The sequence below is a fragment of the Pseudomonas hormoni genome (genome assembly GCF_018502625.1).
Lineage (GTDB): Bacteria > Pseudomonadota > Gammaproteobacteria > Pseudomonadales > Pseudomonadaceae > Aquipseudomonas > Aquipseudomonas hormoni.
In genome coordinates this window covers 1,146,739-1,203,687 of record NZ_CP075566.1, presented here as the reverse complement: position 1 = coordinate 1,203,687, position 56,949 = coordinate 1,146,739, and the positions used below count along the sequence as shown (strand labels likewise).

The following is a 56,949-nucleotide window of genomic DNA, read 5'->3' as shown; positions in this document are numbered from 1 at the left end:
AACCGACCGCCCATGCCGCTGGTGACCGATGCCGTGTCACTGCCTTCCGACCAGTTCACCACCCGATACGGCGCACAGGTATTCGGGTCGTGGGAAAAGGCGACACCGGACCGAACCACATTCGCCAGCATTGGCTGAATCAGTACCTCGTCTGCCAGGTGTGTATCGCCATAACTGGCGATCACCTGTTCAATGGCCGACTCCAATTCTGCTTCAGTGACATCAGCGATCGAGAGAAAAGCCCCCGCGCCGGACGCTTGCGCGCCATCTTCGCGCAGACAACTGGAGCGCACGATCCACGGACCGTCCCCCAATCGTCCCCGGACATCACGAAAACAGGCGTGCCGCCCCATCTGCCAGTCCCTTACGGTGAACGACAGCAAGGGAGCAATGCGAGCCGACCGGAGCCGCTCCTGAAGGCCGGACAATGTGCCGGCCTTGGTAGAGAAATGCAGCGCCATCGGCATTATCTCAACTGAGCAACCCAGATATTGGTCGAGTACGGAATCTGGATCGAGGCCGTATCAAGGCTTCTCAGATAGTCGTCGATTGCGCTGATCACCTCATGGAATTTCGCACCGGCTTGACGCTCCAGTGTCGCGTGGGAACGCCAGGCTTCCAGGCATTCCTCAATGCTTTGCTCGTGAATGACGCGCGCATCAAGATGAACAACAGGTCCGAACAGCGCACTGGCATCGATCACTGCCGTTTGGTCTTCACGACGGGTGCCGTAACCGTAACCCTGTACCCGCTCTTTAATGATGGCTTCGATTCGGGCCTGGATCGGATCTTCAAGATTGCGGTGATTCCACATGCAGGCAAACCAGCCGCGAGGCTTGAGAATGCGCGCGGTTTCCTTGAGTGCCTGCTGGCGATCGCAGACATTGAAGGAGCTACCGAAGGTGACCATGTCGAACGCTTGGGATGCTTGACCCGTGACTTCGCCGGTGCCTTCATGCCAACGAACATTCGAGAGGTCGGCGGTACGCTTGATGCCATTGGCCCGCATTGCATCATTCGGCTCCACGGCCACAACATCCAGACCACGAGCAGCCAGCATGAGGGTCAGGTGTGCGACGCCTGCGCCGACATCGCAAAACTTGTCGCCCTTCTCGGCACCGGCAATGGAAAGCATTGCGTCGATCGCGGCATCGGCGTAGTCAGGACGCTTCAAGTAAGCGTCGGCCAGAGTGGAGTAGTCCCATTCGGTTTTCATACCAACTTCCTTCTAAAAAAATGGTGCAGCACGTTTTCAGTCAATGTTTGTATGGAGCGGTCAGGGTCAAACTCCACTACCCAGTCAGCCGCGTCCGGTTCATCAATCGCTAGATCGAGCCCCGCGACGTTGTTCAACTCGCCCGCATCGAACCGGCGATATATTCCCTTGGGGTCCCGGCGGCGCAACTCCTCCACCGGCACCTTCAAATAAACCTCGAAATAACCAGGCAAGTGGGCACGGTTCCAGGCATGAACCTCGCGGAACAGCGAAATCGTGGCGATCACGACTGTGTGTCCTTGCGCCGCAATGACTCTGCACAGATGGGCATATTGCATGGCCAGCGCCAAACGCCCCTTACGCCCATGGTTTTGCGAATTGGCAGCGGTTGCGCCAAAGACGTCGCGCAGTTCGTCCCCGTCCAACATGACAACCGAGTGGCCACGGCTTCGAAGCCCGGCAACGAACTCGACAGCCAACGTTGACTTACCCGCGCCCGACAGGCCGGTAATCCAGACGACTTGCCCGGTTGGATCAGCGCTCATATGACCTGACTCAATTTGGGGTTTAAACGTATTCATTGCCCGAGATCCACGATCACTGTGCCAGGCTTTCTGAGGGCCTGGTCTGTCGTTGGTTAATGGCTCCGTAGGAGTCAATCACGAATTGACAAAATACAGACTCGTGCTCTTTCTCAACCAGATCTCGAAACACTTCATCTGGATGATGCAGTCCGCTGTATTCTGACTCGTAGAACTTCTTGTATATAAAATACTTCTGCTCGGATGTGAGCAAAGTAAATCCAAGCGCCATGTCTTTAAGTTCATCGCTGTTTTTGGCGATGGGTAACAAGCCGTCCATTTGTTCCAGCCAGGACTGAATAATGGGATTGCTCTCGCTGGTAGCCGGAACGTAATAAATCGGGAGCTTGCACGTACTCAGCATAAAAGAAACGCCACCGGTCGAGGCGTCAGTGATGACGGTGTCACATTGACTATAAAACTCTTTACTGCTTTTTTCGGTCTCATCAATGGAAATCCATGCACACTGAGAAAGCTGCCTGCAAATATCCATTACAAGCGGGTGTTCCCTGTCCGTCATGTAAGGCCGCAAAATAAAACTGGCGTTGGGAATCTGCAGCTTTACTGCATTAATAACGACTTCCAGGTTCTCATACAGATTGGCGCCATTGGGGCATATGCCAAGCTGGGTCGGCAGCAGACCTATTACATACTCCCCCAAAGTTCGCACTTGCTCTTGGGGATGCTCAAACATTGCGGGAACTTTGACTGGCAGCACAGACACAGCACTGGTTGCTCGAAGATCCGATCGCCACAACTCGCCTATCGGCGCGATGAGCGATGCACGCCTCTCACGTCTATAAAGCCCAAGGCCAGTTTTAACAAGATCAAAACTCGATCGGGACGAAGAAACAATCGCATCCCAAAAAGACATCCACGCAGAGTAATAATATCTGTCCTGGGTGGGCATACCGACATTGCCATGCGCTACATAAACACCAAAGTTTGACACATCAAGCAGGCGACCGATCGAAGCATCGTTCGAAAAGATTACTTTTGACTTTAGCGTCAAGATGAATTCCAGCTCCACTTCTTCAACTGGATAATTCAGAATCTGCTCTGCTTCGTACTTGCTGATACCGACCTTATCCGTCTGAAGCACTGTGCAATCATATTGATCACGAAGAGAGTTCAATATCGGCTGTAGGTATTCAACATACGTTTTCCCGCCATTTAATACATTGCTGACCAAGTAAACGCTTTTCATAAAAAAAAATGCACCTTCAAAGCTTTCCCAAGCAAACCGGTTCCAGGAAAATATACGCAAAGAGGTGGAGAAGTAGTTGATCTTGCTCTGGCGCTTCTCCCTTCAGCGCGTGTACGTCCTTGTTGTGAGGCATATCAGACTAAAGTCGTATTAAACTTCCTTTAAAAATCCACTAAGGAGCTTCAACTCCGGACCACGAATGGATCGAATATACCACGCGTGGGCAGATTGCCACCTGCCGAACGGCAATTCTTTTTCAGGTGCCGAAACCACAAAACCCCTGACTTCTTTCGAAATCAGGGGTTCTGGTTACATCGAATTTGGCGGTGAAGGAGAGATTCGAACTCTCGATACAATTTCTTGTATACACACTTTCCAGGCGTGCTCCTTAAGCCACTCGGACACTTCACCGTATCTCTTCAAACATGTTCTGTCTGTCGAGGCGCGCTAATGTAGTCGAAAGCTTTTCTGATGGCAAACTTTTTTTGCAGAATTTTCATGCGGTTAGCGTTTTAGACGTTCTGCGGGTTTCGGGGCACGGCAAACCTGCCAATCTCCGGCGTCGCGCTCGCTTCTCTATATAGAAGGCAATGCATGGCGGGCGCGGCGAGCCGGGCTTGTCCGAAGGGGGAAAGCGTGACTGGCGGGTCAGTCACGGCGCTTTACCTGGCCTGCGGTGGTGGGTAACGTCTGCCTCAACTTTCATACAAGGAATAGCGTCATGAGTGAGTTGATTTCCTACCACCTCGAAGACGGTATCGCGACCCTGACTTTGAGCAACGGCAAGGTCAATGCCATCTCTCCGGATGTGATTGCTGCGTTTAATGCTGCGCTGGATCAGGCGGTGACTGATCGTGCAGTGGTGATCATTACCGGTACTCCCGGGATTCTGTCGGGCGGGTATGACCTGAAGGTGATGACAGCCGGCCCTAAAGAAGCCGTCGCGCTGGTGACGGCCGGTTCGACCCTGGCCCGTCGTCTGCTGTCGCACCCGTTCCCGGTGATCGTTGCATGCCCGGGTCACGCGGTGGCCAAGGGTGCGTTCCTGTTGTTGTCGGCGGATTACCGCATAGGTGTCGACGGTCCGTTCAGCATTGGCCTGAACGAAGTGCAAATTGGCATGACGATGCACCATGCCGGTATCGAGATCGCGCGTGATCGTCTGCGCAAATCGGCGTTCCACCGGTCGGTCATCAATGGCGAGATGTTCAATCCGCAGAGCGCCGTGGATGCGGGCTTCCTTGACGTGGTGGTGTCGGCCGAAGAGTTGCAAGGCACAGCACTGGCGGCGGCTCGTCAACTGAAGAAGATCAACATGACCGCACACAAAAACACCAAGCTGAAAGTGCGCAAGGCACTCCTGGAAACGCTGGATAAGGCGATCATCCTGGATCAGGAGCATATGGGTTAAGCCCAAGCACGCTCCACCGAACAGCCCGACCGTCGTGTCGGGCTTTTTCGTACATGCGCTGTTGAAAAGCCCACAACCGCTCTAGAACATGTCTGACCAATAAGTCGGAAACATGCGCTCAAACATCGGCTATCTCCTACCTCTATAGAGGCAATTGCCGAAAACAGTGCACATCCGTACACTGCGCCACCTTTTGTCCCGGCGGGGCCTGTAAATGCTGTTCGTGTTTCGTATGTTATTGATGGGCCTGCACTTTATCCTGGCAGGTGTGCTGGGGGTGATCCTGGGTCTGTTTCGGCCTTTCAATCCGGACAACAGCCGTTTATGCGCACGTCTGTATGCGTGGCCGGCGATGTGTATTTTGCGTTTGCGAGTGAAGGCAGAAGTCGGTCCGTTGATGGACAAGCCTGACAGCTGTGTGATCATCGCCAACCACCAGTCCAACTACGACCTGTTTGTGTTCGGCAACGTGGTACCCCGCCGCACCGTGTGCATCGGCAAGAAGAGCCTGAAGTGGGTGCCATTGTTCGGCCAGTTGTTCTGGCTGGCCGGCAATGTGTTGATCGACCGTGGCAATGCGCACAAGGCGCGTCAGTCCATGCTGACCACGACGCACACCTTGCAGCATGAAGACACTTCGATCTGGGTATTCCCGGAAGGCACGCGCAACCTCGGTGAAGAACTGTTGCCCTTCAAGAAAGGCGCGTTCCAGATGGCGATCGCGGCTGGCGTGCCGATCGTCCCGGTGTGTGTCAGCAGTTACGTCAAACACATGCGATTGAACCGCTGGCGCAGTGGGAAAATTCTCATCCGTTCACTGCCGGCGATTCCTACCGCCGGACTGAGCCTGGACGACATGCCCCTGCTGATCGCCCAGTGCCGCGAGCAGATGCGCGAGTGCATCGCCTCGATGGATCGGCAACTGCAAGCCGCGTGAAACGAAACCCGCCCTGTGCGGGTTTTCATTGCCTGTGAGCTTTTGCCTTCGAACTCTGCAGATTTCACTGACTCTCAAGCAGCAGACAAGGCTAAGCTGAACACTGCCTGCTACTGCCACCTGCTAAATAAGAAGTGAACCTGAATCATGGGTAGAGTTGTTGCTGCTGCGGTTTACAGCGCTGGTAAGAAAGTCACCAATATCCCCCTCGACGAAGGCGCTGCCTGGGCTGCCAAGCCTGGCCACTTTGTCTGGATCGGACTCGAAGAACCGAATGCCCAGGAGTTGTTTAATCTGCAACGCCAGTTCAACTTGCACGAACTGGCCATTGAAGACGCCCTGGAAAAACACAGTCGACCGAAGTTGGAAACCTTTGGTGACGCGCTATTTATCGTCACGTATTCGCCTATTCGCAATGAAGGCAAACTGGAGTTCATCGAGACTCATATCTTTGCCGGCAATGGTTACATCATCACCGCCCGGAACGGTCACTCGGCGTCCTACGCCCTTGTCCGACAGCGTTGTGAGGCGCGTCCGCTGTTGCTGGAGCACGGGGAAGATTTCGTACTCTATGCCATCCTCGACTTTGTGATTGAAAACTACCAGCCGGTGGGCGAAGCGATCCATGCCGAGATCGATGAGCTGGAACGCAACGTGCTGTGCAGCGCGCTGAATGAACATGACATCCAGAAGCTTCATGGCTTGCGCCGAGACGTATTGCGCCTGCGTCGTTATGCGGCGCCGATGGTAGAAATCGGTGAGGAATTGCAGAAGCTGAATTTTCCGTTTATCGACAAGAACATGCGCCCTTACTTTCGCGATGTGCAGATTCATGTGACACGGCAGATGGAAGACCTGACAACCCTGGCGGATATCGCCAGCCAGACGATTGAAGTCGGGGTGTTGCTGGAGGCGTCACGACAGAGCGTGGTGCAGCGCAAGTTTGCGGCATGGGCGGCGATTCTGGCGTTCCCGACGGCGGTGGCGGGGATTTACGGGATGAACTTCCAGAACATGCCGGAGTTGACCTGGCATTACGGGTATTTCGCGGTATTGGGGTTTATCGCGGTGGGGTGTGTGGGTTTGTGGGCGAGTTTCAAGAAGTCTGGGTGGCTTTGACAACCGATTGTGGCGAGGGAGCTTGCTCCCGCTGAACTGCGTAGCAGGCCCATTTTTTGGGGCCGCTTCGCTGCCCAGCGGGAGCAAGCTCCCTCGCCACAAAGTGATGTGCCAGCTTCTTAGACCGACTGCGTTTCTGGTTTATGCGCCACAAACCGCATCATCCACTCAGCAACGGTAGTGCCGTGATGTTCATGCTCAAGGCTGGCCATGCCTTTCGAATAAATCTGCTCGCCCAGCACTTCCTGACGAATATCCAGCAACGCCCGCGAATAATCGTGAATGAACTCCGGATGCCCCTGGAAGCACAGCACCTGATCGTTGATGTGGTACGCGGCAAACGGGCAGAATTCGCTGGAAGCGATGACCGTGGCGTTTTCCGGTAGCGACGTCACCTGGTCCTGGTGACTGATCAACAACGTCAGCTCTTCGCGCAACGGGCTCATCCATGGCGCCTTGGCCGCCAGTTTGTAGCTGTGCGTGCCGACGCCCCAGCCCTGGGTCGCGCGCTCGCTCTTGCCGCCCAGCAGCAACGCCAGCAACTGATGGCCGAAGCACACGCCCAGCAGTTTGTCGCCGCGTTCGTAACGGGTCAGCAGGTACGCCCGGAGGGTTTCGATCCATGGATCGGTGCCGAAGGAATCGGCCTTGCTGCCGGTGACGAGATAGGCATCAAAAACCTCCTCATTGGTCGGGTATTCGCCCTGCATCACGTTGTAGACGGTGAACTCGGCCGCGATGGGCTGCTGCGAAAACAGACGCTGGAACATCTGCCCGTAACCCTGATATTGATCGACCAGTTCCGGACGCAGGATGTCGGTTTCCAGAATGCAGATGCGTAACGACATAAAAAATACCTGACACGTGATGGGAATAATGCACACCTCAGAGCCTGCCTCGAAACAGGGTGACAAGGCAAGCCCCGGAGTGCGTCATCGGTCCCTTAGAACGCCTCCCCTCTGGCGGCTTTTTGCAACAGCAGCGCCGGTGGTGCGAACCGTTCGCCGTACTGTTCGGCGAGGTATTGCGCACGGGCGACGAAGTCCTTCACACCATACTGGTTAATGAATTGCAGCGCGCCACCGGTCCAGGCCGCAAAACCGATACCGAAGATCGACCCGACGTTGGCGTCCGCCGTCGAGGTCAGCACGCCCTCCTCCACACAGCGCACCGTCTCGATGGCTTGCACGAACAGCAGGCGATCACGCACATCCTTTGGCGAAATCTGTCCGTCGGCTTTCTCGAAGCGGGTTTTCAGCTCCGGCCACAAATGCTTCTGGCCTCCGACCGGGTACTCGTAGAAACCACCTCCAGCGGCTTTGCCCGGACGCTTGTATTCGTTGAGCAGCAAGTCAATCACGGCAAACGCCGGGTGCTCAATCAGCGCTTTCCCTTCTGCTTGCAGGTCTTTGGCGGTTTGCTGGCGGATATGGCTCATGAGGCTGAGGGAAACTTCGTCGGAGATCGCCAGAGGCCCGATCGGCATGCCGGCCTTGCGCGCTTCGGTCTCGATCATCGCTGCGCTCACGCCTTCGCCGAGCATGGCAATGCCTTCGTTGGTGAAAGTGCCGAACACCCGCGAAGTGAAGAAGCCGCGGCTGTCGTTGACCACAATCGGCGTTTTCTTGATTTGCAGGACGAAATCGAACCCGCGGGCCAGAGTTTCGTCGCTGGTGTGGGCGCCCTTGATGATTTCCACCAAGGGCATTTTTTCCACGGGGCTGAAGAAATGCAGGCCGATGAACTTGCTCTGATCCGGTACGGCGGTGGCGAGACCGCTGATTGGCAAGGTCGAGGTGTTGGAGGCGATCACCGCGTCAGAGCCAACGATGAGTTGCGCGGCTGAAGAGACTTTGGCTTTCAACTCGCGGTCTTCGAACACGGCTTCAATGATCAGGTCGCAACCGGCCAGATCGGCATCATTTTCAGTGGTTTTAATCCGCGCCAGCACTGCATCGCGCTGCTCGGCGCTCAACTGGCCGCGGGCAACTTTCTTGTCCAGCAACGCCGCCGAATGCGCCTTGCCTTTCTCCGCAGCCGCGAGGTTGATGTCCTTGAGCACCACTTCGATGCCCGCCGATGCGCTGACAAAAGCAATCCCGGCGCCCATCATCCCGGCGCCCAAGACACCCACGCGACGCGTCACATAAGGTGCAAACCCTTGAGGCCGCGAGCCGCCCGCATTGATCTCGTTGAGCTGAAACCAGAAGGTGCCGATCAGGTTTTTCGAGATCTGGTCGGTGGTCAGCTCGGTGAAGTAACGGGTTTCGATCAGGTGCGCGGTATCGAAATCCACCTGCGCGCCTTCAACTGCGGCGCAAAGGATTTTCTCCGGCGCAGGCAGGCAGCCCTGGGTTTTAGTGCGCAGGATCGACGGCGCAATCGCCAGCATCTGCGCGACTTTTGGATTCGATGGCGTACCGCCCGGTATCTGATAGCCCTTCACGTCCCAGCGCTGTACAGCCGCTGGATTGGCGATGATCCAGGCCCGCGCCTTGGCCAGCAGCTCTTCGCAATTCGCTGCCAGCTCATCGATCAAACCCGCCTGCAACGCTTGTTGCGGGCGGACCTTCTTGCCTTCAAGCAGATACGGCAAGGCTTTTTCCAGACCGAGCATGCGCACCATGCGCACCACCCCGCCGCCGCCCGGCAACAGGCCGAGGGTGACTTCCGGCAAGCCGAGCTGCACCGATGAATTGTCCAGCGCCACGCGGTGATGGCATGCCAGGCAGATTTCCCAGCCGCCGCCCAGCGCCGCGCCGTTGATCGCGGCGACCACCGGTTTACCCAGTGTTTCAAGGGTGCGTAATTGGCCCTTCAGCGTCAGCACCATGTCATAGAACACTTTGGCTTCAGGCTTGCCGACCTTGATCAGTTCATTCAGGTCGCCGCCGGCGAAGAAGGTTTTCTTGGCCGAGGTGATGATGACGCCGGCAATGCTTTCTTTTTCAGCCACCAAACGGGCAACGCAGGCAGCCATGGCCTCACGGTAGACCGCGTTCATGGTGTTGGCGCTCTGGCCCGGCATGTCGATGGTCAGGACGACGATCTGGTCCTGCCCTTTTTCGTAACGAATGGCTTCGGTCATGGCAGTTTTCCTAAAAATCGGGGGCTCAGAGGCGTTCGATGATGGTGGCAATGCCCATGCCGCCGCCGACACACAGCGTCGCCAGGCCATAGCGCAGGCGCCGGGTTTCCAGTTCATCGAGCAGCGTGCCGAGGATCGCGCAACCGGTGGCGCCCAGCGGATGTCCCATGGCAATGGAGCCGCCGTTGACGTTGACCTTGTCCGGGTCGATGGCCATGTCCTTGATGAATTTCAGCACGACAGAGGCAAACGCCTCGTTGACCTCGAACAGGTCGATGTCTTCGACCCGTAGCCCGGCCTTGGCCAGCGCCTTGCGCGTAGCCGGCGCCGGGCCGGTGAGCATGATGGTCGGGTCGGTACTGGTAACCGCCGTGGCGACGATCCGCGCCCGTGGCTGCAAACCGAGTGCACGGCCCTTGGCCTCGGAGCCGATCAACATCAGCGCCGCGCCATCGACGATTCCGGAACTGTTGCCCGGCGTGTGCACATGGTTGATTCGCTCGACGTGGCTGTAGACCCGCAGCGCGGTGGCGTCGAAGCCCATTTGCCCCATCATCTCGAAGCTCGGCTTGAGCTTGCCCAGGCCTTCGAGGGTGGAGTCGGCGCGGATGAATTCATCGTGATCGAGTAGCAGGATGCCGTTCTGATCCCGCACCGGCACCAGCGATTTACTGAACGAACCATCGACGCGAGCCCGCGCGGCTTTTTGCTGGGAGTGCAGCGCGTAGGCATCGACGTCCTGACGGCTGAAACCTTCAACGGTGGCGATCAGATCGGCGCCCACGCCTTGCGGTGTGAAATGGCTGTGCAGGTTGGTTTCCGGGTCCAGCGCCCAGGCACCGCCGTCACTGCCCATTGGCACCCGGGACATCGACTCGACGCCACCGACCACCACCAGCTCCTCAAAGCCGGAACGCACTTTCATCGCCCCGAGATTCACCGCCTCCAGCCCCGACGCGCAGAAGCGGTTGATCTGCACACCTGCCACGCTGACGTCCCAATCGGCCACTTGGGTCGCGGTTTTGGCGATGTCGGCGCCTTGATCGCCGACCGGCGTCACGCAGCCCAGCACCACGTCATCGACCTGGCTGGTGTCCAGAGAAGTGCGCTGCTGCAGCGCCCTGAGCAATCCGGCCACCAGGTTCACCGGTTTGACGCTGTGCAGGGCGCCATCAGCCTTGCCTTTGCCACGGGGCGTGCGTAACGCGTCGAAAATCAAAGCTTGGGTCATGACGTCCTCGAACCTGACGGTGAAAATACAGAGCCCTCACCTTATGCCGAGCCACCGCCGATTCAATGACCGCAATGCTCACGGACGTTGACGGACACGCTCAGACGGACGGTAGTGTGCTACCGGATTAACCGTTTCGGGACACCGAGATGTCTAGCAAAAGGGCGGCAAAGAAGCTGGCAATAGGCCTCATACCTTTTTAAAAGCAATAGGTACGCACTCCATACGAAATGGATCTAAACCACGAGTGACGCGGGCCCTAAGGTGAACATATGCGAAGTTGTCGTCGGGTTTTGCCGAGGCGCTCGCACTACAGGAAGTGCAACGCGCTGCCGTCATGGAGATATGCAGGCAGGCATCAGGAAATAACAAAAAAGGCGGTCAAGCCATGTTCAAACATTCGAAAGTACGTCAAGCCGGGCTCATTCTTTTCGCCACTACGCTGTTGTTGATTTTGCCGAACCTGACGAAGGTGATCGGCTAGTCGGTTATAAAAATACGGCGCCAAGGTTTTTTATCGCCTCATCAAAAATGTGACTGGCCCGCTACCCGGGCCAGCGTGGGTGTGCCAACCTTTGCGGCACTTCCACGACATGGACGGCGATCATTTGAAAACGCTCATTCTGCTCGGGGCCTTGCTGTTCGGCTCGCCCCTTTATGCCGCACAGCTGAACCTGGAGCTGGGCGCGAACAGTCGCACCTGGCAGACCGAGGAATTGCTCAAGCATCCTCAGTTACAGACCATCACGATTACCAACGACGTTTCCTATAAACGGGACATGAGCTATCGCGCCGTGCCCCTGGCGGCGTTATTGACCGGCATCAAGCCTGACGATCACCTCCAAGCCGTGGCGCTGGATGGTTTTGCCGCTGAACTGGCGGCCGCGCCGTTGCTCAATGCCAAGGGCGCGCGGGCCTGGCTGGCGATTGAAGACCCGGCCAGACCATGGCCAGCGTTGTCCGAGGGCAAGCACAGTGCAGGTCCCTTTTATCTGGTCTGGACCGATCCGCAGGCGGGCAACATCAGCCCCGAGCAATGGCCGTTCGAAGTGGCGAGTATCAAGCGCATGGCGCCGGTGGCCGAGCGCTTCCCTGCCCTGCTGCCTGATCCGGCGTTAAAGGCGAACGATCCGGTGAATAAGGGGTTTGCGCTGTTTCAAAAGAACTGCCTGGCGTGTCATCGACTCAATGGCGCCGGGGATGCGCAGTTCGGGCCGGATCTGAATATTCCGTTTAACCCGACCGAGTATTTTGGCGCGGACTTTTTGAAGCGCTATATCCGTGATCCGCAGAGTTTGCGGCAGTGGCCGCAGGCGAAGATGCCGGGGTTTTCTTCGCAGGTGTTGCCCGACGGCGATCTGGAGATGTTGGTGGGGTATTTGAAGCATATGGCTGGGCGCAAGCAGATGTCAGCCAACAAGTAGCAGATAGACTGTGGCGAGGGAGCCTGCTCCCGCTGGGCCGCGAAGCGGCCCTCAAATCAGGCGACGCGATCCGTCATGCAAACCGCTTTTATCAAATTTGCGACTGCTGCGCAGTCGAGCGGGAGCAAGCTCCCTCGCCACAAAAGCACCTTCTCCCAATAATTAATGATTACTGCTGCTGGACTGAAATCACAGGCATCGGTGTCGGCGACACAAACACCTTCGCATGCATCTGCTCACACCCGCCGCCGCGACGCATCCCGCGCACCGGGCAGGCATCCAGGTAATCCAGGCCCACCGCCAGCTTCAAATGGCGCTCCGGTCGCGCCAGTTCATTGGTCACGTCAAAGCTGTACCACGCGTCATCCAGCCAGGCTTCCGCCCACGCATGACTGGCCAGGTGCTCGCAGTTCTCGCTGTACAAATAGCCCGACACATAACGCGACGGAATGCCCAGGCTGCGGGCGCAGGCGAGGAACGCGTGCGTGTGGTCCTGGCACACGCCAGAACGCCCGGCAAAGGCTTGAGCCGCGCTGGTGTCGACTTCGGTGGAGCCCGGTGTGTAGGTCATGTGCTGGTTAAGGCCGTGCATCAAGTCGATCAAAGCCGTGCGATCCCGGCGTTTCTTGCATTCCTTTTCCGCGAAAGCGCGCAGGGCTTCGTCGGCTTCTGTCAGGCGCGTGAAACGCAGAAACGGCAGCGCCGACTGGCTCTCGTGCTCCGCTTCGCGAAGTTCGTCGATGTCGACCTGACCACGGGCCCCGATGATGATCGCTTCGTGCGGCTCGTCCATGGTCAGCACGTGCAGGATGTTGCCGAACGGATCGAGTTGCGCGCGCACCGGGCGAGGCAGGTCGAGTTGCCAGCTGAGCACGTGCTGGCGCTCGCTGTCGTGAGGGGTCAGTCGCAGGTACTGGATGCTCGCTCGCACCTGATCTTCGTAGTGATAGGTGGTCTCGTGGCTAATGGAAAGTCTCATGCCGCCTCCAGGTAGGAACTGTGTATGGCGTTACCCAACTGGCGCACCAGCGGGATGAACTCGGTCAGCCAGGCGTGCAGGCCTTCGTCGAGAATTTCGGTGATGCCGGTGTAGCGCAGGCGCGCGTCCATCTCGGCCGCCAGGCGTTGCGCGGGACGACCGTTGGCGCCTGGCAGTTGAGCGAGGATCTGGTCGATTTCTTCGGTGCACGCTCGCAGCGAACGCGGGACATCGGCGCGCAACAGCAGCAGTTCGGCCACATGCCGGGCACCGGGTGCATCGCGGTAGATTTCGGTGTAGGCCTCGAACGAAGACAACGCCCTCAATAAAGCACTCCACTGGTAATAGGCGTGGGCTGTGCCATCGCTGACCGCTTCGGCCTGATCTCCGGCCATTTCGTAGCGGGCGTCGAGCAGGCGCAGCGTGTTGTCGGCCCTTTCGATAAACGTGCCCAGTCGAATGAAACGGAACGCATCGTTACGCATGATGGTGCCGTAGGAGGCGCCGCGAAACAGGTGCGAACGTTCCTTGATCCACTCGCAGAAACGGCTCATGCCGTAGCGGCTCAAGCCCTGATCGGCGATCCCGCGAATTTCCAGCCAGGTGGCGTTGATGTTTTCCCACATGTCGGCGGTGATGCGCCCGCGCACTGCATGGGCGCTGGCCCGTGCGGCACCGAGGCAGCTGTAGATGCTCGCCGGGTTGGCCGCGTCGAGGGCAAAAAAATGCAACAGCCGTTCGGCATGCAGTTCTCCGTGGCGCTCCAGGTAGTCGTCCAGCGTGCCGGTGATCAACAAGGGCATCGCGAGTTCATGCAGACCGTCACCGCGACCATCCTGCGGCATCAGCGACAGCGAATAACTGATGTCGAGCATCCGTGCGAGGTTTTCCGCCCGCTCCAGGTAACGCGACATCCAATACAAATCCGAGGCAGTTCTACTTAACATGGCAGGCTTCCTTCAATCCTCGACCACCCAGGTGTCCTTGGTTCCGCCGCCCTGGGAGGAATTCACCACCAGGGAGCCTTCACGCAGGGCGACTCGGGTCAAACCGCCGGGTACGACCCGGGTTTCGCGGCCAGACAATACAAACGGACGCAGGTCGATGTGGCGTGGAGCGATGCCGTTTTCGACAAAGGTCGGACAGGTCGACAGGGACAACGTCGGTTGCGCGATGTACGCGTGGGGCTTGGCCTTGATGCGGGCGCGGAACGACTCGATTTCCGCCGCTGTCGCCGCCGGCCCTACCAGCATTCCGTAACCGCCTGAGCCCTGGGTTTCCTTGACCACCAGATCCGGAAGATTGGCCAGCACGTGGGACAGTTCAGAAGGATTGCGGCACTGGAACGTCGGAACGTTCTTCAGGATCGGTTCTTCATCGAGGTAGAAACGGATCATGTCCGTGACAAACGGATACACCGACTTGTCGTCCGCGACCCCGGTGCCGATGGCATTCGCCAGCACCACGTTGCCCGAGCGGTAGGACGACAGCAGCCCCGGCACGCCGAGCATCGAATCCGGATTGAACGCCAGCGGATCGAGGAACGCATCGTCGAGGCGACGGTAGATCACATCGACCGCTTTCGGCCCGTCCGTGGTGCGCATGAACACCTTGTCGTCACGCACGAACAGGTCCGCGCCTTCTACCAGTTCGACGCCCATTTCCCGCGCCAGGAATGCATGCTCGAAAAACGCACTGTTGAAGCGCCCCGGCGTCAGCACCACCACGCTCGGGTTATCGATCGGGCTGGAGCTTTTCAGGGTGTCGAGCAACAGGTTCGGATAGTGGTCGATCGGCGCGATGCGTTGGGCCGAGAACAGTTCGGGGAACAGCCGCATCATCATCTTGCGGTCTTCGAGCATGTAGCTCACGCCACTCGGTGTACGAAGGTTGTCTTCCAGCACGTAGTACGTGCCGTCGCCATCACGCACCAGATCGACGCCGGAGATGTGCGAATAGATATCCCGGTGCAAATCCAGGCCTTGCATCGCCAACTGGTATTGCTCGTTGGCCAGCACTTGCTCGGCCGGGATGATGCCGGCCTTGATGATGCGCTGCTCGTGATACAGGTCGGCGAGGAACATGTTCAACGCCTTGACCCGCTGGATGCAGCCACGTTCGACAATCCGCCATTCGCTGGCGGGGATGCTGCGCGGAATGGTGTCGAAGGGAATCAGGCGCTCTGTCCCCTGCTCGTCCCCGTAAAGCGTGAAAGTAATCCCGGCGCGATGAAACAACAGATCGGCCTCGCGTCGCCGTTGGGCCAGAAGCTCGTCAGGCGTCTCGGCCAGCCAACGGGCAAACTCCCGATAATGCGGGCGGACCTGGCCGCCGGCATCGTACATCTCATCAAAATAGGTGCGGATCATGCCGTACTCCTTGTCACCCGGACCTACAGGCCTTCGCAAGGCCCGTGCCATCGGCATAAACGCTTTGATATCAATCGGTTGGATATTCGTCGCGCATCCACCGCACCATACTTGTGCGGCAAATGCCCCAACCTGATCGCCCCCGCTTCATTGCGAAGCAATGCTTTCGCCTATCACCAGCATAGCCAGAGTTGATTTCACTGCCCGGGGGGTGACGCGGATAATCCGCACATTCGCTGTAAATGCTCACCGAACTTCCCTTTTAGCCGCCTTGCTCAGGCGGCTTTTTTTTGTTTCGGGATTTGTGCCCGGTGGTGTGGCAGGTGGTTCGGCGGCGATTGGGCCTTGAATTCTGCGCAAACTAAAACGGCCAACCCGAAGGTCAGCCGTTAGTGAATGTTGTCGCTGTTCATAAGTGTTATGCGAGTAGCCCTCGTACCTCCTGCTTGACGCCCCATCCTTCGATGATGCCGCCCAAAGGCTCGACCACTGCCTCGAAGTCCTGCTCAAAGTCGCCAATGCCGTCGTAGGTGGCGGACATCACTTTGCTCAGTTCCAGGGCCCATGCGCCGTCGTCGCGTACGCTGATCTGTGCATTCATGGATTCGCCGGAATAATGCCCTGCCGCCCTGCGTGCCCGCTCCTCGTCCGGGAAAATGGCGTAGAACTCGATCGGATGGAATCGTGAAAAGTCGAAACCGCCTTCTTTCATGCGGCGCAGCACCGAGCTGCTGATGTCTTCTTGATAGGCTGTGCTCATGAAACGTCCTCCTCAAACCGATGGATAGACTTTCCGTACTCCCGACGCCCGCAACCGAATGGTGCGGGCAATGCGGCAACCACGTTGCCGCCGGGAAACAAGCATGTAGCTGACAAGACCAGACCTTAGCGATCCAATCGCTGATCTCGCTTGCAGAGTAGCCTCAAGTAAGTGCCGCTGCCAAGGCCTGGTGTTTCATGAGTGTGCCAGAGGGTATATCAGACGGGAGTAATGCCGAGGATTTGTATGCTGTTCTGGGTCTTGAGGTTTTTGACGGTAGCGTCAGCAGTTCGCCCTTCCAGATCGTTCAGATCCAGTTCGGCGGCGACGGGGAAAAGACGCTCCTTGAGCATTTTCGCGGCGTGCTCGTTATCCGGGCACTCATCACACTCAAAGATTTCGTCGACTGTTTCGCCGTGATCATCCACGAAAGTGATCTTCCACTTTTGCATCAGTGCCTCCTCGAACAAACCCGCAAATGGGCTTTCAACTATCTGGACTTTTGCCCCGACTGATCGTTCAAACGGATTACCGCACGCAAGCATGAAAAAACACAGAACCTGTAGGAGCGAAGCTTGCTCGCGAAGGCGGTGCATCAGTCGACATGTGTATTGACTGACACTGCGCATTCGCGAGCAAGCTTCGCTCCTACAGGGTTATGCGTACTTCTTTAGTTTAGTCGTTGCTTGGCTTATTGATCGCTTGCAGGACGTATTGCGGCAAGGCAAACGCGCCAATGTGGATTTCCGGGTTGTAGTAGCGGGTGATGATGCCGCTGCCGGCGAAGCGCTGCTGCAGGGTTTCGCGGGACAGTTTGCGATAGGCGGTATTGGTCGCGCCCCAGGCAAATGTCATCGAACCGCCGATGTAGGTCGGCACGGCCGCCTGATAGAAGTGCCAGTCCGGGAACAGGCTGCGCAGGCGCCCGGCAGTGGTTTTGACTTCTTCGATCTGCATGAACGGCGTGCCGTTCTGGGTCACCAGGATACCGCCCTCGTTCAGGCAGCGACGGCAGGCCTGGTAGAAGTTTTCCGAGAACAGCACTTCGCCCGGACCGATCGGGTCGGTGGAGTCGGAAATGATCACGTCGAACTTTTCGGTGGTGGTGGCGACGAAGCGCATGCCGTCATCGATCACCAGGTTCAAGCGTGGATCATCGAACGCACCCTTGGAGTGGTTCGGCAGGAATTCCTTGCACATGTCGACCACAGTGCCGTCGATCTCGACCATGGTGATGTGCTCGACGCCACCGTGTTTGGCCACTTCACGCAGCATGCCGCCGTCGCCGCCACCGATGATCAACACGCGCTTGGCGCTGCCGTGCGCCAGGATCGGCACGTGGGTGAGCATCTCGTGGTAGATGAATTCGTCGGCTTCGGTGGTCTGAATCACACCGTCCAGCGCCATGACACGGCCCATGCGCGGGTTTTCGAAAATCACCAGGTGCTGGTGTTCGGTGCGCACTTCGTGCAGCAGTTTTTCCATGCGAAAACGCTGGCCGTAGCCTTCGTAGAGGGTTTCCAGGTACTCGCTGGTTGGGGTGTTGCTCATGGGAAGTGCTCCGATGAATGCGGGTGGCAACGGACGGTTACCCGCCCATGATGGCCAATCGATCTGCTCGATTGCCCGGGAAAGGCGCGCATTCTACGTCGCGGAAGATGACAGGTCGAACCTTCTGACGCACACATACCTGTAGGAGCGAGGCTTGCCCGCGAAGAACGATAACGCGGTCATGCAGTTGAACCGTGTCATCGTTCTTCGCGGGCAAGCCTTGCTCCTACAGGTTCGGGGTTGTTTTCGGGAAACGGGTCAGATTCGAACGTTACCCCGTGGCCCGGCGATGGCCCAGATGATCAGGCCCAGGACCGGTAGCAGCAGGATCAGCAGGACCCAGACGATTTTCATCCCGGTGTCGGCGCCACTTTTCAGCACGTTGATGATTGCCCAGATGTCCAGGGCAAGAATGATCAGGCCAACCAGGCCGTTGAACGTGGAACCCATGGTGTCGCTCCCTAAGAGTAATGTGCACTCTTAGGATAGTCGGCTGCAGCGGGGGTTCCGTTTTATTCCATCACACGTGGATCGCCACTTTCAGGGCTTCCAGGGAAGGTGCGGCCGCGATGCCGACCTCGGCGCACAACTCGAGCACACGCGGCATGTCGTTGCCATAGACCAGCACCACTTGCAGTTCGTCGTCGAGCAACTGGCTGAAGTTCATCAGCGTGTAACCGCCGTTTTCCTTGTTCATGCTGCCCATCTGCACCTGGATGCGATTGAGCGCGGTCAGGGCTTCGGTCTTGGCCAGTTGCTTGGGTTTGATGTTGAAATCCACGCCCGGACCGAACGACGCGACGATCTGCGCGAACAGGTCCATGTAGGTGTCGGCCTGGAACAGCACGGTTTCCGGCAGGCTGCCGACGACGACCCACTCGCCGAGCGGAATAGGAAAGGTGTCGTCGTAGTTGATGTCTGGATTGGCCGTCAGAAAAGCCTCTGGATCGGCGTAGGCCTGGGCCGCTTCGTCAGCGACTTTGAGGATTTCGTCTTCGCTCATGCACCCGGAGCTGATTTTGCTGATGAGTTCGACGAGTGCGTCTTTCATGGGGCGGAATCCTGTAGCGAGGGAATTTTTAAGGCGCGAAGGATAGCGCATTACGCCCCGCAATTCCTGCGCGGGAACGCGGTCGGGAATGTTGACGCATATCAAGATCCGGCGCCTCGGGCAGCGGCACAATGCTGGCACCTTGCCAATGCTGTTTCCGCTATCAGAGAAGACCTCCATGGGTGCCTGGCTTAGCAACATCTCGCTGAAATATAAATTCTGGGCGGTCAACGCTGTCGCCTTCGTCACGACCCTGTTGTTGGTGCTGTACGCCGTACAGCTCGAACAGCAGGCCCGCAGTCATGCGTCTCAAGCGTCCGCTCAGGCGCAGGCGCGATTGCTCAACGCCTGGCCTGCCGGGCAAGCGCTGCCCAAGGCCGATCACCTGCTGACGTTCAGTCGTGGGCAGGCGCCGTTGCTGAACGAGCAGCCCGTACTGGAATTGGCGGATGCCAGCGGCTGGGTCGAGATCAATTCGATGCCGCTGTTCGGCGACAACCCGCTGATGGGCGCGGAGGTGTTCACGCGCGCCGATGGTCAGCAGGTGGCGGTGATCGCTTATGGTCCGAGCCTGAGCCAGGTGTTCGGTGAGCGTTTCGCCAACTACGCGGTGGCGGTGTTCATCCTGATGCTGGCGATGCTCGGAGCGTCGCAATTGTTGATCCGTTTCCTGCTCAGCCAGCTCAACACCTTGAAAGACGTGATGCTCCACGTTGAGAAAACCGGCGACCTGTCAGCCCGTGTACCGCTGGCCTGCACCGACGAGGTCGGGCAGATGGCCGGCGCGTTCAACGCCATGCAGGCCGGTTATCAGCGGGTGGTCAACACTGTCGCCAGCACCGCCCGGCAACTGGACGTCGGCGCGGCGCGGCTGGCATCGAGTATGAATGAGGTGCGTCACGGCATGCTGGGCCAGCAAAGCGAAACCGACCAGGCTGCCACGGCGATCAACGAAATGACCGCCACCGTCTATCACATCGCCCAGCACGCCGGCGCCACCCGCGACCTCTCGCAAACCGCCGACGCCCTGGCCGGCAGCGGTCAGGAAGTGGTCAGTCGCGTGCAGAAGTCGATTGCAGGGTTGTCCACTGGCGTGCAGCAGACGGCCGAGATGATTCAGCGTCTGGCCGAGGACAGTCAGAAGATCAACGGCGTGGTCAATGTGATCCACAGCATCGCCGAGCAAACCAACCTGCTGGCGCTGAACGCTGCGATTGAAGCAGCCCGGGCCGGGGAAATGGGACGTGGCTTTGCGGTGGTCGCCGATGAAGTGCGCAACCTGGCCAAGCGTGTGCAGACCTCGACCGACGAGATCACCCTGATGGTCTCGGCGTTACAGGCCGGAACCCGGGACGCGGTGGACTTCATGCAGGAAAGCTCGTTCAAGGCCGACGATTGCGTGCAACAGGCTCAAGAGGCCGGGGCTGCGTTGGCTGAGATCACCAGTGCGGTGGCGCAGATGCGTGAAAGCAATACGCAGATCGCGGTGGCAGCCGAGCAGCAGAGCCAGGTGGCGGAAGAGATGAACCGGGCGGTGGTGAGCATTCGCGATGTGACCGAGAACACGGTGCAGCAGACGGTGGATTCGGCGACGACCAGTAATGAATTGGCGGCGTTGGCTGGGGAGTTGAGCAAGGCCATAGGGCAGTTGAAACTTTAAGGACCTCTTCGCGAGCAAGTCGAATCGTCGCACCGCCGCTCCCACATTTGAAATGCATTCCAATGTGGGAGCGAGCCTGCTCGCGATGGCGTCAGCTCAAGCAACATCAATTCCGGACATGGCCACCTATCACTCCGATAGCCATCCTTGATTCGCCGCGATCCCATGCCGCGCCTATTCTTCAATCATGTGTTCAACATGGATCGAGGATCAGCATCATGGGTAAACGTCACCCCAACCTTCCCGCCTGGCAATGGCGCGCGTACCCGGACAACCACCAGCACCCGGCGAATCTGGTACTGCACCTGATTGCCGTACCGCTGTTCATCGTGGCCTTTCTGCTGCTGGTGTGCGGGGTGTTCAGCCTGAGCTTTGCGAACTTCGCGATTGGCATCATCGGCCTGCTCGCAGCCTTGGGTCTGCAACGCCACGGTCACAGCCTGGAGGAGCAAGACTCCGAGCCGTTCAGTGATCGCAAAGATGCGGTATCGCGCCTGCTGGTCGAGCAGTTCCTGACCTTTCCGCGGTTTTTCCTCAGCGGCGGCTGGTGGCGCGCCTGGCGTGAGCGCCACCGTCGTCACTGATCAGGCAAATATCGTCACGGTCTGCCGGCTCATGGCGATCAACTGACCTTCCGCGTTCCACAGTTTCGCGGCCGCATGACCGTAGCCGTCAGCGGCATGTTCGATTTCAACGAGGTATTTGCACCAGTCCAGCGTGCTCAGTTCGAGCAACGGCTGGACGAATTCGATGGTCCAGGTCAGCGTGCTGCCCATCGCGACTTTATTCAGGTGCGGCAACAGCGCCGGTGGCCAGGCGTCGACCAGCGCCAGAATATGCGACTCAGTAACCGCTTCTTCCTTCACATCACCACGCAAGCGCACCCAGCCGCCCATCTCGCGGGATTTATTGCCGGTGAACGGCAGGCCGCCGACACTCCAGCGCATCGCCAGATGGCGCATGAATTCCGGGGTCATGCCTTTGACATACGGCAACTCCTGGCAATCGTCCCAGTGCTTCATTTCGGGGGCCGGCGTGGCTGTTACCGCCACTTCGGACGGTCGCGAGGCGCCGAAGCTGCCCTGGATCAACGTCACCACCTGCCCTTTCTGCAGCGCCCGGCCCAGCACCTGGCTGACCGCCTTGCCTTCGCGCAGGACATCGACTTCAAAACTGACCGGCACTTCGGGTTCTACGGGCCCGACAAAGGTGATCGCCAGCGAGCGCACGGGGCGATCCGCCGGCACCCGTGCGCGCATGGCTTCGTATTGCAAAGCCGCGACCAGGCCGCCGAAGCTGGCACGCCCCTGTGCCCATTCGGCCGGAATAGTCAGCTCCAGTGGCTGGCTGCGGACGGCATCGAGCAGATCGGAAAAGCGCATGAAAACCTCAAGGGCAGAAATGGAATGAAGAGATGTTAACCAGCCAGCGAGGATGGCACAGCGCTTATTCTGGCCAAAAGCACGGACAGATGGGCCGCGCTTGGTTTGAGCATGATTCCTTGGACAACACAAAACCCTGTGGGAGCGGGCTTGCCCGCGATAGCGGTCTGACAGTCGACATCAATGTTGACTGTTCTGGCCTCATCGCGGGCAAGCCCGCTCCCACAGGTTTTGTGTTGTCCACACTATGGATTTGTAGTGGTTTCAGGATTTGAAACAGGCGGCACTGAGTTTGTCGAGAACTCGGTCGGCACGGCCTTCGGCCTGGGCCATGGTGGTTTTCCACACGGCCACACAAGGTTGCAGATCCGCTTCCTGTTCGGCGCGGGCCAGCCATTGCCAGCAATCGTGCCAATCACCTAAAGCGGCCTGAGCCGATTTGAGCCTCGGCAAGGCCGGTTTCGGCAAACGGTCCAGTTCGGGGTAGGCCTCGATGCCATAACTCACACGCTTGATCAACAAGCGCAGTCGATGGCGATCATGAGCAGGATCGTGCAGCGCCTGATCGAGTTTCTTCCATTGCTTGGCCAAGCGTTTTTTGATGCGTTTGCGCAGTCCCTTGAGCAACCCCTGACGCTGGGACGCCCGCAAGAAACGCGGGAAGGCGTCGAAAATCATCAGCAACTGCGCCAGCTCGGAACTCGCCGCGACCGCAGGATAGGCTTCGGCCATCTGCGCCATGCGGCGCTGCGCTGCCTCGGGTTGATCGTGCTCGAGCAAATACGCCGCCAGCACTTCACGATCGCGCAACGGTGTGGTCAGGTCACCGACCCGGGACGCTGCCACTTCCAGTTGCTCGACCCCGGGCAAGCCACGCAACGGCCGCAGCAAACTGCGCAAACGGCGAACCGTGGTGCGCAGATCGTGCAACGCTTCCGGGTCGGTGCGGGCATGCAAACGTGCCTGACAGGACAGCAAACGGACTTCCAGGCCCAAAACATGGGCCACCAACCGATCAACCAAGGCAGACATCGTTTGCTCCCTGAATTGAATTACTGATGCCTACATCATGCCTCAACGGCCGGCGCGTGACTCACGAATATAGAAGCGCGCCTTCTCGGCTTTCTTGGTGCAGCCCTCGTAGGCTTCGAATTGTTGCTGGGTCTTTGCGCCGGTCAGCAGTGACAGGGCCTTGGAATAGCTGACATTCCCGGCGAACCCTTCGGCCTTGGCCAGATCCAGCTCCTGCCACGCGGCATCGATCTGGCTACCGCAGCTCTCGCGGTAAGCGGTTTTGCCGGCACAACCGGCGAGCGCCAGCGCAATCAAAGGCACACAGATCCAGGCTTTCATCACTCACACCTCAAAGATAGGTAAACAGTCGTGCAGGTAAGACGGTGCGGCGCGTGAAAAGTGCCTTGGCCCCGCCGCAAAACTATAGCGCTCGCGAGAATAACCAACTGCCGCCATGGAGTGTCGAAAAAACGACGCCTTGGCCTCGTCGAGCGACCTTAGCGATTGAAGCGCGACCCTCGATGGGTGCATTGTTGAACCTTGTCAGACGAGGGTGATTCATGAAAAAGCGTGTCGCACTGGTGTTGGGCTCAGGTGGGGCCCGGGGCTATGCCCATATCGGTGTCATTGAAGAGATCGAGCGGCGTGGCTACGACATCGCCTGCATCGCCGGTTGTTCGATGGGCGCGGTGGTCGGCGGGATCTACGCCGCCGGCAAACTGGAGGAATACCGCAACTGGATCGAGAGCCTGGATTACCTCGACGTGTTGCGTCTGGTGGATGTCAGTTTTCGACTGGGCGCGATTCGCGGGGAGAAGGTCTTCGGGCAGATCCGCAAGATCGTCGGCGAGATCAATATCGAAGACTTGCGCATCCCCTACACGGCGGTGGCCACCGACCTGACCAACCAGCAGGAAATCTGGTTTCAGGAAGGTTGCCTCCACCAGGCGATGCGCGCCTCGGCGGCCATCCCGAGCCTGTTCACGCCGGTGATGCAGGGCAATCGCATGCTGGTAGACGGCGGTATCCTCAACCCGTTGCCGATCGTGCCGGTGGTGTCGAGCCATTGCGACCTGATCATCGCGGTCAACCTCAACTCCACCAACCAGCGTCACTACCAATTACCGGTGATCCAGCGTCCGGCCGCGTTCAAGACCCGGTTCGACAGCCTGATCAGCTCGTTGGGTTCGAAGTTGCCGTTCCGCCGCAAACAGGCGGAACAATTGCTGCTGCTGGAAAAGGAAGCGTTGATGGCCGAGGCGGCCGAGATCAACCCCTGGGTCGAATCCGCCAAACCTGAAGCCCAACAACCGGCGGCCGCTCCGGAGCGCGAAGGCGCGCCGAAGTCCGCCACGGGTTCGTTCATCATCGACAACGTGGGGCCGGCGTCCTTGCTGGATTTGATCAACCAGAGTTTCGAGGTGATGCAGACGTCGTTGGCGCAGTACAAAATTGCCGGTTATCCACCGGATATCCTGATCAACGTGCCGAAGCGGGTATGCCGGTTTTTCGAGTTTTACAAGGCGCCGGAGTTGATCGCGCTGGGGCGGGAGATTGCGCGGGATACATTGGATCGGTATGAGACTGAGCGGGACTCCTGAGGTTTCTCGAGTGAATGTGAGGGCCCCATCGCGAGCAGGCTCGCTCCCACAATTGATCTTTGGTAGACACAAAATTTGTGGATCACCTAAATCCACTGTGGGAGCGAGCCTGCTCGCGATGGGGCCGGATCAGGCGACACAAAACCCTAAAGACCACCCTCACTCAAAAGCCGATACCCAACCCCCGCCTCGGTCACGATAAACCGCGGCTGCGTCGGATCATCCGCCAGCTTCTGACGCAAATGCCCGACCACAATCCGCAAATAATGACTGTCTTCGGTATGGGTCGGCCCCCAGATGTCCTTGAGCAATTGCTGCTGGGTGATCACCCGCCCCGGATGCCGCGCCAGTTGCGCCAGCACCGCGTATTCCTTGCGCGTCAACGCCACTTCGACACCGTCGAGCAGCACCCGGCGATAGGCCAGGTCCACCGTCAACGGACCGAACGCCAGCGCCGCTTGCTGCGCCTCACCCACCGGCGCCTGACGCAACAAGGCACGCACCCGCGCCAGAAATTCCTGAATGCCGAACGGCTTGGTCACGTAGTCATTCGCACCGCCATCCAGCGCTTCGACCTTCTGCCCTTCGCCGGCACGCACCGACAGCACCAGCACCGGCACCGTCGACCATTCACGAAACTCGCGCAGCACTTGCTGGCCGTCCATGTCCGGCAGACCGAGGTCGAGCACCAGCAGGTCCGGTTTGTTCAACGCGGCCTGTGCCAATCCCTCCGTGCCGGTGCCGGCCTCCAGCACTTTATAACCTTGGGAAGCGAGGCTGATGCGCAGGAATTTACGGATCTGGGGTTCGTCGTCGATGACCAAAATGGTCGCAGTCTGGCTCATGGTTTCCGGTCGTGGCATGGAGAAATCCAAAGGGTATCAGGCTTCACTGTCAGCGCTCATTTTCAACTCTCATTTTCAACGTCGGGTTGTTCCTGCAAGGGTAAGTGAAGGGTGATACAAGTGCCACGCCCTTCGATACCGTCGCCGACGCTGATCCGCCCGCCGTGTGCACCGACCATGCCCTGACAGATCGCCAGCCCCAGCCCCGTGCCCTGCCCGCCACGATCACCGCGCGCGGCGGTGTAGAACATGTCGAAAATCTTCGCCCGCTCATCGATGGGAATCCCCGGCCCTTCATCGCTCACCGAGAAAAACAGCTCGTTTTCATCCGCACCGGCGCGCAATTGCAAACGCCCATGAACCGGTGAGAACCGCGCGGCATTTTCCAGCACGTTGACCAGCGCCTGTTCGATCAGCGCAGCGTGAACGTACAGCAGCGGCAATTCGGGCGGCACGTCGGTGCTGACCTGCAACGGCGCCAGCACCGCGCGCAGGCGATTGAGCGAGCTGCCCACAATATCGGCCGGCGACACCCAGTCCCGCGCCAGCTTCAACGCGCCGTGACCGAGACGGGTCATGTCCAGCAGGTTTTGAATGTAGCGATCGAGGCGCTCGGCTTCATCGCGGGTGCCTTCGAGCAGTTCGCGGCGATCCTCCAGCGGGATCGCCTCGCCCAGCGCCAACAGGCTGTCGATGCTGCCGCGCATGGACGTCAGCGGCGTGCGCAAATCGTGGGACACCGACGCCAGCAAGGCGCTGCGCAGTTGCTCGGTTTCCCCGTGCAGCCGCGCCGCTTCCAGGTCTTCGGCCAGTTGCGCGCGAGCCAGGGCCTGGGCCAGCGGCTGACTCAGCGCGGTCAGCAGACGCCGACGCTGGCCGCTCAAGGTCTGACCCTCCTTGGCACAGACGCCAAGCAGCGCCAGCGGCCCGTCTTCCACGGACAACGGCCACCACCACCAACGCCCGAACGGCAGCGTGCCGGTGCCCGCGCCCGCCGGTTGATCGTGTTGCCAGGCCCAGTCGGCGGCCGCGCGTTCGGCTTCGGAAAACTCCAGCGGGCCACCGGTTTCGACTTTCCAGCCGCTCTGGCCATCGCGATTGAGCAGGCACAATTGCAGATCGCTCCAGCCCTCGAGGTGATGAGCAGCGGCCTTGATCACGGCCTGCCGGTCAGTGGCAGCCGTCAACTTGCGCGACAGGTCGAGCAGTTCGGTGGTTTCCTCCTGGGTGTCGCGCAAGGCCTGCAATTGCCGCCGCTGGCGTGCCGCGAGGTTGCCGGTGAGCGCCGCCATCAGCAGGAAGAACAGCAAGGTCAGCACGTCTTCTTCGCGCTGGATGCTGAAGGAAAAATTCGGCGGGATGAACAGAAAGTCATAGGTCAGAAACGACAGCGCCGCACAGGCCAGCGCCGGACCGAGACTGCTGCGCACCGCCACCAGCAACACGGCGGCGAGGAATACCAGCGAGATGTTCGGCAGCGGCAAGACACTCGCCACTGCCCAGGCCAGGGCACTGGCGAGCACGGTCGCGACCAGCGCCAGCGCATAGTCGAACCACACCAGCGACTGTACGGAGCGTTGTCGTGGCGGGTCCTGTTCGTGATCGCTGTCGATGACGTTGATTTCCAGCCCGCGCGCATGGCGCAGCAAACGCGCCGCCAAGCCGCCACCGAACAGCCGACGGCGCAATCGCTGCCGGGACTGGCCGACCAGCACCAGGCTGGCGCGTCGCTCAGTGGCGTGCTGAATCAGGGTTTTCGCCACCTCACCGGCCCGTAGCAACACCACTTCGCCACCGAGGCGTTCGGCCAGTTGCTGGGCATTTTGCAGACGCAGGCGTGATTGCTCATCACGCACGCTGCCGTTGTCCACATGCACCAGGCTCCACGGCAAATGACGGCGCTGGGCGACGCGGCTGGCGTGACGCACCAGACGCTCGGCCTGGGTATCGCCATCGACGCCGACCAGCAAGCGACCACGTACCGCCGGGGCTGCCTGGCCAAGTTGACGATAACCCTGGGCCAGGTCGTTATCGACCTGGGCAGCAGCGGTTTGCATCGCCAGTTCACGCAGGGCGGTGAGGTTTGTCTGGGAGAAGTACGCATCGATGGCCGCCCGCGCCTGCTCCGGCACATAGACCTTGCCGTCGCGCAGACGCTCAAGCAGCTCGCGTGGAGGCAAGTCGATCAACAGCAATTCGTAGGCTTCTTGCAGCACCCAGTCCGGCAGGGTTTCGCGGACCTGCACGCCGGTAATTCCGCGCACCTGATCATTGAGGCTCTCCAGGTGCTGAACGTTGACCGTGGTGTACACATCAATGCCGGCCGCGAGCAGTTCCTGAATGTCTTGCCAGCGTTTGGCGTGGCGACTGCCCGGTGCATTGGTGTGGGCCAGTTCGTCCACCAGCACCAGTTTCGGTTTGGCGGCGAGTACGCCGTCGAGGTCCATTTCTTCGAGGGTCACGCCGCGGTATTCCGAGCGCACCAGGGGTTGCTGCGGCAAGCCGCCGAGCAGCGCCTCGGTCTCGGCGCGACCATGGGTTTCGACGACACCGGCGATGAGTTTTACGCCTTGGCGAAGTTGGGTGTGGGCGGCGTGCAACATGGCGTAAGTCTTGCCGACACCGGGCGCGGCGCCGAGGAAAACCTTGAGCCGGCCACGGCCATCGCGGGGCAGGTCTGCTAACAGCGCGTCGGCGCGGCCGGAGTCACTCATGCTTGAAGTTCTCTTTTTTCAGGTGTTGATGTGGTGATTGTTCAGCCGCCATCGCTAGCAGGCTAGCTCCCACAGGGGAAGGCTGACTTCTTGTGGGAGCTAGCCTGATAGCGATTGAAGGCACCACCGATCTACAGTTTTTCCAGCGCCATATTCAGCGCCAACACATTCACCACCGGTGGTCCAACGAGCGGCTGCTCGATGTGCGCATCCAACAGATTCTGGAGCGTCGCCACCGGCAGATTCCGCGCCGCCGCAACTCGCGCCAGTTGATAGGCAATTGCAGCCGGAGGCAAGTGTGGATCGAGGCCGCTGCTAGAAGTGGTCACCAGCGCCAACGGCACCGGACCTTGCCCTGACACCAGCTGTTTGTTGGCATCGTCGATCACTCGAGTGGCCAGGGCCGGGTTACTTGGCGAGAGGTTACTGGCGCTGCTCGACACCGTGGCAAAAGCACCGGCGGATGGCCGTGGATGGAACCAGGCATCACCGGTGAAATCCTGGGCAATCAGCGAAGAGCCGCGAACCTTGCCATCGGCGTCGTGTACGAGGCTGCCGTTGGCTTGATCAGGGAATGCAACCTGGGCGACACCGGTGACTACCAAGGGGTAAGCGACGCCGGTGATCAGGGTCATCAAGACCAGCAGGCTCAGGGCCGGACGTATCATTGTGGACATTTCAAAATCCTCGAATCAGTGAGAGGCACACACATCACCTGTGGCGAGGGAGCTTGCTCCCGCTCGGCTGCGAAGCAGTCGTAAAACCGGCGACTGCGGTGTGCCTGAACAAATGCAGTGATTGGGGTGGGGCTGCTTCGCAGCCCAGCGGGAGCAAGCTCCCTCGCCACAAAAGCAGCCACCACCCGCCCATCAACAATCAAACCAGATGCAACGCCGTCAACAGCATGTCGATCGCCTTGATGCCCACGAACGGCACCAGAATCCCGCCCAATCCATAGATCAGCAGATTGCGACGCAGCAACGCCGCTGCACTCGCCGCCTGCACCCGCACGCCGCGCAAGGCCAGTGGAATCAGCACCACAATGATCAAGGCGTTGAACACGATCGCCGACAGAATCGCGCTCTGCGGACTGCTCAGCTTCATCACGTTGAGCACACCCAGTTGCGGGTAGATCGAGGCGAACAGCGCTGGCAGGATCGCGAAGTATTTGGCCACGTCGTTGGCGATGGAAAAGGTCGTCAGCGCACCGCGGGTCACCAGCAATTCCTTGCCGATCTGCACCACGTCCAGCAACTTGGTCGGATCGCTGTCGAGGTCGACCATGTTCGCCGCCTCGCGCGCTGCTTGCGTACCATCGTTCATCGCCATGCCGACGTCTGCCTGGGCCAGGGCCGGGGCGTCGTTGGCACCGTCGCCGCACATCGCGACCAGGCGACCGTCGTTCTGCTCGTGACGAATACGCGCCAGTTTTTTCTCCGGTGTGGCTTCGGCCAGCACGTCGTCGACGCCCGCTTCAGCCGCAATGGCTGCTGCGGTCAGCGGGTTGTCGCCGGTCACCATGACGGTGCGGATGCCCAGTTTGCGCAGCTCGGCAAAGCGTTCGCGGATGCCGGGCTTGACCACGTCCTTGAGGTGGATCGCACCGAGCAACTTACCGTCAGCGCAGACCAGCAACGGCGTACCGCCGCTCTGGGCAATCTTGTCGATTTCACGGGACAGAGTAGGTGCGAGATCAGCGCGTTTCAGGCCGACGAACGCCAGCAACGAATCCACTGCGCCCTTGCGATACACGCGACCTTGATAGTCAACACCGGACAAGCGGGTTTCAGCACTGAACGGCACCGCTGTCAGCACATCGGCGGATGGCTCTGGCTGAGGGTGAATCCCGCGCAAGTATTCGACGATGGACTTGCCTTCCGCCGTGTCGTCGGCCAGCGAGGCGAACAGCGCGCCTTCGGCCAGTTCCTTGGCGGTCACACCTGGCGCGGTATACACCGCGGTGCAGCGACGGTTACCGAAGGTGATGGTGCCGGTCTTGTCCAGCAACAGGACATGCACGTCCCCCGCCGCTTCCACGGCGCGGCCGGATTTGGCGATCACGTTCAGGCGCACCAGACGGTCCATGCCGGCGATACCGATGGCCGAGAGCAAACCGCCGATGGTGGTCGGAATCAGCGTGACCAATAACGCCACCAGGAACACCAGCGGCAGGCTGCCGTTGGCGAAGTGGGCGAACGGTTGCAGGGTCACGACCACAAGCAGGAAGATCAGGGTCAGGCCGATCAGCAGGATGTCGAGCGCCACTTCGTTCGGGGTTTTCTGGCGTTTGGCGCCTTCGACCAGGGCGATCATGCGGTCCAGCGTCGACTCACCGGGGTTGGCGGTAATGCGCACCAACAGCCAGTCGGAGACCAGGCGGGTGTTGCCGGTGACGGCCGAACGGTCGCCACCGGATTCGCGGATCACCGGCGCAGACTCACCGGTAATCGCCGCTTCGTTGACCGCCGCGATGCCCTCGATCACCTCGCCGTCGCCGGGGATCATTTCCCCGGCTTCGACGCGCACCACATCACCCTTGCGCAGGCTGGTGGCCGGCACCACTTGAAAGGCGCCGTTGCTGGTTTTGCGACGGGCGCTCAAGCCTTCGCTACCGGCTTTGAGGCTGTCGGCGCGAGCCTTGCCGCGACCTTCGGCCAGGGCTTCGGCAAAGTTGGCGAAGAGCACGGTGAACCACAGCCACAGCGCGATTTGCGCAGCGACAAACGTCGGCACGGCGTTGTCGGGAATGAAGCACAGCACGGTGGTCAGGACGGCGGTCAGTTCGACCACCAGCATCACCGGCGCACGCTGCAATTGCCGTGGGTCGAGCTTGACGAAGGCTTGCACCAGCGCCGGCCGCCACAGGGCCGAGATCGCGGTTTTCGGTTGTTCCGGCGCCTTGACGGTGGCGGCTTTATTTACGGGCATATTCATCATCTAGTCCTCAGAAGCCCATGCTCAAGTGTTCAGCAATCGGACCCAGCGCCAGCGTCGGCAGGAAGGTCAAACCACCCACCAGCAAAATGGTCACGGTCAGCAACGTCACGAACAACGGACCGTGGGTCGGGAAGCTGTTCTGGCCAATCGGTGCGGTTTTCTTCATCGCCAGGCTGCCGGCCAGGGCCAGTACCGGGAGGATGTAACCGAAGCGACCGATCAACATGCCAAGACCGAGCATCAGGTTGTGGAACGCGGTGTTGGCACCGAAGCCGCCGAACGCCGAACCGTTGTTGGCACTGGCCGAGGTGTAGGCGTAAAGCAACTGACTGAAACCGTGAGCACCCGGGTTACTCACCGAGGCCACCGGACCGGGCAGGCTCGCGGCAATCGCGCCAAGCACCAGCACGCCGACCGGCATCACCAGCAAGGTCACCACCAGCAGTTGCACTTCCTTGGCTTGCAGTTTCTTGCCGAGGTATTCCGGGGTACGGCCGATCATCAGGCCGGCGAGGAACACCGCGATCAGCACGTTGAGCAACATGCCGTAGAGCCCGGCACCGACGCCGCCGAAGATCACTTCGCCGACCATCATGTTGACCATCGCGACCATGCCGGTCAGCGGGTTGAGGCTGTCGTGCATGGCGTTGACCGAACCGTTGGACGCTGCCGTCGTGGTCACCGACCACAGCACCGTGGCGGTGGTGCCGAAGCGCGCTTCCTTGCCTTCCAGCGGCGCGGTCTGTTCGACGGCGACGTTGTTCAGGGCAGGGTTCGGTTGATATTCAGCCCACAGCGAGGTGGCGCCGCCGATCAGGAACAGCGCGAACATGCAGGCTACAATCGCCCGGCTCTGACGCAGGTCCTTCACGTAGTGGCCGAAGGTGAATACCAGCGCGACCGGGATCAGGATGATCGAAGCCAACTCGAACAGGTTGGTCCACGCCGTCGGGTTCTCGAACGGGTGCGCCGAGTTGACGCCGAAGAAGCCACCGCCGTTGGTGCCCAATTGCTTGATCGCAATCTGGCTGGCCGCCGGGCCAAGCGGGATCACTTGATCGACGCCCTGCATGGTCACAGCATTCACGTACTGCGCGAAGGTTTGTGGCACGCCCTGCCAGACCAGGTACAGCGCCAGCAGCAGGCACAGCGGCAGCAAGCCGTAGAGGGTGGCGCGGGTCATGTCGACCCAGAAGTTGCCGAGGGTCTTGGTCGATTTGCGACCGATACCGCGGCACAGCGCAACCAGCACAGCGAGGCCGGTGGCGGCGCTGACGAAGTTCTGTACGGTGAGGCCGGCCATCTGACTCAGGTAGCTCAGCGAGGCTTCGCCGCTGTAGGCCTGCCAGTTGGTGTTGGTCATGAAACTGATGGCGGTGTTGAACGCCAGCGTCCACTCCTGACCCGGCAGGTTTTGCGGATTCAGCGGCAAGTGGTCCTGGAACAGCAGGATCACGAACAACAGCAAAAAGCCCGCAAGGTTGAAGGCCAGCAAGGCCAGGGTGTATTTCTGCCAGCTCTGTTCGGCCTGCGGATCAACGCCGGCCACTCGATAACAGCCACGCTCCACAGGTCCCAGGATCGGTGTCAGCCAGGTACGCTGACCTTCCATGACCTTGTAGTAGAAGCGCCCGAGAAACGGTGCCGGAATCAGCACCAGGGCGAAGAAGGCCAAGATCAGCCAATAGTCATAACTGTGCATAGCCCCTCCTAGTTCCGATCCGCGCGCAACAGCGCAACCAACAGATAAATGAACAGCCCCACTGCCAACAGCAGTGACACCCCGTCCAGAACGCTCATGGAAGTTCTCCGTGTTACGGCGTATTGCCGCGTGTGGAGTCATTGTCGGAAGGAAGGCTGTAAAGGAACGAGATCGAGGGTGTTGGCTGTGCATAAAGAAAGCGTAAAGAGTGGGTTTATGGCTTTGTTACAGCGGTGTTTGGGCGGGCCCCATCGCTAGCAGGCTAGCTCCCACAGGGGTTTGATGTTGTTTGGGCCACCGCAGTCCAATGTGGGAGCGAGCTTGCCCGCGATGACGGCAGAACAGACGACAACGCCCTCAACTGGCGCACAAAAAACGGTCATTCGGTGGCAAACATCCCCGATACGACACGTTTTTACGCTTTACGACTGCCATCTCAACACTGGCACGCCCACTGCACACGCCCTCCCCCGAGCTTTCCAAACCGTTCAGGGAGCAAACGATGAACACACAACTCAAACCCACGCTGGGCACGCTGCACCTGTGGGGCATTGCGGTCGGACTGGTGATTTCCGGTGAGTATTTCGGCTGGAGTTACGGCTGGGGCGTGGCCGGGACACTTGGATTTCTGGTGACTTCCTTCATGGTCGCCACCATGTACACCTGTTTCATCTTCAGTTTCACCGAGCTGACCACCGCCATTCCCCACGCGGGCGGTCCCTTTGCCTACAGCCGCCGCGCCTTTGGCGAGAAAGGCGGATTGATCGCCGGGCTGGCGACGCTGATCGAGTTCGTCTTTGCCCCACCGGCTATCGCACTGGCGATCGGCGCCTACCTCAACGTGCAATTCCCCGCCCTCGACCCGAAACACGCGGCGGTCGGCGCCTACATTGTGTTCATGGGCCTGAACATCCTCGGCGTGAAACTGGCGGCGACGTTCGAGCTGGTGGTCTGCGTACTCGCGGTGGCTGAGTTGCTGGTGTTCATGGGGGTGGTGGCGCCAGCGTTCAGCTTCAGCAACTTTGCGCTGAATGGCTGGGCCGGTTCCGATGTGTTCGGGGCACCGGCGATTGCCGGGATGTTCGCGGCAATTCCTTTCGCGATCTGGTTCTTCCTCGCCATCGAAGGCGCTGCCATGGCCGCCGAAGAAGCCAAGGACCCGAAACGCACGATTCCAAAGGCGTACATCAGCGGCATTCTGACCTTGGTGCTATTGGCCATGGGCGTGATGTTCTTTGCGGGCGGCGTAGGCGACTGGCGCACCCTGTCGAACATCAACGACCCTCTGCCGCAAGCGATGAAAACCGTGGTTGGCGAAAGCTCCGGCTGGTTGCACATGCTGGTGTGGATCGGCCTGTTCGGCCTGGTGGCGAGTTTCCACGGGATCATCCTCGGTTACTCGCGGCAGTTCTTCGCTCTCGCCCGTGCCGGTTATCTGCCCGCGTCGCTGGCTAAACTCTCGCGTTTCCAGACGCCGCACCGGGCGATCATCGCCGGCGGTGTCATTGGCATCGCGGCGATCTACAGCGACGGCTTGATCAACCTGGGCGGCATGACGCTGACGGCGGCGATGATCACCATGGCGGTGTTCGGCGCAATCGTGATGTACATCATGAGCATGCTCAGCTTGTTCAAACTGCGTAAAACCGAACCGAACCTGGAGCGTACATTCCGCGCGCCGTGCTACCCGTTGGTGCCGTTCATTGCATTGGTGCTGGCGGTGGTGTGCCTGGTGGCGATGGCCTGGTTCAACACGTTGATCGGGTTGATCTTCCTCGGATTCATGGCGGCGGGTTTCGTGTACTTCATGCTGACAGCGCAACTGCGGGCCGATGCGCCGGCGGATGCGATGCTGACAGGGCTCTAAACAGTCACCGTGCTCCTGTCATATCAGGCATAGAATGGAACCACTGCGAAAATGAATCGCTCAAAGTGGTATGCACGATCGGTTGGCGAAACCCGCCAATCGGCCTGCCCTCAAGGAGAGCCCTATGCCCTGGTATGCCTGGTTGATTCTGGTCGTTGCAATCGGCTCGATCGTTGGCGGTTTGATGATGCTGCGTGACACCGCCAACAAGGTCGAACTGACCGAGGAGCAACGTAAACGCGTTGCTGAACGCAATGCGCAGGCGGATGCCAAGGATGCGCAGGACCGCTAAAAAACAGCTGAGCCGCTTTTTGTAGGAGCAAGGCTTGCCCGCGAAGGCGTCCTTGAGATCATCTTCGCGGGCAAGCCTCGCTCCTACAAGGTAGTGCTGATTATTTTTCCCAATCGGCCTTGGCAATGTGCAAGCCATGCAGCCCTTTGTAGGCCGCACGCTCCGGCTGGCTCCAGCCTTCCAGCAACGAACCCTCCAGTTTGTAGATTTCCACTCCGAGCGGGCGACACACGCTCAGCGGGTCCTGCGCATCCGGCCCCCACATGGCCAGCGACAGATCGCCGCCCGGGCAGGTCGACAGCGCACACAGCACATCAATCTCGGCAAAAAACTCCAGGTAGTCGCCCTTCTGCGCCGGGCAGGCTTTCATGAAGTACATGTCGTCGTGGTTGAGGCCCGTGCATTGGAAAATGTTCAGCACGTCATGCACGTCGAACTCGGTCAGACCATAGGGCAACACGGCGCGGGTCAGGTTCGAGTGGCAGTGATGATGGAAGTCTTCGCCGGTGAGCATTTTGTTCACGTAGGGATCGCAGCGCGTGCCGAGCAAGTCGTGCAAGCGACCGCCATGTTCATCGATGCCGTAACCGGCCAGGCTGTCATCGGTGATCGTCACCAAAGGGCGCAAAAAAGGCAGGTTCGACCAGAGCCGGTCATGGGTGCTGACGTGCGCGCCCTGCAACTGCCGGGTTCGCGCCGCCCACAAGCGTTCACGCGGATCGTTGGCATTCCAGACGTTGAAATCGCCTACTTGCGGACCGACCGGCGTGGTCACGCGAAACACGTGCCCGGCCGGGACTTTCCAGGCGCGCCCCGTGCGGATCGGCACTTCGAACTGCTCGATCAGCGTGCGACTATCCTTGTTGTCGCGGATCCGTTCGTAAAAGGCTTTGTCCACCTGCAACGCCGAGCCTTTGCTGACTTGATAAGCCGCCGGATAGTCTTTGTACATGGCACGAATCCTCGATCAGTGATGGGAGTGTGGAGCAAGCATTTGCAACAGGAGCTGTTCGGAGTCGTCGAGATAAAGGCTCATGGCATCACCGGCAGCGCGCTTGTCTCCTTCGGCGAGCAGCTCATGGATCTGCCGGTCGCGCGCCAGCCAGGGCGCTTGAAACCTGGATTCATCGGGAGCGGTGCAAAACACCAGGCGCAGTTGCGCGACGACATTGGTGAAGAATTCATCGAACAACGGACTGCGCAGCAGCCCGACGATGTGTTGATGAAACGCCAGACTGTGAGTGCCGACGGCGCGCCAGTCCTCGCGTTCACGGGCCAGTTCTGTGGCTTCCAGCGCTTCCAGCATCCGGTCGGACTGATAGTCGCGCAGCGGCTGGCTCGCGCTGATGGCTTGCAATTCGAGGGTGCGACGCACGTTGAACAGGTCACGCACATCCCCGGCCCCCAGCCTTCGCACCATCACGCCCTTGTTGCGCACATAAAGAGTAAGACCCTCCTGCCCCAAACGATGCAAGGCTTCGCGAATGGTGTTGCGGGAAGCGTTGTAGGCCGAGACCAGGTCGTTTTCCACCAGCGCCATGCCAGGCAGCAAACGACCGCCAATGATGTCGGCACGCAACTCCAATGTGATGTGATCGGCCAGGGACAGTCCACTGTTCATGCTCTTCGCCTCTTGATTGTTCAACAATCGTCAGCGAATGAGTAATCATTATCCGTGCCAGTTCATTCAATGAGCCCTGACGGAGTTGGACGCATCTGCATGCTTTTTAGAAGTAGAAGTACAGTCACCATCCCATTTTCATTGGTTAAGATGGCGCATTGTTGCGGAGATTCCAGATGCGTTACTCGCAGGACCATAAAGCCCAGACCCATCAACGCATCATCAAGGAAGCTTCAGCGCGATTTCGCCGTGACGGTATTGGCGCGACCGGACTGCAACCTCTGATGAAAGCGCTGGGTTTGACTCACGGTGGCTTCTACTCGCATTTCAAATCCAAGGATGAACTGGTAGAAAAAGCCCTGCAGGCTGCTGGCGAGCAATGCGACGTCGTCTGCGCCGAGCTGTTCGCCCAGGAACACCCGCTGGAGACGTTCATCGACACCTATTTGTCCGAATGGCACCAGACTTCGCCGGATGAAGGGTGTCCGCTACCGACCATGTCATCGGAGCTCGGCTTGCGTGGACAGCCAAGCCCGACCTCGGATGTGGTGCTCAACGCGAGGCTCGAACAAATACAGGGCACCCTTGAAGGCGAGGACGCCGCCGACCAGAGCATCTTCATCATGTCCGCGCTGGTCGGGGCGTTGCTGCTGTCGCGCAGTGTCGAGAACCCCGAACTGGCTCAGCGGATTCTCGACGTCACACGCGCATTTCTCAAACAACCCCGGGATTAACCCTGCCAGCGTTTGAACAATACGCTGGCGTTGACCCCGCCAAAGCCGAAACCGTTGGACAGCGCGTATTCAATCGCCATCGGCCGCGCCCTTCCGTGAACGATATCCACACCTTGCGTGGCGGGGTCCGGGTTATCGAAATTGAGAGTGGCCGGCACGATCTGATCACGTATCGCCAACAGCGTGAAGATCGCCTCGATCCCGCCCGCCGCGCCGAGCAAATGGCCAGTGGCCGACTTGGTCGATGTGACCGCAATCTTGTTGTCTGAGCCGAACAACGACTTGATCGCCGCCAGCTCCCCCGAATCCCCGACCGGTGTCGAAGTGGCGTGAGCGTTGAGATGCTGCACCTGGTCCGCAGAAACACCCGCCTGAGCCAACGCCAGCGACATCGCCCGTCGCGCACCGCTGCCATCTTCGGGGCCCGCAGTCAGGTGATAGGCATCGGCACTGGTGCCGTATCCGACCAGTTCCGCCAGCGGTTGCGCGCCACGAGCCAGGGCATGTTCCAGGGATTCGATGACCAGAAGACCTGCGCCCTCGCCCATGACGAAGCCATCGCGGTCACGGTCGAAGGGCCGCGAAGCACGTTCCGGGGTGTCGTTGAAACCGCTGGACAAGGCCCGGGCAGCAGCGAATCCGGCGAGGCTGACGCGATCGATCGACGCTTCCGCGCCGCCGCACACCGCAATATCCGCTTCGCCACAACGAATCAGCCGCGCCGCATCGCCAATCGCCTGAACTCCCGCCGCGCACGCCGTTACCGGAGCACCCAGGGGGCCCTTGAAACCGTGCTGGATCGACACATGGCCCGCGGCCAGGTTGACCAGAAAAGAAGGAATGGTGAATGGCGACAAACGCCGTGGACCACGGCTGTCCGTGGTGCGCACCGCATCGGCTATCGCGCCGAAACCGCCGACGCCCGAACCGATGATGGTAGCCGTGCGCTCCTGAGCATCAGCGGTTTGCGCCTGCCAACCGGCTTGCTCGATCGCCTGACGCGCCGCTTCCATGGCGAACAAGATGAAGCGGTCCATCTTCTTCTGTTCTTTGGGTGGGGTTGCCCGGTCCGGATCAAAACCCGCCTCGGCATCTTCGGCCAGCGTCGGCACTGCACCGCCGACCTTGGCCGGCAGATCCGCCACGACTTCGTCCGGCAAATTGCGCAAACCGGAGCGTCCGGACAACAGACGTGCCCAGACCGCTTCGACACCACTACCCAGCGGCGACACCAGCCCCATGCCCGTTACAACCACTCGACGATCACTCATACCGCAATATCCTCATGCCGATTCCTGGCGTTTTATTTGTAACGCGCAGCGGCTTTGCTTTTCGAAAGGTTGGGCGCCATCACGTATCGCGCCGCAACAAAGGCGTCCCAGTCGCCGGCATTCGGTAACGAAGGAATGGTGATCAGCTCGCCCTGGTCCAGACCCGACAGAGCCGCGTCGACCATCTCCCCTGCTTCCATGACCATGTCCGCCGGGATCTGGCTCGCGTCGATACCGGAGCGCTCCCAGATTTCGGTGCGTGTTACGCCGGGCAACACAGCCTGCACCTTGACACCCGTGCCATCGAGCTCGGCATTCAACGACTGGGTCAGGCTTAACACATAAGCCTTGCTGGCGCTGTAAGTGGCGTTGAAACGCTCGGGGAACAACGCCACCACTGACGCGATATTGATGATCGTGCCTCGGCCCGCCTTGGCAAAGCTGGCGGCTGCCGCCGATGCCAGCCGCGTGACCGTCGTCACGTTCAGTTGAATCAAGCGCTCCATCTGCTCCATATCGGAGTTGGCCAGCAAACCATCCGCCGCGACACCGGCATTGTTCAGCAACAGGCTGATGCTCGAATCACTGCGAAGGCGCTGCTCGAGCTTGAGTACATCATCCTTTTGCGTCAGATCCGCCTTGAGCACCTCGACCTGAACGCCATGCTCGGCGCGTAGTTTGCTCGCCGCCGCTTCCAGCCGCCCCTGATCACGAGCTACCAACAACAAATCAAAACCGCGCGCTGCCAACCGCTCGGCGTAGATGGCACCGATACCGGAAGAAGCACCGGTGACGAGAGCCGTACCTTGGGTCTGGACAGAATTCATGACAGTGCTCCTGGAAATGTGTGAGGGGAAAACAATGCCCGCGTTTCAGAACGCATTGGCCGACAACGAATTTATTATAGACATAATTTAATGACAATATGATAGTCGTAATTTTTCCTGTGCCGACGGGAGGCACTCAAACGCCACAGACGTCAAAATGCAAAAAGGCCGGTCAAAGACCGGCCCCTGGCGCTGAATTACAAGCTTAGTTCACCTCGAGCTTTTCGCGGTTCTTATCCAGGATGGCTTTGCCAATGCCCTTCACTTCGAGCAGTTCGTCTATCGAGGAAAATGGTCCATTACCCTCACGATATGCAACAATCGCCTTGGCCTTGGCCTCCCCCACACCAGCTAGCTCCCGTTGCAGCGTTGCCGCATCTGCCTGGTTCAAATCCACCTTGTCAGACTTGACTTCAGGTGAAAGCTCCATGACCAGCGGTGCGTTGGCAGCCTCGGGCTTGACCGTCGGCGCGGCGATTGCGGCAACAGAGGTGCTGGTGAGCAGGGCAAAAACCAGAGAGTAGAAGTAACCAGTACGCATAAATGAAGCTCCATGACATCGATTGGGAAAGCAGCTTTTCCGAAGCTGCCTTCCAAACTTAGGCGATGTCTGGAGCCTGTCAAAAATGTGTTGGTTACAGAATATGAAACAGTCGACGGCGACGGGGGGACGAATGATCCACGACAGCGTTGCTGAGAAAGTTGGCAAAGGCGCCTGACGGACCAGTTATACTTGCTCCCCTACCTCGCAGGCACTTCAGCGCAGAACCGCGCTCTTGGGTAAGAAGGTAATTTCCCAGCACCTGTGCGGATCGTTCCAAGTCGATATCACCCCTATTCGTAAACTTTTAAGCAGCCTCCCACTGAGCGTTAATGCAGCATTGGGAAATACTGCGATGCATTTTCGGGAACATCAATAACGATGATTTACTTGTGGCTGGCACCGGCTCTTGCTCTCCTTTCTCTCGCGCTAACTGCCGCCCTGCGGCGATATGCGTTGTCTCGAAGCATCATCGATATCCCTAATGCCCGTAGCTCCCATACCATTCCAACGCCGCGTGGAGGTGGGGTTGCTATCGTAATGACGTTCCTGCTTTCACTACCGGTTTTTGGGGTATTGGAACTGGTCCCTTGGCAGCAGTTGATCGCTATAGGCGGAAGTGGAGCGATCGTGGCTGTTATCGGGTTTATGGACGACCATGGCCACATCGCTGCCCGGTGGCGACTGCTTGGGCATTTTGCAGCCGGTATCTGGGCGCTTGCCTGGCTGGGTGGGCTTCCTCCGATAGTGTTTTTCGGTATCACCCTTAACCTGCATTGGATCGGTAATTGCCTCGCGGTGGTTTATCTGGTCTGGCTGCTTAATCTTTACAATTTCATGGACGGAATCGATGGCATCGCGAGCGTTGAAGCGTTGTCCGCTTGTCTCAGCGCATGTTTGCTCTACGGGTTAAGTGGCGCGTCGACGCTTATCTGGGGACCATTGACGATGGCCGTGGCCGTAGTCGGTTTCCTGTACTGGAATTTCCCGCCAGCGCGAATATTCATGGGGGACGCAGGGAGCGGATTTCTGGGCATTGCCTTGGGTGTTTTGTCTTTGCAGGCCGCATGGGCTACTTCAGATTTATTCTGGGCCTGGCTGATTCTGTTAGGCGTGTTCATCGTTGACGCAACCTTTACGTTGATACGTCGGTTGCTTCGCGGCGACAAGGTCTATGAGGCTCATCGCAGCCATGCCTATCAATTCGCTTCACGCCAATATGGTAAGCATTTGCCTGTAACGCTCGCAGTCGGCGCCATCAATTTGTTTTGGTTACTGCCAATTGCTTACTGCGTAACTCAACTGGGCCTTGATGGTACCTGGGGAGTGGTTATCGCGTACGCCCCGCTGATTATTCTCGCCGCGAAATTTCATGCAGGTCAGCTCGAAGCGTCTGTATCGACTTGATGGCCTTCGGGTGTTCTGGAGGGGGGCCGACTGCGAGCGACCAAGTACAGTGATCGAGAAATGACAGTTTCAGGAGCGGGGCCTTTGCATAGAGTGCTCCGCTTCTCATTCAACTAATCCTTTAAGCCATCTCTGCGCTTGCCTCGGCGCCTGACGCCCTTACCTATAACCAAACTCATTACCGGACCCGCGCCCCACCCCAGCAGCAATGCCAACACAACATAGATTGCAATGGGTAATTGTGGAGTCGACCATCCGAGAAAGGTTAGTGCTGCAGGCTGATTATTTTCCAGAATGAATATGACCACCAGCGCAACTAGCAACACGATCAACGTCAGTGCGGTTACTCGCTTTGCGCTAGTCATCTACACCTCTTGCCGATAATCAAAGATCATTCTCTTCATCCTCATTCACCCGATCCCGCAGCTCTTTACCCGGCTTGAAATGCGGAACGAATTTACCGTCAAGACTAACGGACTGACCGGTTTTCGGATTGCGACCTACGCGCGGCGCGCGATAGTGCAGGGAGAAGCTGCCAAACCCACGGATCTCGATGCGATCACCGGTGGCCAGACATTGGGACATTTGCTCGAGCATGGTCTTGATAGCCAGCTCCACATCCTTCGATGAGAGCAGCCCTTGATGGGTGACAATTCGTTCGATCAACTCCGACTTCGTCATATTTTTCCCTTCTTTTTCAAGCAGCTAGGAAAAGCGCTTCAAAGGTTTTAGCATGCCCGGAAGAATTTGAACAGCCCGAGGTCTGACATATCTTTAGCGGTATTCAGCGTGAGCATTGATCGTGCCCTGGACCTGCTCATCTGCAGATAACCAGCATGGTGCGCGTCACGAAACCCGCGGGATTGAAGCCGAAAGGATATTCATCTTCGTCTTTGGCATCATCGGACCTCGTGACCACCTTGTAACCAGCCCCCTTGCACTCCTTGGCAGCGCGCTTGTGACACTTTTCCCACCCCGATCCTAACCCGGAACAATCGACCTCAATACCGCTGACCCCGCGCGCCGCGTGGGTCTTGGCATTAGTGGTACAACCCGCCAATGTCAGTAATGCTATTGCGACAATGAGCTTGTTCATTCTTTTCCCTATGCCGGGCGCCCTGCCCGACTGCCGTTCGCTACTGGCTAAAGACTAGCTGCAAATAAGCGATTGATCCGATTAAAGAAAGAGACAGCTTCGCGGGACTTTTGGTTTCATGGGCAGGCATTTGCGCGCCAGGCATCCTTGGTCGCATCAAATCGCAGGCACAAAAAAGGGCGACCGAAGTCGCCCTTTTTCTATGGTCTTACAGAACTTAGTTCTGTTTTTCCATTTGTGCACGCAACAGGTCGCCCAGAGTGGTAGGACCAGCAGCGATGTCAGCAGCAGGCTTGTCTTTCAAGCTCTGGATTGCTTCTTTCTCTTCAGCATCGTCTTTCGACTTGATGGAGAGCTGGATTACACGGCTCTTGCGGTCAACGCTGATGATCTTGGCTTCTACTTCCTGGCCTTCTTTCAGAACGTTGCGCGCGTCTTCAACGCGGTCACGGCTGATTTCGGAGGCTTTCAGAGTCGCTTCGATATCGTCGGCCAGAGTGATGATGGCGCCTTTAGCGTCAACTTCTTTCACGATGCCTTTAACGATTGCGCCTTTGTCGTTCTCTTGAACGTACTCGGAGAACGGATCGCTTTCCAGTTGCTTGATACCCAGGGAGATGCGCTCGCGCTCTGGGTCAACCGACAGGATAACGGTGTCCAGCTCGTCGCCCTTCTTGAAGCGGCGTACGGCTTCTTCGCCCACTTCGTTCCAGGAGATGTCGGACAGGTGAACCAGACCGTCGATGCCGCCGTCCAGACCAATGAAGATACCGAAATCGGTGATCGACTTGATGGTGCCGGAGATTTTATCGCCCTTGTTGAACTGGCCAGAGAAATCTTCCCATGGGTTGGATTTGCACTGTTTGATGCCGAGGGAGATACGACGACGCTCTTCGTCGATGTCCAGAACCATAACTTCCACTTCGTCGCCGACTTGTACGACTTTCGAAGGGTGGATGTTCTTGTTGGTCCAGTCCATTTCGGAAACGTGTACCAGACCTTCAACGCCTTCTTCCAGCTCAGCGAAGCAGCCGTAGTCGGTCAGGTTGGTTACACGAGCGGTAACGCGAGTGCTTTCTGGGTAACGGGCTTTGATAGCAACCCATGGATCTTCGCCCAGTTGCTTCAGGCCCAGGGAAACACGATTGCGTTCGCGATCGTACTTCAGAACCTTGACATCGATCTCGTCGCCAACGTTGACGATTTCGGAAGGATGCTTGATACGCTTCCAAGCCATGTCGGTAATGTGCAGCAGGCCATCGACGCCACCCAGATCGACGAATGCGCCGTAATCGGTGAGGTTCTTGACGATACCTTTGACTTGTTGACCTTCCTGCAGGGATTCCAGCAGAGCTTCACGCTCGGCGGAGTTCTCGGCTTCGAGGACGCTGCGACGGGAAACGACAACGTTGTTGCGTTTCTGGTCGAGTTTGATGACCTTGAATTCCAGCTCTTTGCCTTCCAGGTGCGTAGTATCGCGCACAGGACGGACGTCAACCAGGGAACCTGGCAGGAACGCACGGATGCCGTTAACGTCGACAGTGAAGCCGCCTTTAACCTTACCGTTGATAACGCCCTTGACCACTTCCTCGGCTGCGAAGGCAGCTTCCAGAACAATCCAGCATTCAGCGCGCTTGGCTTTTTCACGGGACAGCTTGGTTTCACCAAAGCCGTCTTCAACCGAATCCAGCGCTACGTGAACTTCGTCACCAACGTTGATGTTCAGCTCGCCAGCGTCGTTGTAGAACTGCTCAAGCGGGATGAGTGCTTCAGACTTCAGGCCAGCGTGAACGGTTACCCAGCGAGCTTGGTAATCGATATCAACGATAACACCGGTGATGATGGAGCCTGCCTGAAGGTTCAGGGTTTTTAGGCTTTCTTCAAAGAGTTCCGCAAAGCTTTCGCTCATTTTAATTCCTGTTGATGAGGGCGAAGAATACGCCCATCTCCACATCCCAGACGATGTGGGTTAGTTTCAATTAAAAGAAGCGCCGCAGGACTATGACTGGTCCCCTGCGAAGCTTCTTGGTCACCCGGCGATATCGCGAATGGCGATCTCGCTCATGATGCGTTCCAGCACCTGGTCGATGGATAATTCCGTGGAATCCAGCTGGATGGCGTCAGCCGCCGGCTTGAGCGGGGCTACCGCTCGCTGGGTGTCGCGCTCGTCGCGGACACGTATCTCATCTAGCAGACTCGACAGACTAACACCATCGACTTTGCCCTTCAACTGCAAGTATCGACGGCGCGCACGCTCCTCGGCACTGGCAGTCAGGAATATCTTCAGCGGCGCGTCGGGAAAAACCACCGTGCCCATGTCGCGACCATCGGCCACCAGGCCCGGTGCTTCCTGAAACGCCCGCTGACGCTGCAGCAGAGCGTCGCGCACGGCCGGCAAGGCGGCCACTTGCGAGGCCCACGCGCCCACTTGTTCGTTGCGCAGATCATCGGTGACATCGTCACCTTCGAGAATGATTCGCTGCGGATGACCTTCGGTCGCCCCGACGAACTGCACGTCCAGATGAGCCGCGAGCAGTTTCAGCGATTCTTCATTGGTCAGGTCCACGCCGTGGTTGCGCGCGGCAAATGCCAGCAGACGGTACAACGCACCGGAATCCAGCAGGCACCAGCCCAGGCGCTTGGCCAGAATCCCGGCGATAGTGCCTTTGCCCGACCCGCTCGGGCCGTCGATGGTGATGACCGGTGGCTTTATATTCACGACTGAGCCTCTTGTGCAACACGAATGCCGACCTGAGCGCACAACGCCAGGAAGTTCGGGAACGAGGTCGCGACGTTGGCGCAATCATGGATGCGGATCGGTGCAGTGGCGCGCAGGGAAGCAACGCTGAAGGCCATGGCAATCCGGTGATCGCCGTGACCGTGCACTTCGCCGCCGCCGATCAGGCCGCCGTCGATGATGATGCCGTCCGGGGTCGGCTCGCATTTGACGCCCAGCGCCAGCAAGCCATCGGCCATGACCTGGATTCGGTCCGACTCCTTGACTCGCAGCTCTTCTGCACCGCGCAGGATGGTGCGCCCTTCGGCACACGCCGCCGCCACGAACAGCACCGGGAATTCGTCGATGGCCAGGGGCACCAGCGCTTCGGGAATCTCGATACCTTTGAGTTTAGCCGCGCGTACGCGCAGGTCCGCTACCGGCTCGCCGCCGACTTCACGCTGGTTTTCCAGAGTGATGTCAGCCCCCATCAGGCGCAGGATGTCGATGACGCCGGTACGGGTCGGGTTGATGCCGACGTGCTCGAGCACCAGCTCGGAACCTTCGGCGATCGATGCCGCCACCAGGAAGAACGCCGAGGACGAAATATCGCCCGGCACTTCAATGTGGGTCGCGGTCAACTTGTGCCCGGACTCGACCGACGCCGTTGCGCCGTTGACGGTGACCGGGTAGCCGAAGCCGCGCAGCATGCGCTCGGTGTGGTCGCGGGTTGGCGCAGGCTCGGTGACGGTGGTCTTGCCTTCGGCGTACAGCCCCGCCAGCAGCAGGCAGGATTTAACCTGGGCGCTGGCCATCGGCATGGTGTAGGTCAAGCCTTTGAGCTTGTTGCCACCACGGATGATCATCGGCGGACGACCTTCTGCAGCGGTCTCGATCACGGCGCCCATTTCACGCAGCGGATTGGCCACGCGGTTCATCGGACGCTTGGACAGCGAGGCGTCACCGGTCAAGGTGCTGTCGAAGTTCTGCGCAGCCAACAGGCCGGACAGCAGACGCATCGAGGTGCCGGAGTTGCCCAGATAGATCGGGCCCGGTGCAGGCTTCAGGCCATGCAGGCCGACGCCGTGGATGGTCACGCGCCCATGGTGCGGACCTTCGATCACGACACCCATGTCGCGGAAGGCCTGCAAGGTCGCCAGAGCGTCTTCGCCCTCGAGAAAGCCTTCGACTTCGGTGACGCCCTCGGCGAGGGAGCCGAGCATGATCGAACGGTGGGAAATCGATTTATCGCCCGGTACACGAATCCGCCCAGTCAGGCGGCCACCAGGTTGTGCCAGGAAAATCAGGTCGTTGGAGTTCATAGCGTCCACATAAGCCCGGCGGGCCAGGATTTTACTGAAATGTTCGCGGGCAACCCGGGCGCGAGTGAATACGCCCAACAATTGGTGCCCATCCCCTGCATCGACCGCGTCGCGCAAGGCGTCGAGGTCGCTGCGAAATGTATCGAGTGTGCGCAGGACAGCTTCGCGGTTGGCGAGGAAGATGTCGTGCCACATGACCGGGTCGCTTCCCGCGATTCTTGTGAAATCGCGGAAACCGCCGGCAGCGTAACGGAAGATCTCAAGGTTTTCATTGCGCTTGGCCAATGAATCGACCAAACCGAACGCCAGCAAGTGCGGTAAATGGCTGGTCGCCGCCAACACTTCATCGTGGCGCTCGACCTGCATGTGCTCGACATCGGCGCCCAGTTCACGCCACAAACGGTCGACCACTGCCAAGGCTGCCGGATCGGTTTGATCCAGCGGTGTCAAAATCACTTTATGACGACGAAACAGTTCGGCATTGGAGGCTTCCACCCCGCTCTGCTCCGAGCCGGCAATCGGATGGCCCGGCACGAAACGCGCCGGCATGCCGCCAAACGCTTCGGTCGCGGCGCGCACGACATTGCCTTTGGCGCTGCCGACGTCGGTCAGAATCGCTTGGCCAAGGTCCATGCCGGCCAGGCGGCCGAGCATTTTTTCCATGGCCAGGATCGGCACGGCCAGCTGAATCACGTCGGCGCCCTGACAAGCGACGGCGAGGTCTTCTTCGCAGCGATCAACCACACCCAATTCAACCGCGAGCTTGCGCGACTGCGGATCGAGATCGACACCGACGACTTCGCGACACAGGCCGCTTTCACGCAAACCCTTGGCAAACGAACCGCCAATCAGCCCCAGACCGACCACCACCAGGCGACCGATCATAGGTTCAGCAGATTGCAGAGCAGTGACATCAACCACGAGCCAGAACCTTGGTCAGCGCCTCAAGGAAGCGGCTGTTTTCCGCCGGCAGGCCGATGGTGATGCGCAAGTGGTTCGGCATGCCGTAGTTGGCCACTGGACGCACAATCACGCCTTCACGCAGCAACCCTTGGAAAACCGGGGCCGCCACACGACCCAGATCGACGCAGATGAAGTTGCCCTTGGACGGAATCCAGCTCAGCCCCAGCTCGCGGAAACCCGCTTCAAGCTGCTGCATGCCGGCTTCGTTCAGGCGGCGGCTTTCAGCCAGGTAGTCGGCATCTTGCAACGCAGCGCAGGCAGCGGCCAGGGCCAGGCTGTTAACGTTGAACGGCTGGCGCACGCGGTTCAGCACATCGGCAACCACTGCGGTGGACAAGCCATAACCGACCCGCAGCGCCGCCAGGCCGTAGGCCTTGGAGAAGGTGCGCGAGACCAGCAAATTCGGGTAGGCCGCCAGGTAGTCGAGACCATCCGGCAGGTCGCTGCCTTCGGCGTATTCGATGTAGGCCTCGTCCAGCACCACCAGCACGTGTTCCGGAACGTCCTGCAGGAACTCGTCCAGCGCTTCGGCGCCAAACCAGGTTCCGGTCGGGTTGTTCGGGTTGGCGATGAAGACCACGCGGGTATCGGCGTCGATGGCAGCCAGCATGGCCGACAGATCATGACCCCAGTCTTTGGCCGGAATCACTTTGGCGGTAGCGCCGACGGCTTGCGTGACGATCGGATAGACCGCAAACGCATGCTCGCTGAACACCGCGTTCAGACCCGGTGCCAAATAAGCGCGAGCGACCAGTTCCAGAATGTCGTTGGAGCCATTACCCAGCGTCACCTGATTCAGCTCGACGCGACAGTGGTCGGCCAGCAGGGTCTTGAGCGCAAAACCGTTGCCATCCGGATAACGGGTCAGCTCGGCCAGCTCTTCACGAATCGCCGCCAGCGCCTTCGGACTGGCGCCCAACGGGTTTTCGTTGCTCGCCAGCTTGACGATGCTGGCCGGATCGATATTCAGCTCGCGCGCCAGTTCGTCCACAGGTTTGCCCGGAACGTAAGGCGAGAGTTGTTGCACGCCTGGCTGTGCCAGAGCGAGGAAGTTGCCACTCATTTGCTACCCCTTAGAGAACGGCTTTCGGGTAGGAACCCAACACTTTAAGTGCCACTGCTTCCTGACTGATTTTTTCCAGCACACCTTTTACCAGTGGATCGCGGTGGTGGCCGACGAAGTCGATAAAGAACACGTAGGTCCATTTACCGCTGCGCGAAGGACGCGTCTCGATTCGCGTCAGGTCGATGCCATTGTCGTGGAACGGCACCAGCAACTCGTGAAGCGCGCCGGGTTTGTTGCTCATCGACACAATGATCGAGGTCTTGTCGTCGCCGGTCGGCGGCACTTCCTGGCTGCCGATCATCAGGAATCGCGTGGAGTTGTCCGGGCGATCCTCGATTTTCTCGGCCAGACGGGTCAGCCCGTACAAGCCTGCAGCCATGTCGCCGGCAATGGCCGCCGAGTTCCACTCACCTTTGACCCGCTTCGCCGCTTCGGCATTGCTCGAAACCGCCACGCGCTCGACATTCGGGTAGTGTGCATCCAGCCACTTGCGGCACTGGGCCAGCGACTGGGCGTGGGAATAGATGCGGCTGATGCTGTCGGTCTTGGTGTTTTCACCGACCAGCAAGTGGTGGTGAATCCGCAACTCGACTTCGCCACAGATGACCATGTCGTGTTCGAGGAAGCTGTCGAGGGTGTGGTTGACCGCACCCTCGGTGGAGTTTTCCACCGGGACTACGCCAAAGTTTACCGCACCGGCCGCCACCTCGCGGAACACCTCGTCGATCGCCGCCATCGGCTTGCTGATAACGGCATGACCGAAGTGCTTCATGGCCGCGGCTTGAGTGAAGGTGCCTTCAGGACCGAGGTAAGCCACTTTCAGCGGTTGCTCGAGAGCCAGGCACGAGGACATGATTTCGCGGAACAACCGCGCCATCTCTTCGTTGCCCAGCGGACCCTGATTGCGCTCCATCACACGCTTGAGCACCTGAGCTTCACGCTCAGGACGATAGAACACCGGCACTTCGCCTTCGGCCAGCGAGGCCATCTTTACTCGCGCAACTTCCTGGGCGCAACGTGCGCGCTCACTGATCAGCTCCAGGACTTTTTCGTCCAGGGCATCAATGCGCAGGCGCAGTGCCTTGAGTTCTTGCTCAGACATTAGCCGTGTTCCTTCTCGAACTCTGCCATGTACGAAACCAGTGCGTTGACCGCAACGATGTCGACGGCGTTATAGATGGAGGCGCGCATGCCGCCCACGGAACGGTGACCCTTGAGGTTCAGCAGGCCACGCTCGTCGGCACCGGCCAGGAATGGCTTGTCGAGACGATCGTCAGCCAGACGGAACGGTACGTTCATCCACGAGCGGTCGGACTTGTTGATCGGGTTGCTGTAGAGGCCGCTGGCATCGATGAAGTCGTACAGCGTGCGCTGTTTCACTTCGTTGAGCTTGCCGATGGCTTCGACACCACCCTGCTCTTTCAGCCACTCGAACACCAGGCCGGACAGGTACCAGGCCAGGGTTGGCGGGGTGTTGTACATCGAGCCGTTATCGGCCGCGACCTTGTAGTTGAGCATGGTCGGGCACAGGGAGCGGGCATGCCCCAGCAGGTCTTCGCGAACGATGTTCACAACGATGCCGCTCGGGCCGATGTTTTTCTGGGCGCCGGCGTAGATCATGCCGAAGCGCGAAACATCGATCGGACGCGAGAGGATGTCCGAGGACATGTCGGCGACCAACGGAACGTCACCGGTTTCCGGGACCCAGTTGAATTCCAGACCACCAATGGTTTCGTTCGGTGCGTAGTGAACGTAGGCCGCGTCTTTCGACAGCTTCCATTCGTTCTGACCGGGGATAGCGAAATAGTCGTAAGGCTTGGCGGTGGCGGCGACGTTGACGTTACCGTAGCGCGAAGCTTCTTCGATGGCTTTCTGCGACCAGATACCGGTATCGATATAGTCGGCAGTGCCGCTTTCCGGCAACAGGTTCAGAGGGATCTGAGCGAATTGCTGGCTGGCGCCGCCTTGCAGGAACAGAACTTTATAGTTCGAGGGGATATTCAGCAGATCACGCAGATCCTGTTCGGCCTTGGTCGCAATGGACACGAACTCATCGCTGCGATGGCTCATTTCCATGACCGAGAGGCCCTTGCCGTGCCAATCAAGGAGTTCACCCTGGGCGCGCTGCAGGACAGCTTCGGGAAGTGCCGCAGGACCGGCACAGAAGTTATAGGCTCTCTTGCTCACATCCAATCTCGCTCTGATTTGGTGGTATCAATCGCATTATCAGTCGACACGGGGCCCTGCTGAAACATTTGTGGGAGCGAGCCTGCTCGCGATTGCATCAGCGCGGTGCTTCAGACATACCGCGTCGCCTGCATCGCGAGCAGGCTCGCTCCCACATGGGATCCCCATAGGTATCGATATTTCATAATGTACAAACAACAAGGGGGCGAATTTTCATCCGCCCCCTGTTTGTCCGCTTACTCTTGCGGTTCTTCGTCAGCGGCGGCGTCGAGCTGCTGGTCTTCAACAACGTCGTCGATCACCACTTCACCGTCGAACACTGCGCCCTCTTCACCTTCCAGCTCTTCGCCTTCGACTTCCGACGGCTCCTGAACCCGCTCCAGGCCTACCAGCGTTTCATCGCTGGCCAGCTTGATCAGGGTCACGCCCTGGGTGTTACGACCCAGGCTGGAGACTTCGTCGACACGGGTACGAACCAAAGTACCCTGGTCGGAAATCAGCATGATTTCCTCGCCATCGAGCACTTGAACCGCGCCGACCAGACGGCCGTTACGGTCGTTGCTGACCATGGCGATAACGCCCTGACCGCCACGCTTGTACTCAGGGAACTCGGTGATCGCCGTGCGCTTGCCGAAACCACGGGCTGAAGCGGTGAGGATCTGGCTGCCTTCTTCCGGGATCAGCATGGAAATCAGCTTCTGGCCTTCCGGCAGACGCATGCCGCGGACACCGCGAGCGGTACGGCCCATGGCGCGAACGTCGGTTTCCTTGAAGCGAGTGACCTTGCCGCCGTCGGAGAACAGCATGACTTCGCGATCGCCATCGGTAATGGCGGCAGAGATCAGTACGTCACCTTCATCCAGCTCCAGCGCGATCAAGCCGACGCTGCGTTGACGACTGAAGGATTCCAGCGGGGTCTTCTTCACGGTGCCTTTGGCGGTAGCCATGAAGATGAAGTGACCTTCGGTGTACTCCTCGACCGGCAGCATGGTGGTGATGTATTCATCACTGTCCAGCGGCAGCAGGTTGACCAACGGACGACCACGGGCAGCGCGGGACGCTTCCGGAATTTCGTAGGTTTTCAGCCAGTACACCTTGCCTTTGCTGGAGAACAGCAACAGCGTGGTGTGGCTGTTGGCGACCAGCAGGTGAGCGATGTAGTCCTCATCCTTGACGCCGGTAGCCGATTTGCCTTTACCGCCACGACGCTGGGCCTGGTACGCAGCCAATGGCTGGGTCTTGGCGTAGCCACCGTGGGAAATGGTCACGACGCGCTCTTCTTCCGGGATCATGTCACCCAGCGTCAGGTCGAGACGGGCATCGAGAATCTCGGTGCGACGCACGTCGCCGTATTCGGCGCGGATCACTTCCAGCTCTTCGCGGATCACTTCCATCAAGCGCGTGGCGCTGCTGAGGATGCGGATCAGCTCGCCGATCTGGTTGAGGATCTCTTGATACTCGGCCAGCAGCTTTTCGTGTTCCAGACCGGTCAGACGGTGCAGACGCAGTTCCAGAATGGCTTGCGCCTGTTCCGGCGACAGGAAGTACTTGCCTTCGCGCAGACCGTATTGCGGGTCCAGTGTCTCTGGACGGCACGAGTCAGCGCCGGCGCGTTCAACCATCGCGACCACGGCGGAAGATTCCCACGCGGTCTTGATCAGCGCTTCCTTGGCTTCCGACGGCGTCGGCGAGGCCTTGATCAGGGCGATGACCGGGTCGATGTTCGACAGGGCAACCGCTTGACCTTCCAGAATGTGGCCACGTTCGCGGGCTTTACGCAGCTCGAACACGGTACGACGGGTAACGACTTCGCGACGGTGACGAACGAAGGCTTCCAGCAGGTCCTTTAGGTTCAGGATCCGCGGACGGCCATCGATCAGCGCGACGATGTTGATACCGAACACCGCTTGCAGCTGGGTCTGGGCGTAGAGGTTGTTGAGGATCACCTCAGGCACTTCGCCACGACGCAGTTCGATGACGACGCGCATACCGTCCTTGTCGGACTCGTCGCGCAGTTCGGTGATGCCTTCGAGTTTCTTCTCTTTTACCAGCTCGGCGATCTTCTCGATCAGACGGGCCTTGTTCAGCTGGTAAGGGAGTTCGGTGATGACGATCTGCTGACGCCCACCGACCTTGTCGATGTCTTCGATCATCGAGCGGGCGCGCATGTAAATGCGGCCGCGACCGGTGCGGTAGGCTTCGATGATACCGGCGCGACCGTTGATGATCGCGGCGGTCGGGAAGTCCGGACCGGGGATGTATTGCATCAGCTCATCGATGGTCAACTCGGGGTTGTCGATGAGTGCCAGGCAACCGTCGATGACTTCACCGAGGTTGTGCGGCGGAATGTTGGTCGCCATGCCCACGGCGATACCGCTGGAGCCGTTGACCAGCAGGTTGGGAATACGGGTCGGCATGACCGCCGGGATCATTTCGGTGCCGTCGTAGTTCGGCACCCAGTCCACGGTTTCTTTATGCAGGTCGGCCAGCAGCTCGTGCGCCAGCTTGGTCATGCGCACTTCGGTGTATCGCATGGCCGCGGCGTTGTCGCCGTCCACCGAACCGAAGTTGCCTTGACCGTCTACCAGCAGGTAGCGCAGCGAGAATGGCTGCGCCATCCGAACGATGGTGTCGTACACCGCGGTATCACCGTGCGGGTGATACTTACCGATCACGTCACCGACAACACGGGCAGATTTCTTGTACGGCTTGTTGAAGTCGTTGCCCAGCTCGCTCATCGCGAACAGCACACGCCGGTGCACGGGCTTCAAGCCATCGCGCGCATCCGGCAGTGCCCGCCCGACAATTACGCTCATCGCGTAGTCGAGGTAGGACTGCTTCAGCTCGTCTTCGATATTGACCGGGAGGATTTCTTTGGCCAGTTCGCCCATGAGAAGCCTGATTCCTTTTTCTGGTGAAACTTCGTCACATCCATATGGGACGAACGAAGCTCGCCGATGCAGGCTAAGTGCCAATGCACCGACTTACGACAAATCAACGAGTTATGCCATGGATCTGCGCAGTAAAGGCAGCCATATCGGGCTACCTTGGAAACCGCCGGATGTTATCACAAGAGCCGCCACGCACCTATCCCCCAGATGCGCATGGAGTGTAGTTAGTTGACTGATGGCAGGCTTAACGGGGACGAGAGGGGCTTAGAGCCGCTCCGAATGCAGAATTGGCAGCTGAATTACCGATGTTTATTGACTTTGAGGGCCTCATCGCCAGCAGGCTGGCTCCCACTTGATCGGTGTCGATCACAAAACCTGTGGGAGCCAGCCTGCTGGCGATGGCGATTCACAAGGCGCCGGACGTCCTCAATGCAGACGCTTGCGGCACATCAACTGCGCCATCTTCGCCGTGTCCGGACGTTCGACGATGCCTTTTTCCGTAACGATCGCATCGATCAAGTCCGCAGGCGTCACATCGAACACCGGATTGAACGCATCCACATCCGCCCCGACCCGCTTGCCGCCGACTTCCAGCAACTCGCGGCCGTCACGCTCTTCAATCGGAATGTCGTCGCCACTGGCCAGGTTCATGTCGATGGTCGAACTGGGCGCCACCACCATGAAGCGCACGCCGTGGTGCATGGCGTTCACCGCCAGTTGATAAGTACCGATCTTGTTGGCCACATCACCATTGGCGGTGATCCGGTCGGCGCCGACGATGACCCAGGTAATGCCTTTGGTCTTCATGATATGGGCGGCGGCGGAGTCGGCATTGAGGGTCACGGGAATGCCTTCGTTGGCCAGTTCCCACGCCGTCAGGCGCGAACCTTGCAGCCACGGACGGGTTTCATCGGCATACACGCGCTCGACCATGCCTTCGATGAACGCCCCGCGAATGACGCCCAGCGCCGTACCGAAACCGCCGGTGGCCAGCGCGCCGGTGTTGCAGTGGGTCAGGATCGCCTGCGCGTTGCCCTGATGCTTGCGGATCAGGTCCACACCCAGTTGTGCCATCGTCAGGTTGGCTTCGCGATCACTTTCGTGAATGGCAATGGCCTCCGCTTCCAGCGCCGCCAGAGGGTCGGCATCGCCCTTGAGGCGATCCAGGCGGTCACGCATGCGACTCAAGGCCCAGAACAGATTCACTGCCGTTGGCCGGGAATCGGCCAGCAACGCATAATCCTCTTCCCACGCGGCCTGCCAGTCACCGCCCTCGGCAATACGGGCGCGGGCTGCCAGCACCATGGCATACGCAGCACTGATGCCAATCGCCGGCGCGCCGCGCACCACCATCGAACGAATGGCCTCGGCCACGCCAGCAGCGCTGGCGTAGGCAATCCAGGTTTCCTCGAACGGCAAAACACGCTGATCCAGCAGGTACAGGGCGCCATCACGCCAATCGATGGCCTTCACCTTCTCCGCAGCCAACAGTCGATCGCGCATCCCACACCCCGTACTCAGTAACAAAGCGGCCGATTATAGCGATCCCCCCGCGAAGACGCTCGGGTATACTTCGCCATCCTTTACAAAAGCACTGGAACCGACTCTCGATGCCGAACACTGCAGCTGCGCTCGACCTGTTATTGCTGCCGACCTGGCTGGTACCCGTCGAACCCGCTGGCGTTGTCCTCAAAGAGCACGGCCTGGGCATCCGCGACGGGCGCATTGCCTTTATCGGCCCGCGCGCGGCTGCGCTGAAACTGGGCGCAACCGAAGTCCGCGAACTGCCGGACATGCTGCTCAGCCCCGGCCTGATCAATGCTCACGGGCACGCGGCGATGACACTGTTCCGCGGCCTGGCAGACGATCTGCCGCTGATGACCTGGCTGGAAAACCACATCTGGCCCGCCGAAGCCAAGTGGGTCGATGAAGCCTTTGTACGCGACGGCACCGACCTTGCCATCGCCGAACAGATCAAAGGTGGCATCACTTGCTTCTCTGACATGTATTTCTTCCCGAAGGTTGCCAGCGAACGTGTGCATAACAGTGGCATACGCGCGCAAATCGCGATTCCGATCCTCGATTTCCCGATCCCGGGCGCCAGCACGGCGGACGAAGCCATTCGTCAGGGCGTCGAACTGTTCAACGATCTCAAGCACCACGAGCGCATCAAAGTCACCTTCGGCCCCCACGCGCCTTACACCGTGGGCGACGAAAACCTGGAGAAAATCCGGGTGATCGCCGAAGAGCTGGACGCGTCGATTCACATGCACGTCCACGAAACAGCCTTCGAAGTGCAGCAGGCGGTCGAGCAGCACGGCGAACGCCCGTTGGCCCGACTTGCGCGCCTGGGCCTGTTGGGCCCGCGCTTCCAGGCGGTTCACATGACTCAGATCAGCGATGAAGACCTGGTGATGCTAGTAGAAAGCAACACCAATGTGATTCATTGCCCGGAGTCGAACCTGAAGCTGGCCAGCGGTTTCTGCCCCGTGGAGCGTTTGTGGCAGGCGGGCGTCAACGTGGCCGTCGGCACCGACGGCGCGGCCAGCAACAATGACCTCGACCTGCTCGGCGAAACCCGCACCGCCGCATTGCTCGCCAAGGCCGTCGCCGGCTCGGCCACCGCGCTGGACGCCCATCGCGCCCTGCGCATGGCCACGCTCAATGGCGCCCGGGCGCTGGGGATCGAGGCGGAGGTCGGCTCGCTGGAAATCGGCAAAGTCGCGGACATGGTCGCGTTCGACCTTTCCGGCCTGGCGCAGCAACCGGTCTACGACCCGGTTTCGCAGCTTATATACGCCACCGGTCGCGACTGTGTGAAACACCTTTGGGTGGGAGGCAAGCAACTGCTCGACGACCGTCGCCTGACCCGTCTGGATGAAGAACAGCTTTGCGCCACCGCCAAGGCCTGGGGCCAGCGCATCAGCGGCCACACCGAATCGTAAGTACCCCGGAGCCAACCGCCGGGGCAACAGAATTTTTCAAGTTTTAGAGGATGAACCATGAGTAACGTCGACTACGCCGAAATCGCCAAATTCGAAGCCCTGGCCCATCGTTGGTGGGACCGCGAGAGCGAATTCAAACCGCTGCACGATATCAACCCGTTGCGGGTCAACTGGATTGACGAACGCGTCAACCTGGCCGGCAAGAAAGTCCTCGACGTCGGTTGCGGCGGCGGCATCCTCAGCGAAGCCATGGCGCAACGCGGCGCGACCGTGATGGGCATCGACATGGGCGAAGCGCCGCTGGCCGTCGCTCAATTGCATCAGCTGGAATCCGGCGTAAGCGTCGAATACCGCCAGATCACCGCCGAAGCCCTGGCAGAAGAAATGCCCGAGCAATTCGACGTGGTCACTTGCCTGGAAATGC

General features: G+C 59.3%; 53 protein-coding genes and 1 tRNA gene (2 of these 54 cut by a window edge). 13 read left to right on the top strand and 41 right to left on the bottom strand.

The window, feature by feature from the left end; genetic code table 11:
* The 5 genes from KJF94_RS05595 to KJF94_RS05575 all read right to left on the bottom strand — a co-directional run.
* On the bottom strand, positions 1-461 hold the 5' end (the start) of the coding sequence (locus tag KJF94_RS05595) for a PEP-utilizing enzyme (RefSeq protein WP_214381773.1). It extends 1,855 nt beyond the left edge of the window; 461 of the gene's 2,316 nt are visible here — the first part of the coding sequence; it begins with the start codon at positions 459-461; its stop codon lies off the left edge, out of view.
* Between the two features lie 5 nt (positions 462-466).
* The gene (locus KJF94_RS05590) at positions 467-1,216 is read right to left on the bottom strand and encodes a class I SAM-dependent methyltransferase (RefSeq protein WP_214381772.1); all 750 of its coding nucleotides are present in this window, start codon (positions 1,214-1,216) and stop codon (positions 467-469) included.
* The gene (locus KJF94_RS05585; protein ID WP_250548222.1) at positions 1,213-1,797 is read right to left on the bottom strand and encodes an adenylyl-sulfate kinase; all 585 of its coding nucleotides are present in this window, start codon (positions 1,795-1,797) and stop codon (positions 1,213-1,215) included. Before KJF94_RS05585 ends, KJF94_RS05590 begins: the two co-directional genes overlap by 4 nt.
* Before the next feature lie 16 nt (positions 1,798-1,813).
* Positions 1,814-3,004 (bottom strand): hypothetical protein, encoded by a 1,191-nt coding sequence (locus KJF94_RS05580; protein WP_214381771.1) that lies wholly within the window; start codon positions 3,002-3,004, stop codon positions 1,814-1,816.
* A 321-nt stretch (positions 3,005-3,325) separates the two neighbouring features.
* Positions 3,326-3,415: transfer RNA gene (locus KJF94_RS05575), tRNA-Ser, on the bottom strand.
* A 310-nt stretch (positions 3,416-3,725) separates the two neighbouring features.
* On the opposite strand from KJF94_RS05575, the gene KJF94_RS05570 reads away from it, so the two are divergent.
* The 3 genes from KJF94_RS05570 to KJF94_RS05560 all read left to right on the top strand — a co-directional run bounded on the left by KJF94_RS05570 (position 3,726) and on the right by KJF94_RS05560 (position 6,471).
* Positions 3,726-4,415 (top strand): crotonase/enoyl-CoA hydratase family protein, encoded by a 690-nt coding sequence (locus tag KJF94_RS05570; RefSeq protein WP_214381770.1) that lies wholly within the window; start codon positions 3,726-3,728, stop codon positions 4,413-4,415.
* A 214-nt stretch (positions 4,416-4,629) separates the two neighbouring features.
* Positions 4,630-5,352 (top strand): 1-acylglycerol-3-phosphate O-acyltransferase, encoded by a 723-nt coding sequence (locus KJF94_RS05565; protein ID WP_214381768.1) that lies wholly within the window; start codon positions 4,630-4,632, stop codon positions 5,350-5,352.
* 147 nt (positions 5,353-5,499) lie between these two features.
* Positions 5,500-6,471 carry a magnesium and cobalt transport protein CorA gene (locus KJF94_RS05560; RefSeq protein WP_214381766.1) on the top strand — a complete coding sequence of 324 codons (972 nt, stop codon included), beginning with the start codon at positions 5,500-5,502 and terminating at the stop codon, positions 6,469-6,471.
* A gap of 119 nt (positions 6,472-6,590) precedes the next feature.
* Here the strand turns inward: KJF94_RS05560 and KJF94_RS05555 are convergent, their stop codons facing one another.
* From KJF94_RS05555 to KJF94_RS05545, 3 genes are all read right to left on the bottom strand, one after another.
* Positions 6,591-7,319, bottom strand: a complete 729-nt coding sequence (locus KJF94_RS05555) for an amidotransferase (RefSeq protein WP_214381764.1) — start codon at positions 7,317-7,319, stop codon at positions 6,591-6,593.
* A 95-nt stretch (positions 7,320-7,414) separates the two neighbouring features.
* Complete coding sequence (locus tag KJF94_RS05550) at positions 7,415-9,559, bottom strand: 3-hydroxyacyl-CoA dehydrogenase NAD-binding domain-containing protein (protein ID WP_214381762.1); 2,145 nt, start codon at positions 9,557-9,559, stop codon at positions 7,415-7,417.
* Positions 9,560-9,584: 25 nt separating this feature from the next.
* Complete coding sequence (locus tag KJF94_RS05545; protein ID WP_214381760.1) at positions 9,585-10,790, bottom strand: acetyl-CoA C-acetyltransferase; 1,206 nt, start codon at positions 10,788-10,790, stop codon at positions 9,585-9,587.
* A gap of 593 nt (positions 10,791-11,383) precedes the next feature.
* On the opposite strand from KJF94_RS05545, the gene KJF94_RS05540 reads away from it, so the two are divergent.
* Positions 11,384-12,214: a c-type cytochrome gene (locus KJF94_RS05540; protein ID WP_214384732.1), complete on the top strand. Its 831-nt coding sequence runs from the start codon at positions 11,384-11,386 to the stop codon at positions 12,212-12,214.
* Positions 12,215-12,383: 169 nt separating this feature from the next.
* Here the strand turns inward: KJF94_RS05540 and KJF94_RS05535 are convergent, their stop codons facing one another.
* From KJF94_RS05535 to KJF94_RS05500, 8 genes are all read right to left on the bottom strand, one after another.
* A complete protein-coding gene (locus KJF94_RS05535) occupies positions 12,384-13,193 on the bottom strand; it encodes a transglutaminase family protein (RefSeq protein WP_214381759.1) in 810 nt (269 codons plus the stop codon).
* Complete coding sequence (locus KJF94_RS05530) at positions 13,190-14,140, bottom strand: alpha-E domain-containing protein (RefSeq protein WP_008148807.1); 951 nt, start codon at positions 14,138-14,140, stop codon at positions 13,190-13,192. The genes KJF94_RS05535 and KJF94_RS05530 overlap by 4 nt, the downstream gene beginning before the upstream one ends.
* 12 nt (positions 14,141-14,152) lie before the next feature.
* Positions 14,153-15,562, bottom strand: coding sequence for a circularly permuted type 2 ATP-grasp protein (locus KJF94_RS05525; RefSeq protein ID WP_017337349.1), 1,410 nt, complete (start codon positions 15,560-15,562; stop codon positions 14,153-14,155).
* 418 nt (positions 15,563-15,980) lie between these two features.
* Entirely contained in the window at positions 15,981-16,322 is a 342-nt protein-coding gene (locus KJF94_RS05520) for a ribonuclease E inhibitor RraB (RefSeq protein ID WP_017337348.1), read from the bottom strand.
* Positions 16,323-16,540: 218 nt separating this feature from the next.
* Positions 16,541-16,774, bottom strand: a complete 234-nt coding sequence (locus KJF94_RS05515) for a hypothetical protein (RefSeq protein ID WP_214381758.1) — start codon at positions 16,772-16,774, stop codon at positions 16,541-16,543.
* Between the two features lie 223 nt (positions 16,775-16,997).
* A complete protein-coding gene (gene speE / locus KJF94_RS05510) occupies positions 16,998-17,873 on the bottom strand; it encodes a polyamine aminopropyltransferase (RefSeq protein WP_214381757.1) in 876 nt (291 codons plus the stop codon).
* 258 nt (positions 17,874-18,131) lie between these two features.
* Positions 18,132-18,323 (bottom strand): PLDc N-terminal domain-containing protein, encoded by a 192-nt coding sequence (locus KJF94_RS05505; RefSeq protein WP_017337345.1) that lies wholly within the window; start codon positions 18,321-18,323, stop codon positions 18,132-18,134.
* Between the two features lie 70 nt (positions 18,324-18,393).
* The gene (locus KJF94_RS05500) at positions 18,394-18,924 is read right to left on the bottom strand and encodes a hypothetical protein (protein ID WP_214381756.1); all 531 of its coding nucleotides are present in this window, start codon (positions 18,922-18,924) and stop codon (positions 18,394-18,396) included.
* Positions 18,925-19,102: 178 nt separating this feature from the next.
* Here KJF94_RS05500 and KJF94_RS05495 point away from each other — a divergent pair, with 178 nt between their 5' ends.
* On the top strand, positions 19,103-20,584 hold the full coding sequence (locus tag KJF94_RS05495; RefSeq protein WP_214381755.1) for a methyl-accepting chemotaxis protein: 1,482 nt from the start codon (positions 19,103-19,105) through the stop codon (positions 20,582-20,584).
* A 218-nt stretch (positions 20,585-20,802) separates the two neighbouring features.
* Positions 20,803-21,168, top strand: coding sequence for an Mpo1-like protein (locus KJF94_RS05490; protein ID WP_214381754.1), 366 nt, complete (start codon positions 20,803-20,805; stop codon positions 21,166-21,168).
* Here the strand turns inward: KJF94_RS05490 and KJF94_RS05485 are convergent, their stop codons facing one another.
* From KJF94_RS05485 to KJF94_RS05475, 3 genes are all read right to left on the bottom strand, one after another.
* Positions 21,169-21,966 (bottom strand): acyl-CoA thioesterase, encoded by a 798-nt coding sequence (locus KJF94_RS05485; protein ID WP_214381752.1) that lies wholly within the window; start codon positions 21,964-21,966, stop codon positions 21,169-21,171. It abuts the gene before it with no gap.
* 264 nt (positions 21,967-22,230) lie between these two features.
* Entirely contained in the window at positions 22,231-22,998 is a 768-nt protein-coding gene (locus KJF94_RS05480; protein ID WP_214381750.1) for a CHAD domain-containing protein, read from the bottom strand.
* 42 nt (positions 22,999-23,040) lie between these two features.
* A complete protein-coding gene (locus KJF94_RS05475) occupies positions 23,041-23,319 on the bottom strand; it encodes a hypothetical protein (protein WP_214381748.1) in 279 nt (92 codons plus the stop codon).
* A 221-nt stretch (positions 23,320-23,540) separates the two neighbouring features.
* Here KJF94_RS05475 and KJF94_RS05470 point away from each other — a divergent pair, with 221 nt between their 5' ends.
* Entirely contained in the window at positions 23,541-24,581 is a 1,041-nt protein-coding gene (locus KJF94_RS05470) for a patatin-like phospholipase family protein (protein WP_214381746.1), read from the top strand.
* A gap of 146 nt (positions 24,582-24,727) precedes the next feature.
* Here KJF94_RS05470 and KJF94_RS05465 read toward each other — a convergent pair whose 3' ends face one another.
* The 6 genes from KJF94_RS05465 to kdpF all read right to left on the bottom strand — a co-directional run bounded on the left by KJF94_RS05465 (position 24,728) and on the right by kdpF (position 32,877).
* On the bottom strand, positions 24,728-25,426 hold the full coding sequence (locus tag KJF94_RS05465; protein WP_214384730.1) for a response regulator: 699 nt from the start codon (positions 25,424-25,426) through the stop codon (positions 24,728-24,730).
* Between the two features lie 62 nt (positions 25,427-25,488).
* Entirely contained in the window at positions 25,489-28,140 is a 2,652-nt protein-coding gene (locus tag KJF94_RS05460; RefSeq protein ID WP_214381744.1) for a sensor histidine kinase, read from the bottom strand.
* 131 nt (positions 28,141-28,271) lie between these two features.
* Positions 28,272-28,817: a potassium-transporting ATPase subunit KdpC gene (kdpC, locus tag KJF94_RS05455; RefSeq protein ID WP_214381742.1), complete on the bottom strand. Its 546-nt coding sequence runs from the start codon at positions 28,815-28,817 to the stop codon at positions 28,272-28,274.
* Positions 28,818-29,016: 199 nt separating this feature from the next.
* Positions 29,017-31,074 (bottom strand): potassium-transporting ATPase subunit KdpB, encoded by a 2,058-nt coding sequence (kdpB, locus tag KJF94_RS05450; protein ID WP_214381740.1) that lies wholly within the window; start codon positions 31,072-31,074, stop codon positions 29,017-29,019.
* A 10-nt stretch (positions 31,075-31,084) separates the two neighbouring features.
* Positions 31,085-32,779 carry a potassium-transporting ATPase subunit KdpA gene (kdpA, locus tag KJF94_RS05445; protein ID WP_214381738.1) on the bottom strand — a complete coding sequence of 565 codons (1,695 nt, stop codon included), beginning with the start codon at positions 32,777-32,779 and terminating at the stop codon, positions 31,085-31,087.
* 8 nt (positions 32,780-32,787) lie between these two features.
* Positions 32,788-32,877 carry a K(+)-transporting ATPase subunit F gene (kdpF, locus tag KJF94_RS05440; RefSeq protein WP_007899818.1) on the bottom strand — a complete coding sequence of 30 codons (90 nt, stop codon included), beginning with the start codon at positions 32,875-32,877 and terminating at the stop codon, positions 32,788-32,790.
* A gap of 404 nt (positions 32,878-33,281) precedes the next feature.
* Between kdpF and eat the strand changes: the two genes are divergently transcribed.
* Both eat and KJF94_RS05430 read left to right on the top strand, forming a co-directional pair.
* Positions 33,282-34,646 carry an ethanolamine permease gene (gene eat, locus KJF94_RS05435; protein ID WP_084322389.1) on the top strand — a complete coding sequence of 455 codons (1,365 nt, stop codon included), beginning with the start codon at positions 33,282-33,284 and terminating at the stop codon, positions 34,644-34,646.
* 124 nt (positions 34,647-34,770) lie between these two features.
* On the top strand, positions 34,771-34,938 hold the full coding sequence (locus tag KJF94_RS05430; protein ID WP_064678955.1) for a DUF2897 family protein: 168 nt from the start codon (positions 34,771-34,773) through the stop codon (positions 34,936-34,938).
* A gap of 100 nt (positions 34,939-35,038) precedes the next feature.
* Here the strand turns inward: KJF94_RS05430 and KJF94_RS05425 are convergent, their stop codons facing one another.
* Both KJF94_RS05425 and KJF94_RS05420 read right to left on the bottom strand, forming a co-directional pair.
* Positions 35,039-35,890, bottom strand: a complete 852-nt coding sequence (locus tag KJF94_RS05425; protein ID WP_214381735.1) for an urea carboxylase-associated family protein — start codon at positions 35,888-35,890, stop codon at positions 35,039-35,041.
* Positions 35,891-35,905: 15 nt separating this feature from the next.
* Positions 35,906-36,559, bottom strand: a complete 654-nt coding sequence (locus KJF94_RS05420) for a GntR family transcriptional regulator (RefSeq protein ID WP_214381733.1) — start codon at positions 36,557-36,559, stop codon at positions 35,906-35,908.
* A gap of 176 nt (positions 36,560-36,735) precedes the next feature.
* Here KJF94_RS05420 and KJF94_RS05415 point away from each other — a divergent pair, with 176 nt between their 5' ends.
* The gene (locus KJF94_RS05415) at positions 36,736-37,293 is read left to right on the top strand and encodes a TetR/AcrR family transcriptional regulator (protein WP_214381731.1); all 558 of its coding nucleotides are present in this window, start codon (positions 36,736-36,738) and stop codon (positions 37,291-37,293) included.
* Here KJF94_RS05415 and fabF read toward each other — a convergent pair.
* The 3 genes from fabF to KJF94_RS05400 all read right to left on the bottom strand — a co-directional run bounded on the left by fabF (position 37,290) and on the right by KJF94_RS05400 (position 39,932).
* Positions 37,290-38,564 carry a beta-ketoacyl-ACP synthase II gene (gene fabF, locus KJF94_RS05410; RefSeq protein WP_214381729.1) on the bottom strand — a complete coding sequence of 425 codons (1,275 nt, stop codon included), beginning with the start codon at positions 38,562-38,564 and terminating at the stop codon, positions 37,290-37,292. The genes KJF94_RS05415 and fabF overlap by 4 nt on opposite strands.
* Before the next feature lie 32 nt (positions 38,565-38,596).
* Entirely contained in the window at positions 38,597-39,391 is a 795-nt protein-coding gene (locus KJF94_RS05405) for an SDR family NAD(P)-dependent oxidoreductase (protein ID WP_214381727.1), read from the bottom strand.
* A gap of 205 nt (positions 39,392-39,596) precedes the next feature.
* Positions 39,597-39,932: a ComEA family DNA-binding protein gene (locus KJF94_RS05400; RefSeq protein ID WP_214381725.1), complete on the bottom strand. Its 336-nt coding sequence runs from the start codon at positions 39,930-39,932 to the stop codon at positions 39,597-39,599.
* Between the two features lie 381 nt (positions 39,933-40,313).
* Between KJF94_RS05400 and KJF94_RS05395 the strand changes: the two genes are divergently transcribed.
* Entirely contained in the window at positions 40,314-41,339 is a 1,026-nt protein-coding gene (locus tag KJF94_RS05395) for an MraY family glycosyltransferase (RefSeq protein WP_214381723.1), read from the top strand.
* A 113-nt stretch (positions 41,340-41,452) separates the two neighbouring features.
* Here KJF94_RS05395 and KJF94_RS05390 read toward each other — a convergent pair whose 3' ends face one another.
* The 11 genes from KJF94_RS05390 to mtnA all read right to left on the bottom strand — a co-directional run bounded on the left by KJF94_RS05390 (position 41,453) and on the right by mtnA (position 55,083).
* Positions 41,453-41,704: a DUF1049 domain-containing protein gene (locus tag KJF94_RS05390; RefSeq protein ID WP_214381721.1), complete on the bottom strand. Its 252-nt coding sequence runs from the start codon at positions 41,702-41,704 to the stop codon at positions 41,453-41,455.
* Positions 41,705-41,723: 19 nt separating this feature from the next.
* Entirely contained in the window at positions 41,724-42,020 is a 297-nt protein-coding gene (gene ihfB / locus KJF94_RS05385; RefSeq protein WP_008031786.1) for an integration host factor subunit beta, read from the bottom strand.
* Positions 42,021-42,156: 136 nt separating this feature from the next.
* The gene (locus tag KJF94_RS05380) at positions 42,157-42,435 is read right to left on the bottom strand and encodes a hypothetical protein (RefSeq protein WP_214381719.1); all 279 of its coding nucleotides are present in this window, start codon (positions 42,433-42,435) and stop codon (positions 42,157-42,159) included.
* A gap of 217 nt (positions 42,436-42,652) precedes the next feature.
* Positions 42,653-44,344, bottom strand: a complete 1,692-nt coding sequence (gene rpsA / locus KJF94_RS05375; RefSeq protein WP_018929851.1) for a 30S ribosomal protein S1 — start codon at positions 44,342-44,344, stop codon at positions 42,653-42,655.
* A 120-nt stretch (positions 44,345-44,464) separates the two neighbouring features.
* Positions 44,465-45,154 (bottom strand): (d)CMP kinase, encoded by a 690-nt coding sequence (cmk, locus tag KJF94_RS05370; protein WP_084322379.1) that lies wholly within the window; start codon positions 45,152-45,154, stop codon positions 44,465-44,467.
* Positions 45,151-47,358 (bottom strand): bifunctional prephenate dehydrogenase/3-phosphoshikimate 1-carboxyvinyltransferase, encoded by a 2,208-nt coding sequence (locus tag KJF94_RS05365; RefSeq protein ID WP_250548293.1) that lies wholly within the window; start codon positions 47,356-47,358, stop codon positions 45,151-45,153. The genes cmk and KJF94_RS05365 overlap by 4 nt, the downstream gene beginning before the upstream one ends.
* A 28-nt stretch (positions 47,359-47,386) precedes the next feature.
* Entirely contained in the window at positions 47,387-48,499 is a 1,113-nt protein-coding gene (gene hisC, locus KJF94_RS05360) for a histidinol-phosphate transaminase (protein ID WP_214381715.1), read from the bottom strand.
* A gap of 10 nt (positions 48,500-48,509) precedes the next feature.
* On the bottom strand, positions 48,510-49,604 hold the full coding sequence (gene pheA / locus KJF94_RS05355) for a prephenate dehydratase (protein WP_007899727.1): 1,095 nt from the start codon (positions 49,602-49,604) through the stop codon (positions 48,510-48,512).
* Entirely contained in the window at positions 49,604-50,689 is a 1,086-nt protein-coding gene (serC, locus tag KJF94_RS05350) for a 3-phosphoserine/phosphohydroxythreonine transaminase (RefSeq protein WP_084322376.1), read from the bottom strand. The genes pheA and serC overlap by 1 nt, the downstream gene beginning before the upstream one ends.
* A 236-nt stretch (positions 50,690-50,925) precedes the next feature.
* Positions 50,926-53,580, bottom strand: coding sequence for a DNA gyrase subunit A (gene gyrA / locus KJF94_RS05345; RefSeq protein ID WP_214381713.1), 2,655 nt, complete (start codon positions 53,578-53,580; stop codon positions 50,926-50,928).
* A gap of 426 nt (positions 53,581-54,006) precedes the next feature.
* The gene (gene mtnA / locus KJF94_RS05340) at positions 54,007-55,083 is read right to left on the bottom strand and encodes an S-methyl-5-thioribose-1-phosphate isomerase (protein ID WP_214381711.1); all 1,077 of its coding nucleotides are present in this window, start codon (positions 55,081-55,083) and stop codon (positions 54,007-54,009) included.
* Between the two features lie 107 nt (positions 55,084-55,190).
* Between mtnA and KJF94_RS05335 the strand changes: the two genes are divergently transcribed.
* On the top strand, positions 55,191-56,525 hold the full coding sequence (locus KJF94_RS05335; protein ID WP_214381709.1) for a TRZ/ATZ family hydrolase: 1,335 nt from the start codon (positions 55,191-55,193) through the stop codon (positions 56,523-56,525).
* A gap of 57 nt (positions 56,526-56,582) precedes the next feature.
* On the top strand, positions 56,583-56,949 hold the 5' portion of the coding sequence (gene ubiG, locus KJF94_RS05330; RefSeq protein ID WP_038982154.1) for a bifunctional 2-polyprenyl-6-hydroxyphenol methylase/3-demethylubiquinol 3-O-methyltransferase UbiG. 332 nt of this gene lie beyond the right edge of the window; only the first 367 of its 699 coding nucleotides appear in the window; it begins with the start codon at positions 56,583-56,585; its stop codon lies off the right edge, out of view.

Coding starts and splice junctions, on each gene's coding strand:
- KJF94_RS05460 (WP_214381744.1), bottom strand. CDS start 28,140: ATGAGTGACTCCGGCCGCGCCGACGCGCTGTTAGCAGACCTGCCCCGC.
- KJF94_RS05520 (WP_017337348.1), bottom strand. CDS start 16,322: ATGAGCACAGCCTATCAAGAAGACATCAGCAGCTCGGTGCTGCGCCGC.
- pheA (WP_007899727.1), bottom strand. CDS start 49,604: ATGTCTGAGCAAGAACTCAAGGCACTGCGCCTGCGCATTGATGCCCTG.
- KJF94_RS05570 (WP_214381770.1), top strand. CDS start 3,726: ATGAGTGAGTTGATTTCCTACCACCTCGAAGACGGTATCGCGACCCTG.
- KJF94_RS05380 (WP_214381719.1), bottom strand. CDS start 42,435: ATGAACAAGCTCATTGTCGCAATAGCATTACTGACATTGGCGGGTTGT.
- KJF94_RS05465 (WP_214384730.1), bottom strand. CDS start 25,426: ATGAGCCAGACTGCGACCATTTTGGTCATCGACGACGAACCCCAGATC.
- KJF94_RS05420 (WP_214381733.1), bottom strand. CDS start 36,559: ATGAACAGTGGACTGTCCCTGGCCGATCACATCACATTGGAGTTGCGT.
- kdpF (WP_007899818.1), bottom strand. CDS start 32,877: ATGAGCGTTCTGGACGGGGTGTCACTGCTGTTGGCAGTGGGGCTGTTC.
- KJF94_RS05590 (WP_214381772.1), bottom strand. CDS start 1,216: ATGAAAACCGAATGGGACTACTCCACTCTGGCCGACGCTTACTTGAAG.
- mtnA (WP_214381711.1), bottom strand. CDS start 55,083: ATGCGCGATCGACTGTTGGCTGCGGAGAAGGTGAAGGCCATCGATTGG.
- KJF94_RS05425 (WP_214381735.1), bottom strand. CDS start 35,890: ATGTACAAAGACTATCCGGCGGCTTATCAAGTCAGCAAAGGCTCGGCG.
- kdpC (WP_214381742.1), bottom strand. CDS start 28,817: ATGTCCACAATGATACGTCCGGCCCTGAGCCTGCTGGTCTTGATGACC.
- KJF94_RS05515 (WP_214381758.1), bottom strand. CDS start 16,774: ATGCAAAAGTGGAAGATCACTTTCGTGGATGATCACGGCGAAACAGTC.
- KJF94_RS05415 (WP_214381731.1), top strand. CDS start 36,736: ATGCGTTACTCGCAGGACCATAAAGCCCAGACCCATCAACGCATCATC.
- KJF94_RS05430 (WP_064678955.1), top strand. CDS start 34,771: ATGCCCTGGTATGCCTGGTTGATTCTGGTCGTTGCAATCGGCTCGATC.
- KJF94_RS05525 (WP_017337349.1), bottom strand. CDS start 15,562: ATGATCCGCACCTATTTTGATGAGATGTACGATGCCGGCGGCCAGGTC.
- KJF94_RS05390 (WP_214381721.1), bottom strand. CDS start 41,704: ATGACTAGCGCAAAGCGAGTAACCGCACTGACGTTGATCGTGTTGCTA.
- KJF94_RS05540 (WP_214384732.1), top strand. CDS start 11,384: ATGGACGGCGATCATTTGAAAACGCTCATTCTGCTCGGGGCCTTGCTG.
- KJF94_RS05585 (WP_250548222.1), bottom strand. CDS start 1,797: ATGAATACGTTTAAACCCCAAATTGAGTCAGGTCATATGAGCGCTGAT.
- KJF94_RS05500 (WP_214381756.1), bottom strand. CDS start 18,924: ATGAAAGACGCACTCGTCGAACTCATCAGCAAAATCAGCTCCGGGTGC.
- kdpB (WP_214381740.1), bottom strand. CDS start 31,074: ATGAATATGCCCGTAAATAAAGCCGCCACCGTCAAGGCGCCGGAACAA.
- KJF94_RS05365 (WP_250548293.1), bottom strand. CDS start 47,358: ATGATCGGTCGCCTGGTGGTGGTCGGTCTGGGGCTGATTGGCGGTTCG.
- KJF94_RS05485 (WP_214381752.1), bottom strand. CDS start 21,966: ATGCGCTTTTCCGATCTGCTCGATGCCGTCCGCAGCCAGCCACTGGAG.
- kdpA (WP_214381738.1), bottom strand. CDS start 32,779: ATGCACAGTTATGACTATTGGCTGATCTTGGCCTTCTTCGCCCTGGTG.
- KJF94_RS05490 (WP_214381754.1), top strand. CDS start 20,803: ATGGGTAAACGTCACCCCAACCTTCCCGCCTGGCAATGGCGCGCGTAC.
- KJF94_RS05555 (WP_214381764.1), bottom strand. CDS start 7,319: ATGTCGTTACGCATCTGCATTCTGGAAACCGACATCCTGCGTCCGGAA.
- KJF94_RS05545 (WP_214381760.1), bottom strand. CDS start 10,790: ATGACCCAAGCTTTGATTTTCGACGCGTTACGCACGCCCCGTGGCAAA.
- KJF94_RS05505 (WP_017337345.1), bottom strand. CDS start 18,323: ATGGGTTCCACGTTCAACGGCCTGGTTGGCCTGATCATTCTTGCCCTG.
- KJF94_RS05565 (WP_214381768.1), top strand. CDS start 4,630: ATGCTGTTCGTGTTTCGTATGTTATTGATGGGCCTGCACTTTATCCTG.
- KJF94_RS05535 (WP_214381759.1), bottom strand. CDS start 13,193: ATGAGACTTTCCATTAGCCACGAGACCACCTATCACTACGAAGATCAG.
- KJF94_RS05480 (WP_214381750.1), bottom strand. CDS start 22,998: ATGTCTGCCTTGGTTGATCGGTTGGTGGCCCATGTTTTGGGCCTGGAA.
- KJF94_RS05400 (WP_214381725.1), bottom strand. CDS start 39,932: ATGCGTACTGGTTACTTCTACTCTCTGGTTTTTGCCCTGCTCACCAGC.
- KJF94_RS05560 (WP_214381766.1), top strand. CDS start 5,500: ATGGGTAGAGTTGTTGCTGCTGCGGTTTACAGCGCTGGTAAGAAAGTC.
- KJF94_RS05475 (WP_214381748.1), bottom strand. CDS start 23,319: ATGAAAGCCTGGATCTGTGTGCCTTTGATTGCGCTGGCGCTCGCCGGT.
- rpsA (WP_018929851.1), bottom strand. CDS start 44,344: ATGAGCGAAAGCTTTGCGGAACTCTTTGAAGAAAGCCTAAAAACCCTG.
- KJF94_RS05470 (WP_214381746.1), top strand. CDS start 23,541: ATGAAAAAGCGTGTCGCACTGGTGTTGGGCTCAGGTGGGGCCCGGGGC.
- eat (WP_084322389.1), top strand. CDS start 33,282: ATGAACACACAACTCAAACCCACGCTGGGCACGCTGCACCTGTGGGGC.
- KJF94_RS05580 (WP_214381771.1), bottom strand. CDS start 3,004: ATGAAAAGCGTTTACTTGGTCAGCAATGTATTAAATGGCGGGAAAACG.
- KJF94_RS05550 (WP_214381762.1), bottom strand. CDS start 9,559: ATGACCGAAGCCATTCGTTACGAAAAAGGGCAGGACCAGATCGTCGTC.
- KJF94_RS05530 (WP_008148807.1), bottom strand. CDS start 14,140: ATGTTAAGTAGAACTGCCTCGGATTTGTATTGGATGTCGCGTTACCTG.
- ihfB (WP_008031786.1), bottom strand. CDS start 42,020: ATGACGAAGTCGGAGTTGATCGAACGAATTGTCACCCATCAAGGGCTG.
- hisC (WP_214381715.1), bottom strand. CDS start 48,499: ATGAGTGGCAACTTCCTCGCTCTGGCACAGCCAGGCGTGCAACAACTC.
- KJF94_RS05495 (WP_214381755.1), top strand. CDS start 19,103: ATGGGTGCCTGGCTTAGCAACATCTCGCTGAAATATAAATTCTGGGCG.
- KJF94_RS05405 (WP_214381727.1), bottom strand. CDS start 39,391: ATGAATTCTGTCCAGACCCAAGGTACGGCTCTCGTCACCGGTGCTTCT.
- KJF94_RS05335 (WP_214381709.1), top strand. CDS start 55,191: ATGCCGAACACTGCAGCTGCGCTCGACCTGTTATTGCTGCCGACCTGG.
- fabF (WP_214381729.1), bottom strand. CDS start 38,564: ATGAGTGATCGTCGAGTGGTTGTAACGGGCATGGGGCTGGTGTCGCCG.
- KJF94_RS05395 (WP_214381723.1), top strand. CDS start 40,314: ATGATTTACTTGTGGCTGGCACCGGCTCTTGCTCTCCTTTCTCTCGCG.
- speE (WP_214381757.1), bottom strand. CDS start 17,873: ATGAGCAACACCCCAACCAGCGAGTACCTGGAAACCCTCTACGAAGGC.
- gyrA (WP_214381713.1), bottom strand. CDS start 53,580: ATGGGCGAACTGGCCAAAGAAATCCTCCCGGTCAATATCGAAGACGAG.